At 68.1% G+C, this 55,259-nt stretch carries 52 protein-coding genes, 1 tRNA gene and 1 riboswitch (1 of these 54 only partly in view); of the genes, 24 read left to right on the top strand and 29 right to left on the bottom strand.

Translation table 11 applies throughout. The features are described 5' to 3' along the window. Together minC and DK459_RS18145 are read right to left on the bottom strand one after the other, a co-directional pair. On the bottom strand, positions 1-801 hold the 5' portion of the coding sequence (minC, locus tag DK459_RS18150) for a septum site-determining protein MinC (RefSeq protein WP_024067857.1). The gene continues 117 nt to the left of window position 1, outside the view; 801 of the gene's 918 nt are visible here — the first part of the coding sequence; it begins with the start codon at positions 799-801; the stop codon falls past the left edge of the window. 217 nt (positions 802-1,018) lie between these two features. Further along, positions 1,019-2,785: a glutamine--tRNA ligase/YqeY domain fusion protein gene (locus tag DK459_RS18145; RefSeq protein ID WP_006388981.1), complete on the bottom strand. Its 1,767-nt coding sequence runs from the start codon at positions 2,783-2,785 to the stop codon at positions 1,019-1,021. Between the two features lie 136 nt (positions 2,786-2,921). On the opposite strand from DK459_RS18145, the gene DK459_RS18140 reads away from it, so the two are divergent. After that, a complete protein-coding gene (locus tag DK459_RS18140; protein WP_006388982.1) occupies positions 2,922-4,265 on the top strand; it encodes a cytochrome ubiquinol oxidase subunit I in 1,344 nt (447 codons plus the stop codon). Continuing rightward, on the top strand, positions 4,262-5,317 hold the full coding sequence (locus DK459_RS18135) for a cytochrome d ubiquinol oxidase subunit II (RefSeq protein WP_006388983.1): 1,056 nt from the start codon (positions 4,262-4,264) through the stop codon (positions 5,315-5,317). Before DK459_RS18140 ends, DK459_RS18135 begins: the two co-directional genes overlap by 4 nt. 111 nt (positions 5,318-5,428) lie before the next feature. Here DK459_RS18135 and recQ read toward each other — a convergent pair whose 3' ends face one another. Then, positions 5,429-7,258, bottom strand: a complete 1,830-nt coding sequence (gene recQ / locus DK459_RS18130) for a DNA helicase RecQ (protein WP_006388984.1) — start codon at positions 7,256-7,258, stop codon at positions 5,429-5,431. A gap of 93 nt (positions 7,259-7,351) precedes the next feature. Next, complete coding sequence (locus DK459_RS18125; protein WP_082406105.1) at positions 7,352-8,656, bottom strand: fimbrial protein; 1,305 nt, start codon at positions 8,654-8,656, stop codon at positions 7,352-7,354. A gap of 222 nt (positions 8,657-8,878) precedes the next feature. Between DK459_RS18125 and DK459_RS18120 the strand changes: the two genes are divergently transcribed. The 5 genes from DK459_RS18120 to DK459_RS18100 all read left to right on the top strand — a co-directional run bounded on the left by DK459_RS18120 (position 8,879) and on the right by DK459_RS18100 (position 14,395). Further along, entirely contained in the window at positions 8,879-9,580 is a 702-nt protein-coding gene (locus DK459_RS18120) for a response regulator (RefSeq protein WP_006388986.1), read from the top strand. Beyond that, positions 9,580-11,127, top strand: coding sequence for a sensor histidine kinase KdpD (locus DK459_RS18115; protein ID WP_024067860.1), 1,548 nt, complete (start codon positions 9,580-9,582; stop codon positions 11,125-11,127). The genes DK459_RS18120 and DK459_RS18115 overlap by 1 nt, the downstream gene beginning before the upstream one ends. 100 nt (positions 11,128-11,227) lie before the next feature. After that, positions 11,228-12,301 (top strand): Holliday junction branch migration DNA helicase RuvB, encoded by a 1,074-nt coding sequence (gene ruvB, locus DK459_RS18110; protein ID WP_006388989.1) that lies wholly within the window; start codon positions 11,228-11,230, stop codon positions 12,299-12,301. Between the two features lie 94 nt (positions 12,302-12,395). Next, positions 12,396-13,361 carry a threo-3-hydroxy-L-aspartate ammonia-lyase gene (locus DK459_RS18105; protein WP_024067862.1) on the top strand — a complete coding sequence of 322 codons (966 nt, stop codon included), beginning with the start codon at positions 12,396-12,398 and terminating at the stop codon, positions 13,359-13,361. Between the two features lie 113 nt (positions 13,362-13,474). Next, the gene (locus DK459_RS18100; protein ID WP_006388991.1) at positions 13,475-14,395 is read left to right on the top strand and encodes a complex I NDUFA9 subunit family protein; all 921 of its coding nucleotides are present in this window, start codon (positions 13,475-13,477) and stop codon (positions 14,393-14,395) included. A gap of 109 nt (positions 14,396-14,504) precedes the next feature. On the opposite strand, the gene ruvA is transcribed toward DK459_RS18100, so the two are convergent. From ruvA to DK459_RS18070, 6 genes are all read right to left on the bottom strand, one after another. Continuing rightward, positions 14,505-15,077 carry a Holliday junction branch migration protein RuvA gene (gene ruvA, locus DK459_RS18095; protein WP_006388992.1) on the bottom strand — a complete coding sequence of 191 codons (573 nt, stop codon included), beginning with the start codon at positions 15,075-15,077 and terminating at the stop codon, positions 14,505-14,507. 99 nt (positions 15,078-15,176) lie between these two features. After that, entirely contained in the window at positions 15,177-15,725 is a 549-nt protein-coding gene (gene ruvC, locus DK459_RS18090; RefSeq protein WP_006388993.1) for a crossover junction endodeoxyribonuclease RuvC, read from the bottom strand. Continuing rightward, positions 15,725-17,314 carry a bifunctional phosphoribosylaminoimidazolecarboxamide formyltransferase/IMP cyclohydrolase gene (purH, locus tag DK459_RS18085; protein WP_049057796.1) on the bottom strand — a complete coding sequence of 530 codons (1,590 nt, stop codon included), beginning with the start codon at positions 17,312-17,314 and terminating at the stop codon, positions 15,725-15,727. Before purH ends, ruvC begins: the two co-directional genes overlap by 1 nt. Before the next feature lie 103 nt (positions 17,315-17,417). Further along, on the bottom strand, positions 17,418-17,657 hold the full coding sequence (locus DK459_RS18080) for a helix-turn-helix domain-containing protein (RefSeq protein ID WP_006217670.1): 240 nt from the start codon (positions 17,655-17,657) through the stop codon (positions 17,418-17,420). 36 nt (positions 17,658-17,693) lie between these two features. After that, positions 17,694-18,719, bottom strand: a complete 1,026-nt coding sequence (dusB, locus tag DK459_RS18075; RefSeq protein ID WP_035199573.1) for a tRNA dihydrouridine synthase DusB — start codon at positions 18,717-18,719, stop codon at positions 17,694-17,696. 83 nt (positions 18,720-18,802) lie between these two features. Further along, positions 18,803-19,972 (bottom strand): UbiH/UbiF/VisC/COQ6 family ubiquinone biosynthesis hydroxylase, encoded by a 1,170-nt coding sequence (locus DK459_RS18070; RefSeq protein ID WP_110134962.1) that lies wholly within the window; start codon positions 19,970-19,972, stop codon positions 18,803-18,805. Between the two features lie 80 nt (positions 19,973-20,052). On the opposite strand from DK459_RS18070, the gene DK459_RS18065 reads away from it, so the two are divergent. Then, a complete protein-coding gene (locus DK459_RS18065) occupies positions 20,053-20,517 on the top strand; it encodes a TM2 domain-containing protein (RefSeq protein ID WP_024067865.1) in 465 nt (154 codons plus the stop codon). An 82-nt stretch (positions 20,518-20,599) separates the two neighbouring features. Here DK459_RS18065 and DK459_RS18060 read toward each other — a convergent pair whose 3' ends face one another. Beyond that, positions 20,600-21,943, bottom strand: coding sequence for an aminopeptidase P N-terminal domain-containing protein (locus DK459_RS18060; protein WP_020924982.1), 1,344 nt, complete (start codon positions 21,941-21,943; stop codon positions 20,600-20,602). A gap of 134 nt (positions 21,944-22,077) precedes the next feature. Then, positions 22,078-22,239, top strand: a riboswitch (yybP-ykoY riboswitch). Positions 22,240-22,318: 79 nt separating this feature from the next. Between DK459_RS18060 and DK459_RS18055 the strand changes: the two genes are divergently transcribed. The 5 genes from DK459_RS18055 (at position 22,319) to DK459_RS18035 (ending at position 29,458) form a co-directional block, all read left to right on the top strand. Continuing rightward, positions 22,319-23,323 carry a sodium:calcium antiporter gene (locus DK459_RS18055; RefSeq protein WP_006388998.1) on the top strand — a complete coding sequence of 335 codons (1,005 nt, stop codon included), beginning with the start codon at positions 22,319-22,321 and terminating at the stop codon, positions 23,321-23,323. A gap of 445 nt (positions 23,324-23,768) precedes the next feature. Beyond that, entirely contained in the window at positions 23,769-24,101 is a 333-nt protein-coding gene (locus tag DK459_RS18050; RefSeq protein ID WP_006388999.1) for a hypothetical protein, read from the top strand. A gap of 419 nt (positions 24,102-24,520) precedes the next feature. After that, on the top strand, positions 24,521-27,322 hold the full coding sequence (gene mgtA, locus DK459_RS18045) for a magnesium-translocating P-type ATPase (RefSeq protein ID WP_110134961.1): 2,802 nt from the start codon (positions 24,521-24,523) through the stop codon (positions 27,320-27,322). A gap of 54 nt (positions 27,323-27,376) precedes the next feature. Continuing rightward, the gene (locus tag DK459_RS18040) at positions 27,377-28,483 is read left to right on the top strand and encodes a porin (protein ID WP_054443169.1); all 1,107 of its coding nucleotides are present in this window, start codon (positions 27,377-27,379) and stop codon (positions 28,481-28,483) included. Positions 28,484-28,570: 87 nt separating this feature from the next. After that, a complete protein-coding gene (locus DK459_RS18035) occupies positions 28,571-29,458 on the top strand; it encodes a cytochrome c oxidase assembly protein (protein ID WP_102949892.1) in 888 nt (295 codons plus the stop codon). A gap of 28 nt (positions 29,459-29,486) precedes the next feature. Here the strand turns inward: DK459_RS18035 and galU are convergent, their stop codons facing one another. Beyond that, on the bottom strand, positions 29,487-30,332 hold the full coding sequence (galU, locus tag DK459_RS18030; protein WP_024067870.1) for a UTP--glucose-1-phosphate uridylyltransferase GalU: 846 nt from the start codon (positions 30,330-30,332) through the stop codon (positions 29,487-29,489). Between the two features lie 72 nt (positions 30,333-30,404). Between galU and DK459_RS18025 the strand changes: the two genes are divergently transcribed. Continuing rightward, a complete protein-coding gene (locus tag DK459_RS18025) occupies positions 30,405-31,913 on the top strand; it encodes a M48 family metalloprotease (RefSeq protein ID WP_162838330.1) in 1,509 nt (502 codons plus the stop codon). A 43-nt stretch (positions 31,914-31,956) separates the two neighbouring features. Here DK459_RS18025 and DK459_RS18020 read toward each other — a convergent pair whose 3' ends face one another. The 4 genes from DK459_RS18020 to DK459_RS18005 form a co-directional block, all read right to left on the bottom strand. After that, positions 31,957-33,057: a YheT family hydrolase gene (locus DK459_RS18020; RefSeq protein WP_110134960.1), complete on the bottom strand. Its 1,101-nt coding sequence runs from the start codon at positions 33,055-33,057 to the stop codon at positions 31,957-31,959. 11 nt (positions 33,058-33,068) lie between these two features. Then, positions 33,069-33,491, bottom strand: a complete 423-nt coding sequence (locus tag DK459_RS18015; protein ID WP_006389006.1) for a nuclear transport factor 2 family protein — start codon at positions 33,489-33,491, stop codon at positions 33,069-33,071. Positions 33,492-33,525: 34 nt separating this feature from the next. Beyond that, on the bottom strand, positions 33,526-33,738 hold the full coding sequence (locus DK459_RS18010) for a zinc-finger domain-containing protein (RefSeq protein WP_110134959.1): 213 nt from the start codon (positions 33,736-33,738) through the stop codon (positions 33,526-33,528). A gap of 79 nt (positions 33,739-33,817) precedes the next feature. Then, positions 33,818-34,738: a branched-chain amino acid transaminase gene (locus tag DK459_RS18005; protein WP_006389008.1), complete on the bottom strand. Its 921-nt coding sequence runs from the start codon at positions 34,736-34,738 to the stop codon at positions 33,818-33,820. Between the two features lie 186 nt (positions 34,739-34,924). Here DK459_RS18005 and DK459_RS18000 point away from each other — a divergent pair, with 186 nt between their 5' ends. Then, positions 34,925-35,674 (top strand): AzlC family ABC transporter permease, encoded by a 750-nt coding sequence (locus DK459_RS18000; RefSeq protein WP_006389009.1) that lies wholly within the window; start codon positions 34,925-34,927, stop codon positions 35,672-35,674. After that, positions 35,671-36,006, top strand: coding sequence for an AzlD domain-containing protein (locus DK459_RS17995; protein ID WP_006389010.1), 336 nt, complete (start codon positions 35,671-35,673; stop codon positions 36,004-36,006). Before DK459_RS18000 ends, DK459_RS17995 begins: the two co-directional genes overlap by 4 nt. Before the next feature lie 6 nt (positions 36,007-36,012). On the opposite strand, the gene DK459_RS17990 is transcribed toward DK459_RS17995, so the two are convergent. Genes DK459_RS17990 through DK459_RS17980 form a run of 3 tightly spaced genes read right to left on the bottom strand, consistent with a single transcriptional unit; the run spans position 36,013 to position 40,566 of the window. Beyond that, a complete protein-coding gene (locus tag DK459_RS17990) occupies positions 36,013-37,179 on the bottom strand; it encodes an FAD-dependent oxidoreductase (protein WP_053497658.1) in 1,167 nt (388 codons plus the stop codon). A 2-nt stretch (positions 37,180-37,181) separates the two neighbouring features. Then, the gene (locus tag DK459_RS17985; RefSeq protein WP_024067873.1) at positions 37,182-38,432 is read right to left on the bottom strand and encodes an MFS transporter; all 1,251 of its coding nucleotides are present in this window, start codon (positions 38,430-38,432) and stop codon (positions 37,182-37,184) included. 16 nt (positions 38,433-38,448) lie between these two features. Next, positions 38,449-40,566, bottom strand: a complete 2,118-nt coding sequence (locus DK459_RS17980) for a TonB-dependent receptor (RefSeq protein WP_233256823.1) — start codon at positions 40,564-40,566, stop codon at positions 38,449-38,451. A gap of 101 nt (positions 40,567-40,667) precedes the next feature. Between DK459_RS17980 and DK459_RS17975 the strand changes: the two genes are divergently transcribed. Both DK459_RS17975 and DK459_RS17970 read left to right on the top strand, forming a co-directional pair. Then, positions 40,668-41,618 carry an AraC family transcriptional regulator gene (locus tag DK459_RS17975; RefSeq protein WP_006389015.1) on the top strand — a complete coding sequence of 317 codons (951 nt, stop codon included), beginning with the start codon at positions 40,668-40,670 and terminating at the stop codon, positions 41,616-41,618. Between the two features lie 244 nt (positions 41,619-41,862). Continuing rightward, entirely contained in the window at positions 41,863-43,308 is a 1,446-nt protein-coding gene (locus DK459_RS17970; protein ID WP_109442167.1) for a DEAD/DEAH box helicase, read from the top strand. Between the two features lie 88 nt (positions 43,309-43,396). On the opposite strand, the gene DK459_RS17965 is transcribed toward DK459_RS17970, so the two are convergent. Beyond that, positions 43,397-43,780 (bottom strand): thioredoxin family protein, encoded by a 384-nt coding sequence (locus tag DK459_RS17965; protein WP_006389017.1) that lies wholly within the window; start codon positions 43,778-43,780, stop codon positions 43,397-43,399. A 63-nt stretch (positions 43,781-43,843) separates the two neighbouring features. Here DK459_RS17965 and DK459_RS17960 point away from each other — a divergent pair, with 63 nt between their 5' ends. From DK459_RS17960 to DK459_RS17950, 3 genes are all read left to right on the top strand, one after another. Continuing rightward, positions 43,844-44,647 carry an EI24 domain-containing protein gene (locus tag DK459_RS17960; protein ID WP_026382629.1) on the top strand — a complete coding sequence of 268 codons (804 nt, stop codon included), beginning with the start codon at positions 43,844-43,846 and terminating at the stop codon, positions 44,645-44,647. Between the two features lie 46 nt (positions 44,648-44,693). Continuing rightward, the gene (locus tag DK459_RS17955) at positions 44,694-45,506 is read left to right on the top strand and encodes a molybdopterin-binding protein (RefSeq protein ID WP_020924969.1); all 813 of its coding nucleotides are present in this window, start codon (positions 44,694-44,696) and stop codon (positions 45,504-45,506) included. A gap of 157 nt (positions 45,507-45,663) precedes the next feature. After that, a complete protein-coding gene (locus DK459_RS17950) occupies positions 45,664-46,527 on the top strand; it encodes an IclR family transcriptional regulator (RefSeq protein WP_006389020.1) in 864 nt (287 codons plus the stop codon). 128 nt (positions 46,528-46,655) lie between these two features. Here the strand turns inward: DK459_RS17950 and DK459_RS17945 are convergent, their stop codons facing one another. Then, positions 46,656-47,633 carry a tripartite tricarboxylate transporter substrate binding protein BugD gene (locus tag DK459_RS17945; RefSeq protein ID WP_006389021.1) on the bottom strand — a complete coding sequence of 326 codons (978 nt, stop codon included), beginning with the start codon at positions 47,631-47,633 and terminating at the stop codon, positions 46,656-46,658. Positions 47,634-48,016: 383 nt separating this feature from the next. Here DK459_RS17945 and phaP point away from each other — a divergent pair, with 383 nt between their 5' ends. Beyond that, positions 48,017-48,595 carry a TIGR01841 family phasin gene (gene phaP, locus DK459_RS17940; protein WP_006389022.1) on the top strand — a complete coding sequence of 193 codons (579 nt, stop codon included), beginning with the start codon at positions 48,017-48,019 and terminating at the stop codon, positions 48,593-48,595. Positions 48,596-48,740: 145 nt separating this feature from the next. On the opposite strand, the gene DK459_RS17935 is transcribed toward phaP, so the two are convergent. From DK459_RS17935 to DK459_RS17915, 5 genes are all read right to left on the bottom strand, one after another. Continuing rightward, positions 48,741-49,781, bottom strand: coding sequence for a quinone-dependent dihydroorotate dehydrogenase (locus DK459_RS17935; RefSeq protein WP_054499639.1), 1,041 nt, complete (start codon positions 49,779-49,781; stop codon positions 48,741-48,743). A gap of 45 nt (positions 49,782-49,826) precedes the next feature. Then, the gene (locus DK459_RS17930) at positions 49,827-50,582 is read right to left on the bottom strand and encodes an arginyltransferase (protein ID WP_020924968.1); all 756 of its coding nucleotides are present in this window, start codon (positions 50,580-50,582) and stop codon (positions 49,827-49,829) included. A gap of 126 nt (positions 50,583-50,708) precedes the next feature. After that, complete coding sequence (gene aat / locus DK459_RS17925) at positions 50,709-51,464, bottom strand: leucyl/phenylalanyl-tRNA--protein transferase (RefSeq protein ID WP_006389025.1); 756 nt, start codon at positions 51,462-51,464, stop codon at positions 50,709-50,711. Further along, positions 51,461-52,042: an NUDIX hydrolase gene (locus DK459_RS17920; RefSeq protein WP_006389026.1), complete on the bottom strand. Its 582-nt coding sequence runs from the start codon at positions 52,040-52,042 to the stop codon at positions 51,461-51,463. The genes aat and DK459_RS17920 overlap by 4 nt, the downstream gene beginning before the upstream one ends. Positions 52,043-52,052: 10 nt before the next feature. Beyond that, positions 52,053-52,985, bottom strand: coding sequence for a LysR family transcriptional regulator (locus DK459_RS17915; protein WP_020924967.1), 933 nt, complete (start codon positions 52,983-52,985; stop codon positions 52,053-52,055). Positions 52,986-53,108: 123 nt separating this feature from the next. Here DK459_RS17915 and DK459_RS17910 point away from each other — a divergent pair, with 123 nt between their 5' ends. Beyond that, on the top strand, positions 53,109-53,510 hold the full coding sequence (locus tag DK459_RS17910) for a DoxX family protein (protein ID WP_006389028.1): 402 nt from the start codon (positions 53,109-53,111) through the stop codon (positions 53,508-53,510). A 96-nt stretch (positions 53,511-53,606) separates the two neighbouring features. Beyond that, positions 53,607-54,059, top strand: coding sequence for a nuclear transport factor 2 family protein (locus DK459_RS17905; protein WP_054448180.1), 453 nt, complete (start codon positions 53,607-53,609; stop codon positions 54,057-54,059). Between the two features lie 42 nt (positions 54,060-54,101). Here the strand turns inward: DK459_RS17905 and DK459_RS17900 are convergent, their stop codons facing one another. The 3 genes from DK459_RS17900 to DK459_RS17890 all read right to left on the bottom strand — a co-directional run bounded on the left by DK459_RS17900 (position 54,102) and on the right by DK459_RS17890 (position 55,205). Then, a complete protein-coding gene (locus DK459_RS17900; protein WP_110134957.1) occupies positions 54,102-54,692 on the bottom strand; it encodes a DUF2946 family protein in 591 nt (196 codons plus the stop codon). A gap of 2 nt (positions 54,693-54,694) precedes the next feature. Continuing rightward, complete coding sequence (locus DK459_RS17895; RefSeq protein WP_006389031.1) at positions 54,695-55,063, bottom strand: hypothetical protein; 369 nt, start codon at positions 55,061-55,063, stop codon at positions 54,695-54,697. A 68-nt stretch (positions 55,064-55,131) separates the two neighbouring features. Continuing rightward, positions 55,132-55,205: transfer RNA gene (locus tag DK459_RS17890), tRNA-Cys, on the bottom strand. Positions 55,206-55,259: the final 54 nt, after the last annotated feature.

Below are 55,259 nucleotides of genomic sequence, written 5' to 3'. Positions count from 1 at the left end.
CAGCAGCTCCGCGTCCAGGTGCGTGGTGAAGATGCGCGCCGACGTGTCGCCGCGCGCGCCGGCCATGGCCTTGCCGCGCAGCGGACCGTACACGTGCACGTTGCCGTCGGCGATGACCTCGGCGCCCTGGCTTACCATGCCGATCACGACCAGGTCGGTATGGCGCGCGTAGACGCGCTGGCCCGAACGCAGCGGCTTGGTGATGACCAGGGCCGATGACGATTGCGGCGCGGCCGGCGTGGGGCTGGGCGCCGATGTGGTGCTGGCGGCGGCGCGCTCGGGCAGCGGCTCGGCGGCCGCCTTGTCGGCGGGCTTGTCGGTGGCCTTGTCCGCGGATTTATCGGCGGTCTTGTCGGCAGCCTTGTCGACCTGCGCTTCAGCGGCGGGCGTGGGGGCGGGGGCGATCTCGACGGCGGCGGCCGGCACCGACGGCACCGGCGTGGCGACATCGTTGGGCGGCGCCGTATCGATGACCTGCGCCGGCCGGGCCGCGGGGGTGGACAGCTCCACCGGCGTCAGGCCGGCGGCGCGGGCCGCGGCCAGGTTGGCGCCCTCGGCCACGACGCCGATGGGGGGCAGGTTGTGCCCGCGCAAGGCCGCGACCAGGGCGGGCCAGTCGATGGTGTCCTCGACACGGCTGGCGTCGATCACCACGGGCTCGTTCTCGAAGAAGCTGCCCGCGTCCGCCATGCGCTTGGCCAGCGCGGCGTTCAGGCGTTCGGGATCGGCACTGTGCAGGACCACCCGGATGGCATACAGGGTGGCGCTCTTGAAGTCCAGGGCTAGGGATTCAGTGTTCATCTTGATCGGGGGCTGGCGGTTCCGGGCGCCTGGAAGGGGCGCGCGCAACCGGCTGCGGAATGTCGGGCATGATAACCCGCCCCGGGCCCGTTCAATCGATTCGGCAAGGGGGAAAAAAACCGGAATCGCGGCGGATGGCGCAGGCGCCGCCGGACGCGGCGCCATCCGGCGGGTCTTTCATGCGGGTCCCGGCCCTGGCAGCCGGTCCCGCCGACGATCAGCCCTGCACCCAGGAGTCGCGCAAGGTCACGATGCGGTTCAGCACCGGCTTTTCCGCCGTCGATTCCTTGATGTCGGCCGTGAAGTACCCCAGCCGCTCGAACTGCCAGGTCGCGCCCGGCGTCGCCACCGTGCCCGGTTCCAGCCAGGCCGTCACCGTTTCCTTCGAATTCGGATTCAGGCAGGCCAGGAAATCCTTGTCGCCGCCATCGGGCCGCGGATCCGCGAACAGGCGGTCGTACAGATGGATCTGCGCCGGCACCGCATGCGCCGCGCTGACCCAGGTGATATTGCCCTTGACCTTGACGCTGTCCGCGCCCGGCGTGCCACTGCGCGTTTCCGGCAGGTATTCGGCCTGCACCTCGACCACTTCGCCGGCCTCGTTCTTGGTGAAGCCGGTGCAACGCACCACGTAGCCGTATTTCAGGCGCACCAGGTTGCCCGGGAACAGGCGGAAGTATTTCTTCGGCGCTTCCTCGCGGAAATCGTCACGCTCGATCCACAGCTCGCGCGACAGCGGGAACTCGCGCAAGCCGGCCTCCGGATCGTGCGGATTGCGCGGCGCCGTGCAGATTTCGGTCTGGCCTTCCGGATAGTTGGTGATGACCAGCTTGAGCGGGTCCAGCACCGCCACCGAACGCGGCGCGATCGGGTCCAGGTCGTCGCGCACGGCCTGTTCCAGCAGGCTGTAGTCGATGCGCGAATCCGACTTCGACACCGCCGTGCGGTCGCAGAACAGGCGGATCGAGGCCGGCGTGTAGCCGCGGCGGCGCAGGCCGAAAATGGTCGGCATGCGCGGATCGTCCCAGCCATCCACGTGGCCTTCGCGCACCAGTTGCAGCAGCTTGCGCTTGCTGGTGACCACGTAGCTCACGTTCAGGCGCGAAAACTCGTACTGGTGCGGCAGCGGCTTGGCCAGCTTGCCCAGCTCCGCCAGGCGTTCCAGGATCCAGTCGTAGAACGGCCGCTGGTCTTCGAACTCCAGCGTGCAGACGCTGTGGGTGATGCCTTCCAGCGCATCCTCCACCGGGTGCGCCCAGCTGTACATCGGGTAGATGCACCACTGGTTGCCGGTGCGGTGGTGGGTGGCGTGGCGCACGCGGTACATGACCGGATCGCGCAGGTTGATGTTGGGCGACGCCATGTTGATCTTGGCGCGCAGCACCAGGCTGCCATCCGGATGCTTGCCGTCGCGCATCTCGCGCAGCAGCGCGATGGACTCCGCGGCCGGGCGGTTGCGCCAGGGCGAGTCGGTGCCGGGTTCGGTCAGGGTGCCGCGGTTGGCGCGGATCTCGTCGGGGCTCTGTTCGTCGACGTAGGCATGGCCGGCCTCGACCAGCGCCTCGGCGAACTCATACATATAGCCGAAGTAGTCGCTGGCGAAGTACAGGTTGTCGCGGCCGTCGGCCTTCCAGTCGAAGCCCAGCCAGTGCACGGCCTCGATGATGGCGTCGACGTATTCCTGGTCTTCCTTCTCGGGGTTGGTGTCGTCGAAGCGCAGGTGACAGACGCCGCCGAAGTCGCGCGCCAGGCCGAAGTTCACGCAGATGCTCTTGGCGTGGCCGATGTGCAGGTAGCCGTTGGGCTCCGGCGGAAAACGGGTGCGGATCTTCGCCGGGTCGGGCTCGCCCTGCTGCTGCACGGCGGCCGGGCCAGGCTTGCCGGCCCAACGCTTGCCCTGGAAGCGGTTGGCTTGCAGGTCGTCCTCGACGATGTTGAGCAGGAAATTGGATGCGGCGGGGGTCGGCGTCGTGGCGGAGGTCATTCTTGAAAGAATAGGAAAAAGCAGCGACAAAGCGTCAATTTTGCCACGTTCCCGGGACAAGCCATTTTTGGCTCGCTGCAAGCGGTTTCAAACTGGCCCCCATTGTCATGTAACTGGCTCTACACTACGGGCCATCATGGATATTTCCACTCTTTCATTGGCCCGCGCGCAATTCGTGGCCAGCCTGAGCTTCCTGGCGTTGTTTCTCGCCGTGGCCCTGGCGCTTGCGTGGGTCCTGCTGTTCTTCAAACTCCGGGCCCGGTTCTCGGGCCTGGGCGGCTGGACCGCCGCCTACCGCTTCTGGGTCCGCATCTTCGCCCTGTCGTTCGTGCTGACCCTGGCCGCCTGTGTACCGGTGCTGATCCAGCTTGGCAGCCTGTGGTCCGGCCTGATGGACAAGATCGGCAACGTTGCCGGTCCCCTGCTGGGCTACGGCATCCTGTCGGTCTTCATCCTCAAGTCGTGCTTCCTGGGCGTCATGCTGTTCGGCCAGCGCCGCGTGTCCGACGGCGCCCATACCCTGGCGGTGCTGATGGTGGCGGTGGGACAACTGGTGGCGCTGTTCTGGGTGCTGGCGCTGCAATCCTGGATGCAGACGCCCGACGGCGCGGTGCTGGTCGATGGCCGCTACCAGGTCTACGACTGGACCGCGGTGGTGTTGAACCCCTCCGTCGGCTGGCGCATGGCCGTGGTGGTGGTGGGATCGGCCCTGGCCGCCGCCTTCCTGATGATGGGCGTGACCGCGCTGCAGGCGTTGCGCCGCCCGCTGGGCGATGGCGAACGCGCCACCTTCAAGACCGGCCTGGTGATTGCCGCCCTGGCCGCGGTGCTGCAGGTGCCGGTGGCGACCGGCGCCGGCCAGATGGTGGCCAAGTACCAGCCCGCCAAGGCCGCCGCCGCCGCGGGCTATTGGGAAAGCGGCAGCGAACCGCGCCTGGTTCTGTTCGGCTGGCCGGACGCCCGCGCCCATGCCAACGTGGCCGACTGGACCTGGAACAACGCTGGCGGCATGTGGCTGCATCGCAATGACGACGGCACCTATCTCGGCCTGGACAAGTATTCGGGCATGCTGCCGCCGGTGGCGCTGACCTTCTGGTCGCTGCGGGTCGCGGCCGGGCTGGGCCTGTTGATGCTGGCCGTCTCCTGGATCACCTTCCTCTGGACCTGGCGCCGCGGCCTGGACGTCTCGGTGCTGCCGCAATGGTGGCAGCGCGTGCTCTGCGGCATGATGTTCTCGGGCGGTATCGCCGTGGTGGCCAGCTGGTGGGTCTCGGTGATCGGCCTGCAGCCCTTCGTCGTCAACGGCACCGTCACCCAGACCGAGGTGCTGGGCACCATGTCCTCCAGCACCGTGCTGTATGGGCTGGTCGGCTATGGCGTGTTGTACGCGCTGCTGCTGGCGGCGTTTGCCGGCATGCTGTTCCACGCGGCCCGCTACGGCGTGGTGCCGGTGCGCAAACTGGGCGGAGGCACGCCATGATCGCCATGCTGGCCGCTTCGCAGGGGTTGAGCCCCGATGATCCTTCCTTCTGGATGCCGCTGGCGTTCATGGGCCTGCTGTTCGTCGTCATCGCCGCCGGCGTGGTGCTGGACGGCTTCGACCTGGGCGTGGGCATCCTGCTGCAGCTGGCGCCCGAACAGGAGCGCGGCCGCATGATGAGCCTGCTGAGTCCCTGGCGCGACGCCAACGAGTTCTGGCTGCTGCTGGGCATGGGCCTGTTCGCTTCCGCGTTTCCGTTCGCCTGGGGCGCGGTGCTGGGCAAGCTGTACGGGCCGCTCACCTTCATGGTGCTGGGCGTGGTGTTGCGCAGCGTGGCCTTCGAGTTCCGCATCCGCGCCCGCAACGAGGCCAAGCCGCGCTGGATCTTCGCCTTCTGGGCCGGGTCGCTGATGACCGCTTTCGGCCAGGGCATGCTGCTCGGTCGCATCGCCACCGGCTACCAATCCGACGCCGGCTATGGCTGGTTCGCGCTGTTCGTCGGCCTGTGCGCCGTGGCCGCCTATGTGCTGCTGGGCGCGTCCTGGCTGGTGATGCGGGTCGACGGCGACCTGCAGCGCCGCGCCGCCAACTGGGCGCGCCATGCGATCCGCTGGACCGCGGTCGGCATGGTGGCCATTGCCGTCACGCTGGGCCTGGCCAACGCCGGCATCTTCTACAAGTGGAGCAACATCGCCCACCTGAGCCTGGCGGCCACGGTATGGGTGCTGATGCTGGCGGGCTTCGTGGCCGCCGAAATGCTGCTGGCGCGACTGCCGGGCCGCGCCGACCGCTTCAGCTGGCTGCCGTTCGTGCTGTGCGTGGCGCTGTTCCTGCTGATGCTGAGCGGGCTGGCCTACAGCCTGTTCCCCTTCCTGATCCTGGACGACATGACGCTCTGGGACGGCGCCGGCGCGCTGGGCTCGATGCGGCTGGTGATGGCCGGAGCGGTGGTGGGGATACCGGTGGTGCTGGTGTTCAACATCCTGGCCTACCGCTCGGTGTTCGGCAAGGAGCGCGCGCCCGTGCCGCTGTTGCCGCCGCCGTCGCCCTGAGGTCCGAGGCGGCAGGCGCCGGCGGATGGCCATGTCATCCGCCGTGCCGGGCCGCCCTGGTCGGCCACCCCGGCCGCTCCGGTCGCGGCTCCCGGGAGCGGGGGCCCGGCGCTACAGCACCGGCCGCGCCACCCGTTGCAGGATTTCCTCGCCGTAAGCTTCCAGCTTGCGCGCGCCGACCCCGCTGATGTGGCTGAGCGCGTCCATCGACTCGGGCTGGGCCAGCGCGATCTCGCGCAGCGTGGCGTCGTGGAAGATCACGTAGGCCGGCACGCCGTGGCTCTTGGCCACTTCGCCGCGCCAGGCGCGCAGCGCCTCGAATACCGGTTGCAGTTCGGCGGGCAGGTCGATCGCCGCGGCCTTGGCGCGGCTGCCGCCGCTCTTGCCGGAGCGGGCCTTCTTTTCGGATTCGCGCCGCAGCATCAGCTGGCGCTCGCCCTTGAGCACGGCGCGGCTGCCTTCGGTCAGGGCCAGCGTGCCGTAGCCTTCGTTGTCGACGGTGAGCAGGCCCTGCGCCAGCAACTGGCGCAGCACGCCGCGCCAGGCCGTGTCGCTCAGGTCTTCGCCCACGCCGAACACGCTCAGGGTTTCGTGGCCGTGCTGTTTGGTGCGGTCGGTGACCTTGCCGCGCAGGATGTCGATGATGTGACCGGCGCCATAGCGCTGGCCGCGTTCCTTCCACAGCCGGTACACGGCCGACAGCACCTTCTGCGCCGCCACGGTGCCGTCCCAGGCCTGGGGCGGATCGAGACAGACGTCGCAATTGCCGCAGGCGCTGATCTGCTGGCCGAAATACGCCAGCAGGCGCACGCGGCGGCATTCCACGGTTTCGCACAGGCCCAGCATCGCGTCCAGCTGCTGGCCGAGGCGGCGGCGGTAGGCGTCGTCGCCCGGGGATTCATCGATCATGCGGCGCTGCTGCACCACGTCCTGCAGGCCGTAGGCCAGCCAGGCGGTGGCGGGCAGGCCGTCGCGGCCGGCGCGGCCGGTTTCCTGGTAATAGCCCTCGACCGATTTGGGCAGGTCGATGTGGGCCACGAAGCGCACGTCGGGCTTGTCGATGCCCATGCCGAAGGCGATGGTGGCGACCATGACCACGCCGTCCTCGCGCAGGAAGCGCGCCTGGTTGGCGGCGCGCACCTGCGGGCTGAGCCCGGCGTGGTACGGCATGGCGTCGATGCCCTGGTTGCAGAGGAATTCGGCGGTTTCCTCGACGCGCGCCCGCGACAGCGCGTAGACCACGCCGGATTCGCCTTCGTGTTCGGTGCGGATCATGTCCAGCAACTGCTTGCGCACCTCGTTCTTTTCGACGATGCGGTAGCGGATGTTGGGGCGGTCGAAACTGGAGACGAAGTGGTGCGCGTCGGTCAGCGACAGGCGCTGGGCGATCTCGTTGCGGGTTTCGGCGGTGGCGGTGGCGGTCAGCGCGATGCGCGGCACGTCCGGCCAGCGCTCGTGCAGCATCGACAGGCCCAGGTATTCGGGGCGGAAGTCGTGGCCCCATTGCGAAACGCAGTGGGCTTCGTCGATGGCGAACAGGGCGATGTTGCCGCGCTCCAGCAGTTGCAGGCAGCGGTCGGTCAGCAGGCGCTCGGGCGCGACGTAGAGCAGGTCGAGCTCGCCGGCCAGGAAGGCCTGTTCGACGTCGCGCGCCACGCGCCAGTCCTGGGTCGAATTCAGGAAGGCGGCGCGCACGCCCAGTTCGGTCAGCGCGTCGACCTGGTCCTGCATCAGCGCGATCAGGGGCGAAACGACGATGCCGGTGCCTTCGCGCACCAGCGACGGGATCTGGTAGCAGAGCGACTTGCCGCCGCCGGTGGGCATCAGGACCAGCGCGTCGCCGCCGTCGATGACCTGCTGGACGATGGCTTGCTGGTCGCCGCGGAAGGATTCGTAACCGAAAACGCGCTGCAGGACTCCGAGGGCGCGCGCGTCAGACATGGGGGTAGGCGGTGAGCATCATGGCAGGGATTTTAAGCCGCAAATCGGACCGCCCGGGCGCGGGCGGACATTTCCGTCCGTGGGCGGGCCGGCTCACCAGCTCAGCCAGGTGCCGCGCATGAAGGTGTCGACCGGCATGCTGAGATTGGCGCGCCATTCATAATTGCCGGAGATGATGTCGCGGTCGGCCCCCACCGCCAGCTTGACCTTGGGCGCCACGAACATGCTGTGCGACAGGCCGAGCCGCTGCTCGGCCAGCGCCGACCCTTCATGCAGGCCGGAATAGGTGCCACTGAGCGTGCCCCAGCCGGTGATCGGCACGCCGGCGGTCAGGGTGTTGCGGGTCTGCGGCGCCGCGGCCACGCCACCGGAATAGGTGGACAGGTCGCCGAAGCCGGCGCCGATCTGTTCGTTGGTGTAGCCCAGGTTGACCGCGTCGGCCACGTCCACGCTGTAGCCGAAGCGGTAGCGCCAGGCGCTGGCCGCATCGAACGAGCTCTGGGTGGCTCCCGCCTGGAACGTGCCGTACTCGCCCGCGGTGTAGGTGGTGCCCATGCCCCGGGTGGTCAGGGATGGCGCGCTCTGCATCTGGCCCTCCAGCGTCAGCACCGGCGTCAGCCCGTAGCGCACGGTGCTGTTGCCGACCGAGGCGCCGTAGTCGACCGCGCCGGAAGTGGCGGATGGGTCCATGCGGTTGAGCCGCCCGAGCGACGACGAATAGCCAAAAGTGCCTTCCGCCAGCGGCGCCGTGGTGCTTTGCAGGTTGGATATCTGCAACCCGCCCACCGGCGCGCTGCTGCCCCAGGTGGGGGCATTGGCGCTGATGTTGCCCACCGCGAACGACGGACCGCCGGTATTGCGGTAGATCCAGTTGCGGTCGCCGCCATAGCGCAGGCCGTCCTGGCCGCTGACCGAGGCGAACCAGGGGCGGCTTGGCCGCGACACGCCGGAGATCACCACCACCGGCACTCTTGGTATGTCCCCGTTTTCCAGGTCAAACGAGTAGCTGGGGGCGTCGGTCGGCGCCGTGGCGGCCTGGGTGTCGTCGCAAGCCAGCGGGCCCGTGGCGGCGTCTCCGGACAGGGTCGAGCCCGTCCCCGGTATGGCATCGGCGCCGCCTCCGGCCACGCTGGTGTCCATGGCCGGTTCGCTGGTCTGCAGGTCGCAGGGCGTCGGATCCAGCGGCACCGCCCGTGACGCCATCGACGGCGCCGGCCGCACCGGTATCGGCTGCACCGGCGCCAGCACGCCGATACCGCGCGCGACGTAGGCCGGAGCCGACGGGGAGGAAGAGGGTGCAGCGGGCGTGCCGCCAAACGCCGGCATCAACGGGCAGGCCAGGCCAGCCGTCAACGCCGAGTGCAGCAGCCGCCTGCGCCAGGATGCAGGGGCGACCATAACCGACAGTGTAAAAAGGGGGCGTTGCCCCTGCTGTAAACGATCTTTAGCAAACCGCACCAGCGTATGCGAGGCAATGGCGATATTTTAGGGCCAGTCCTGTCCGGCGGGTGACGCTGGCGCCAACGGGCCGGCATCGCCGGCAAACATCGTGCAACAGGTATATTTCAGATGATTTCCCGGCTCTTGCCGCCGCGGGCGGACGGCTCCACTATGGCATCCATGGACAATCACCACACCAAGCTGCTGGTCGTCGACGACGATCCGGCCTTGCGCCAGTTGCTGGCCGACTACCTGAACCGTCACGGCTATGACACGCTGCTGGCGCCCGACGCCAGCGACCTGCCGTCGCGCATCACCCGCTACGCGCCCGACCTGCTGGTGCTGGACCGCATGCTGCCGGGCGGGGACGGCGCCGATGCCTGTCGCCGCCTGCGCGAGCAGGGCGAGGACATCCCCGTCATTTTGCTGACCGCCCGCGACGAGGCCGTCGACCGCATCATCGGCCTGGAGGCCGGCGCCGACGACTACGTCGGCAAGCCCTTCGATCCCCGCGAGCTGCTGGCCCGCATCGAAGCCGTGCTGCGCCGCAAGCGCGGCCCCTCGGCCCTCACCAAGGACGCGCCGGTCGCGTTCGGCCCGTTCCTGTTCGATCCGTCCACCCGCCAGCTGTCGCGCGACGGCACGGTGGTCAAGCTCACGGGCGGCGAAATCAACCTGCTCGAAGCGCTGGTGCGCAACGCCGGCAAGCCGCTGTCGCGTGAACGCCTGCTGGCGCTGGCGCGCGACGATGACGCCGGCGAACGCAACGACCGCGCCATCGACATCGCCATCCTGCGCCTGCGCCGCGTCATCGAGGACGATCCCAAGCAACCCCGCTGGATCCAGACCGTCTGGGGCATCGGCTACCGGTTCTCGCCCTGATGCGCTTCTCCGCCAGTTCCCTGGTGCCGCGCTCGCTGCGGGCGCGGCTGATCCTGCTGATCCTCGGGTCGGTGCTGCTGACGCAGGCGGCCACGCTGGTCACGGTTTCGTACTTCCGCCACAAGTTCATGGAAGACGTGGCCATCGGCTACATCACCACCACCATCCGCACCCTGCGCGCCGCCGTGTCGCAGGTCCCCGCCGAAGACCGCGCCGATTTCGTGCGCGCGGCCTCGCAGAACCAATGGCGCCTGTGGTCGCGGGTGCTGCCGGCCGAAGCCAAGCTGCAGCGTTTCAACGGCCGCCGCCCGCCGCCGCGCGGCACGCAACGGCCACCGCCGCCGCCGCCACCGCCGAGCGCGCAGATCCAGGGCCCGCCACTGCCGCCGGAGATGCGCGACGAACACGAAGTCGAACAGGAGCGGGCCGAGCGCGAACGCCAGCGCGAGCATGAAGAACACATGCGCCGCTACAAGCCCGAACCCGACGATATCCGGCGCGATCTGAAGGGGCTGGTGCAGCAGCTGAACGAACGCCTGAACGACGGCACCCGGGTGGCGCTGTCGCGCGGCCCCACGCCCGAGATCTTCATCTCGCTGGCGCCCAATCCGGCCAGCGAGGACGCGCCGCGCCTGCGCGAATGGCTGGTGATTCCGCTGGACCGCCTCGACCCGCCCGTGGCCACGCCGCTGATCGCCGCCTGGCTGGGCGGGCTGGGGCTGCTGCTGTTGCTGGCGGTGGGGTTCTCCTGGCACATCACGCGTCCCATCACCCGCCTGGCCGACGCTGCCGACCGCCTGGCCGCCGGCCAGCCGCAACGGGTCGAACCTTCAGGTCCGCACGAAACCCGCGTGCTGGGCGAGCGCTTCAACGCCATGCTGGATGCGCTGGCCGAATCCGACTCGGTGCGCCGCACGCTGCTGTCGGGCCTGCCGCACGACCTGAAGGGGCCGCTATCGCGCATGTGGCTGCGCATTGAGCTGGCCGACGATTCGGCCCTGAAGGAGGGCCTGCGCACCGACCTGCAGGACATGCAGCACATGGTCGACCAGTTCATCGGCTTCGTGCGCGGCACCGATCCCGCGGCCTACCGCTACGCGTCGATGGTGCTGCCCGATTGGCTCACCGAGCGCGTCAACGCCTGGCGCGGCGCGGGCACCGACATCCACCTCAAGACGGCCGACAGCGACGACGCCCTGGTGGTGCAGGGCGATGCCGTCGCGCTGGGCCGCCTGCTCGACAACCTGATCGGCAATGCCCTCAACCACGGCGCGCCGCCGGTTGACGTCAGCCTGCGGCGCGAAGGCCGCCAGGCGGTGCTGGACGTGGCGGACCACGGCCCCGGCATCGTGCCGGAACGCCGCCAGGAAGCGCTGCGTCCGTTCAGCCGCCTGGACGATGCCCGGACCCGTACCGGCAGCGTCGGCCTGGGGCTGGCGCTGGCCGAAGCCATCGCCCGCGCCCATGGCGGCTCGCTGGAATTGCTGCAGGCCGAGTCCGGAGGCCTGTGCGTGCGGGTCAAGCTGCCGGTGGCGGAAGGCGCCTGACCCCGCCCCGCCAGGGCGTGGCGGGGCGGAATCCGGTCCCGGGGGCGGTGGTTACGGTACGATGCAGCATCCCGCTCAGTATCCAGTCGTTTTCCGCACCATGGCCATCCAGTCCGATTCGCTTTCCTCCCGTCCCGACGCGCCTCGCATCGTGGCGCCCCAGCCGGCGTCGCCCAACGAGGAGTCGATCGAACGCGCCCTGCGCCCCAAGGCGCTGGAGGAATATGTCGGCCAGCAGCGCGCCCGTGAACAACTCGAGATCTTCATCGCCGCCGCCCGCAAGCGCGGCGAAGCGCTCGACCACGTGCTGCTGTTCGGTCCGCCCGGATTGGGCAAGACCACCCTGGCCCACATCATCGCCCACGAAATGGGCGTGCAATTGCGCCAGACTTCCGGCCCCGTCCTGGAACGCCCGGGCGACCTGGCGGCGCTGCTGACCAACCTGGAAAAGAACGATGTCCTGTTCATCGACGAAATCCACCGCCTGTCGCCCGTGGTCGAGGAAATCCTCTACCCGGCGCTGGAGGATTTCCAGATCGACATCCTGATCGGCGAAGGTCCGGCCGCGCGCAGCGTCAAGCTCGACCTGCAACCGTTCACGCTGGTCGGCGCCACCACCCGCGCCGGCATGCTGACCAACCCGCTGCGCGACCGCTTCGGCATCGTGTCGCGGCTGGAGTTCTACAACGCCGGCGACCTCGGCCGCATCGTCACCCGCAGCGCCGGCCTGCTCAATGCGGTCATCACGCCGGATGGCGCCGCCGAAGTGGCGCGCCGCGCCCGCGGCACGCCGCGTATCGCCAACCGCCTGCTGCGGCGCGTGCGCGATTACGCCGAGGTCAAGGCCGGCGGCACCATCGACGCCGATGTCGCCGGCCGCGCGCTGGCCATGCTGGAAGTCGATCCGCAAGGCCTGGACCTGATGGACCGCAAGCTGCTCGAGGCCATCATCCACAAGTTCGACGGCGGCCCGGTCGGCGTCGACAGCCTGGCCGCGGCCATTGGCGAAGAGCGCGACACCATCGAGGACGTGATCGAGCCCTACCTGATCCAGCACGGCTACCTGCAGCGCACGCCGCGTGGCCGCACGGCCACCCTGACCACCTGGCGCCACCTGGGCCTGACGCCGCCCGCCGGCGCCGCCAGCACCAGCGGCGAGCTGTTCGGCAAGTAAACCGTCCGGGCGTGGCGGCGGCGGGAACGCCGCCACGGGTTTATGATCCGGAGGTTTCGCTTCCGACTCTTTCCGCGTTCAAAGGACTGTTTCCATGTTGCCCGAACTGCCCACTTTCGACGATGTCGCGCGCGCCAGCGAGCGCCTGGCCGGCCACGCGCACCGCACGCCGGTGCTGACCTCGACCACGGCCGATGCCATCGCCGGCGCCTCGCTGTTCTTCAAGTGCGAGAACTTCCAGCGCATGGGGGCGTTCAAGTTCCGCGGCGGCTTCAACGCCATCGCGCGCCTGACGCCCGAGCAGCGCGCCGCCGGCGTGGTCACGTTCTCGTCGGGCAACCATGCGCAGGCGATCGCGCTGGCCTCCAAGCTGCAGGGCGTCAAGGCCACCATCATCATGCCGCTGGACGCGCCGGCGGCCAAGCGCGCCGCCACCGAAGGCTATGGCGGCCAGATCGTCACCTACGACCGCTACACCGAAGATCGCGAAGAGATCGCGCGCCGCATTCAGGCCGAGACCGGCGCCACGCTGATCCCGCCCTACGACCACGAGGACGTGATCGCGGGGCAGGGCACCGCGGCCAAGGAACTGTTCGAGGACGTCGGCGAATTGGATTACCTGTTCGTGTGCCTGGGCGGCGGCGGCCTGCTGTCGGGGTCGGCGCTGTCGGCGTACGCGCTCAGCCCGCGCTGCCTGGTCTACGGCGTCGAGCCCGAGGCCGGCAACGACGGCCAGCAATCGCTGCGCAAGGGCGAAGTCGTTCGCATCCCCGCGCCCAAGACCCTGGCCGACGGCGCCGCCACCACCCACCTGGGCCACCTGACCTTCCCGCTCATCCAGAAGCACGTGCGCGACATCGTCACCGTGACGGATGACCAGCTGGTCTCGACCATGAAGTTCTTCGCCGAGCGCATGAAGATGGTGGTGGAACCGACCGGCTGCCTGTCGTCCGCGGCCGTGCTGCAGGGCGTGGTGCCGGTGCGCGGCGCGCGCGTGGGCGTGATCATCAGCGGCGGCAACGTCGACCTTCCGGCCTACGGCAAGTTGCTGGCAAGCTGAGGGTCGGCGCCGGGCGTCGGCGGGATATCGTCCGGCGCTTTGGCCGCGCGCTTGCGGATGCGGCCCGTGCAGGGCAGAATCGGGCCTGAATCCTGAAGAACAGGGGCTGCTCCATGCGTATCCTTGTCATCGGCGGCACTGGCTTCATCGGCCGTCATCTCATCGCCCGGCTTTCGGGTGGACAGCACCAGATCCTGGTGCCCACCCGCCGCTACGGCCAGGGACGAGAACTCCAGATCCTGCCCACCGTCACCCTGCTCGCCAGCGACGTGCACGACGACGACGCACTCGACCGCCTGGCGCGCGACTGCGACGTGGTCGTCAATCTCGTCGGCATCCTGCACGGCAATGCGGGCCGCCCCTATGGCTCCGATTTCGCGCAGGCGCACGTGCACCTGCCGCAACGCATCGCCCGGGCCTGCCGCCGCCAGGGCGTGCGCCGGTTGCTGCATGTCAGCGCGCTGGGGGCGGATTCCAATGGCGGCAGCATGTACCAGCGTTCCAAGGGCGATGGCGAGGCCGCCATCCGGCAGGAGCTGGCCGATTGGCGCGAAGGGGGGTGGACGATGTTCCGCCCCTCGGTGGTGTTCGGGCCGGACGACAATTTCACCAACATGTTCGCGCGCCTGGCGCGCTGGCTGCCGGTGCTGCCGCTGGCCGGCGCGCACGCGCGCATGCAGCCGGTGTACGTGGGCGACGTGGTGTCGGCGATGCTGTCGGCGTTGGCCAACACGCATGCCTGCGGCAAGACCTACGAGCTGGGCGGACCGCAGGTCTACACCCTGGGCGAGATCGCGCGCCTGTGCGCGGGCTGGAGCGGCCATCCGCGTCCGGTGATGAGCGTGCCGATGGGCGTGGGCCGGATGCAGGCGTTGCTGTTCGAATGCTTGCCGGGGCGGCCGCTGATGTCGCGCGACAACCTCGATTCCCTGCGCAGCGACAACATCTGCGGGGCGCCGATGGCCCCCGAACTGAATGTGGTGCCGACCGGCCTGGAGGCGGTGGCGCCCGGCTACCTGGCGCCGGCGCGCTAGTGCGCGAAGCCTGCGTAGACGGGGGCAGCCCTGGGGCGTATCGCGCCTGTCGCCGCGACCAGCCCTGGTCGCAATGATCTGCGGGCGGCGCGGCCCAGGTGGCGCCCCTTCAGCGCACCAGGGCTTTCAATGCCTGCTTGATGCCGTCGGAGACGCCCACTCCCTCGGGCAACGTCTTCAGGGCCGACAGCGATTCCTTCTCGGAGTATCCCAGCGCCAGCAACGCGTTCAGGATGTCGGACTGGTTGTCGTGCACCGCGTGCGCGGTGGCGCCGATGTCCGCGCCCAGCTTGCCGCGCATTTCCAGCAGCAGGCGTTCGGCGGTTTTCTTGCCGATGCCGGGCACCCGCGTCAGGCGGCCTGATTCCTGCAGCGTGATGGCCTGCGCCAGGTCGGCCACCGACAGGCCCGACAGCACCGACAGGGCGGTGCGCGCGCCGATGCCACTGACCTTGATCAGTTCGCGGAAGGCGCTGCGTTCGCCGGCGGTGGCGAAACCGTAGAGGATGTGGGCGTCTTCGCGCACGGTCAGGTGCGTGTACAGCGTGACGCGGGCGCCGGTTTCCGGCAGCGAGTACAGCGTGCTCATGGGCACGTCGATGTCATAGCCCAGACCGTTGACGTCCACGCAGACGGTGGGCGGCAGTTTCTCGATCAGGGTTCCGGTGATGCGTCCGATCATGGTGGCAGTGGCCTGGCAGAAGAAGAGGCCGCGTCAGTCGCGGCGAATGCGGGGATTCTATACGGGTCCGCGCGCCGCGTGGCGCGGGCCGCGGCGTTTTCAGCCCAGCAGGCGGCCGTTGCGGATGCGGGTCTTGCCGCTCAGGCTCAGGCGCGTGCCCAATTCCGTCAGCCGGTCCTGCAAGGGCCCGACGTGGGCGTGGCAGATGGCGCAGGCCAGCGCGTCGGCCGAGTCGGGGGCGGGGGTGCCGTCCAGCGCCAGGAGGTGCTGCACCATCATCTGCACCTGTTCCTTGGCCGCGCGGCCGGTGCCCACCACCGCTTTCTTGATCTGCAGCGCGGTGTACTCGTGCACCGCCAGCGAACTGTCGGCCAGCGCGCACAGCGCCGCGCCGCGGGCCTGGCCCAGCAGCAGGGTCGAGGCCGGATTGGTGTTCAGGAAGACGATTTCCAGCGCGGCCACGTCGGGTTGCGTGTCGCGCGCCACCTGGCGCAGGTTGTCCAGGATGACCTTGAGGCGTTCGGATAGCGTCAGAGCCGGCGGCACCACGATGGTGCCGCTGGCGACATAACGCAGGCGCGGGCCGTCGGCATCGATCACACCGAAGCCGGTGCGGCGCAGGCCGGGATCGATGCCGAGGACGCGCATCAGTGGCGGAAGTGGCGGGTGCCGGTCAGCACCATGGCGATGCCATGCTCGTCGGCAGCGGCGATGACTTCGTCATCGCGCACGCTGCCGCCGGGCTGGATCACGCAGGTCGCGCCCGCGGCCACCACCACGTCCAGGCCGTCGCGGAACGGGAAGAAGGCATCCGACGCCACCGCCGAGCCCTTCAGCGTCAGGCCGGCGTTTTCGGCCTTGATCGAGGCGATGCGGGCCGAGTCGATGCGGCTCATCTGGCCGGCGCCGACGCCCAGCGTCATGCCGCCGCCGACGAACACGATGGCGTTGGACTTGACGTACTTGGCGACCTTCCAGGCGAACGCCAGGTCGTTCATTTCCTGCTCGGTGGGCTGGCGCTTGGTGACGACCTTCAGGGCGTCGCGCGGCACGTTGTAGGCATCCGGGCTCTGCACCAGCCAGCCGCCGCCGACGCGCTTGACGTCGAAGGCGTTCTGGCCCGTTCCCATCGGCACTTCCAGCACGCGCACGTTCTTCTTGGCGGCCAGGATGGCCAGCGCGGCGCCGTCATAGGCCGGCGCCAGCAGCACTTCCAGGAACTGGGCGCTGACGGCTTCGGCGGTGGCGGCGTCGACCGGGCGGTTGAAGGCGATGATGCCGCCAAAGGCCGAGGTCGGGTCGGTCTTGAAGGCCTGCTGGTAGGCGCCCAGCGTGTCGGCCGCCACGGCCACGCCGCAGGGGTTGGCGTGCTTCACGATGACGCAGGCGGGCGCCTCGAAGCTGCGCGCGCATTCCCAGGCGGCATCGGCGTCGGCGATGTTGTTGTACGACAGTTCCTTGCCCTGCAGCTGGCGGTAGTTGCCCAGCAGGCCGGCCGGACGCTGCGCGTCGACGTAGAACGCGGCGGTCTGGTGCGGGTTCTCGCCGTAGCGCAGGGCCTGTTCCTGTCTGACCTGCAGGGTCAGGGTGCCGGGCCATTCCTGGCGGGCCGGCACGGCGTCCTGCGCCGGTTCGGCTTCGGTCAGGCTGGTCAGGTAGGCGGCGATGGCGCCGTCGTAGGCCGCGGTGTGGGCGTAGACCTTGGCGGCCAGCGCCAGGCGCAGGCCGTAGGAAGTGGCGCCGCCCTGGTCCATTTCGGACAGCACGCGCGAGTAGTCGACCGGGTCGATCACCACGGTCACGCCACCGGCTTCGGTGCCGTGGTTCTTGGCGGCGGCGCGCAGCATGGCCGGGCCGCCGATGTCGATGTTCTCGACCGCGTCGGCGAAGGTGCAATCCGGCTTGGCCACGGTTTCGCGGAACGGATACAGGTTGACCACCAGCATGTCGATGCGATCGATGCCGGCCGCCTTGATGGTGTCCATGTGCTCGGCGCTGTCGCGGCGGGCCAGCAGGCCGCCGTGGATCTTGGGGTGCAGCGTCTTGACGCGGCCGTCCAGGATCTCGGGCGAGCCGGTGTGGGCGGCCACTTCGGTGACGGTCAGGCCGGATTCGGCCAGCAGCTTGGCGGTGCCGCCGGTCGACAGCAGGCGCACGCCGCGCGCGGCCAGGGCGCGGGCAAATTCAACGATGCCGGTCTTGTCGGACACCGAAAGCAGGGCGGTTTCGATTTTCATGGTGAGGGACGGGAGTGGGGCGCGTGCGCCTGTCTCGCTTCAGGTCGGGATGGGAAATCTGTCATGCGGGGCGCGCCAGCCGGCCCGCCCGCGCGGCAATGCGCTATACCTGGATGTTGTGGGCCAGCAGCTTCTTGCGCAGGGTGTTGCGCGTGATGCCCAGCATTTCGGACGCCCGCGACTGGTTGCCGCCGGACCGTTCCAACGCCACTTCGAGGACCGGGCGCTCCACGCAGCGCATCACCATGTCCCACATGTCGTGGGGCTCGGATTCGCCCAAGTCTTCGAAATAGCGCTCCAGGCTGGCGCGCACGCATTCTTCCAGGACATCTTTCTTGCTCATCGGAGTACAGATATTTTTATGTTGGTGTTGAGGCGGTCATGCCGCCAGCAGGGCTTTCGCGACAGGCGCCGGGTTGGGGTTGCCGTCGCGGGAAAGATTGAGGAACCAATCCGACACCGCCCGCCACTGGTCGCGGGTGTTGTCGATCAGGTTCATGCGGTCGCGGAACGAGTCCGCGTCCGGCAGGCCGTCCAGATACCACCCTATGTGCTTGCGCGCCGTGCGTACGCCGGTGTGTTCGCCATAGAAGCGGTAGTGGTCGTCGAGATGTTCGAGCAGCAGTTCGCGCATTTCCCCATAGCCGGGAGGGGCCAGTGTTTCGCCCGTGCGCAGGTAGTGGTCGACTTCGCGGAAAATCCAGGGACGGCCCTGGGCCGCCCGGCCGATCATGACCGCATCGGCGCCAGTGTAATCCAGGACGCGTTTGGCTTTTTCGGGCGAGTCGATATCGCCATTGGCGATCAGCGGGATTTTCAGCTCGGCGCGGACGGCGCGGATAGTGTCATATTCCGCCTCGCCCGTATAGAGGTCGGCGCGGGTGCGCCCGTGCAGCGTCAGGGCGGCGATGCCGGCATTTTCGGCCAGCCTGGCCACCCGCAGCGCGTTGCGGCTGTCGCGGTCCCAGCCGGTGCGGGTCTTGAGGGTCACGGGGACCCCCAGCGGCGCGCAGGCCTCGACCACGGCGTCCAGGATGCGGGCGATCAGGTCTTCGTGGCGCAGCAGGGCCGAACCCGAGGCCACATTGCAGACCTTCTTCACGGGGCAGCCCATGTTGATGTCGATGATGCGCGCGCCCTTGTTGGCATTGAACACGGCCGCTTCGGCCATCATGGCCGGGTCGGCGCCGGCGATCTGCACTGAAATGGGCGCGATCTCGCCGTCGTGGTTCAGGCGGCGCGAGGTCTTGACGCTGTCCCACAGCTTGGGGTTGCTGGCGGCCATTTCCGACACGGCGTAACCGGCCCCCAATTTCTTGCAGAGCTGTCGGAAAGGACGATCCGTCACGCCCGCCATGGGCGCGACCAGAACGTTGTTGGGAAGAGTCCACGGGCCTATGCGCATGGTCACATTTTAACCGGCTCGATCGAACCCCCATTTTTTGCTCCGCAACCGCTTGGTAACAGGCGGGCAAAAAAAGGGCGAGATCAGGCCCGGAAACCCTGCAGCAGATGGCGCGCCAGCGGCGCGCGCAGGGGCGCGGCCAGGTCCAGGCCCAGCAATGCCAGGCCACAGGCGTGTTCGACCGGCGCCAGGCCGGTGGCGAAGATGCGTGGCATCAGGTCGGTGACTCCGGCGGTGATGACCCGGTCGACCTGGCGCGCGCGGGCGAAGTCGTGCAGCGCGGGGTGGGGGGTGGCGTTTGGCTGGGCCAGCCAGCCGCCCAGGGACTGGGCCAGCCTGGCGGCGTCCCGCAGCCCCAGGTTGAGCCCCTGTCCCGCCACGGGGTGCAGGGTCTGCGCCGCATTGCCGATCACGGCCACGCGGCCCTGCACCAGGGCGCGGCGCGCGCTGAGCGCCAGCGGGAAGACATGGCGCGGCGCCTGGCACGTCAGGCGGCCCAGGCGGTCGCCAAAGGCCGCGCTCAGCGCCTGCGAGAAGGCGGTGTTGTCCAGCGCCGCCAGCTCGGCCGCGCGCTCGGGCGCGCTGCACCAGACCACCGAATAGGCGTCCGGCGTCTGCGGGTGCGGCAGCAACGCCAGCGGTCCTTCGGTGGTGAAGCGCTCCCAGGCCCAGCCGCGGCGCGGCAGGCTGGCTTGGGCGGTGGTCAGCAGGGCGTGCTGGCCGTACTCGCGGCGCACGTCGCTGCCCCCGGCGCCGTCGGACTGCACGGCGATGCGGCAGCTCAGCGCGGCATCGCCCTGGCTGATGCGCACGCCGTCGGCATCCTGGCCGTCCACCACGGCCGGCGGCCCGGACAGCAGCGTGACGCCGCTGGCGGCCACGCATTCTTCGAGGCGGGCGTGCAGCGCCGAGTAGGCGACCACGCAGCCCAGCTGCGGCACGTCGAAATCGGTATTGCGGATCACGCTGCGGCCGAGCCGGCCGCGCTGCGAGACGTGGATGTTGAGGATGTCCGCCGCCTTGGCGGGCCAGGCGTGCAGCGATTCCAGCAGCACGCGGCTGCCGTGGTTCATGGCCAGCACGCGCGGATCGGCCGCGGGCACGGCGGCGGCCGGCGTGACGGGCGCCGGCGACGCGCCCTGCAGCAGGGCGATGCGGGACGGGTCCGGCGCCACGCGCGCCAGCATCAACGCCAGGACACGCCCCACGGGGCCGGCGCCGAGAATCGCAATGTCGAAGGCGGAGATAGTCATGCCGGGATTTTACCCGTCCACTACAATCCGGGTCTGCCGGCGCGGCTTGGCGTGCGCGCCCCCTGCACAGGTTGATTGACATGACGCAGCTCCAGGCTTCATCTTCGCTGTCCGCCGCAATCCCGCGCCGTCCGCGCGGCAAGGTCGCCGTCGGCCTGCTGGCCTGCCTGTTCGGCTGGCTCGGGGCGCACTGGTGGTACCTGGGCCGGCGCCATGCCTGGCTGGTGACCGTGCTGGCGCTGCTCAGCCTGTTCTGTGCGTTCCGCTATTTCCCGGTCTGGTACGACAACCCGGCCTTCTTCCTGCTGTTCATTCCCATGATCGACGGTTTCATCGAGAGCGCGGTGTTCTCGCTGATGTCCGACGAGAAGTTCGACCGCCTCTACAACCCCGGGCTGCCGCCATCCCGCAAGACCGGCTGGGGGCCGGTGCTGGTCGCCATCCTGGCCTGCCTGGTCGGCGCCACCGTGTCCATGTTCGCCATCGCGATGGTGGTGGTCTACGTCTGGGTGGCGATGGGCTGGCTGGACGGCCTGACCCTGTAGACACCTGTAGGCAGGTCCCCCGTAGTGGGCAGATCCCCCCGGCCCCCCGCGGGCGGGCCTGGCGCGGCGCCCGCCCGCGCCATCATTCGCGCATCAGCGCCTCGATCTCGCCAGCCTGCACCGGCACGCCGCGCGTGATCAGCTCGCAGCCTTCGTCCGTCACCAGCGCGTCGTCCTCGGTGCGGATGCCGATATTCCAGTAGGCCTCGGGCACGTCGTCGGCCGGGCGCACATAGATGCCGGGCTCGATCGTCAGCATCATGCCGGTCTCCAGCGTGCGCCACGGGCGTTCGGCGCCGGGCGCCGCGCCCGGTTGGCGGTAGTCGCCCACGTCGTGCACGTCCAGCCCCAGCCAATGGCCGGTGCGGTGCATGTAGAAGCGGCTGTAGTCGCCCGACTCGATCACCCCGTCCAGCGAACCCTTGAGCAGTTTCAGGTCCAGCATGCCCTGCGCCAGCACGCGGACGGCGGCTTCGTGGCCGTCGTTCCAGCCGCGGCCGGGCGCGGTGGCCTGCGCCGCCGCTTCCTGGGCCGCCACCGTCAGATCGTACAGGGCGCGCTGCGGGCCGCTGTAGCGGCCGTTGACCGGAAAGGTGCGGGTGATGTCGCTGGCATAGCTGTCGACCTCGCAGCCGGCGTCGATCAGCACCAGGTCGCCGTCGCGCAGCACCGCTTCGCCGGCGGGGTAGTGCAGCACGCAGGCATTGGCGCCGGCCGCCACGATGCTGTTGTAGGCCACCGCCTGAGCGCCATGCCGGCGGAACTCGTACAGCAGTTCCGCTTCCAGTTCGTATTCGCGCATGCCGGCGCGCGTGGCCCGCATGGCGCGCGCATGGGCGCCGGCGGAGATCTTGGCGGCCCGCCGCATCGCGGCGATTTCGCTGGCGTCCTTGACCAGCCGCATCTCGGCCAGGATTGGCCGGATGTCCTGCTGGCGCGCGGGCGGCTGGTGGCCGCCGCGGCTGGCTTCGCGCGCGGCCGCCAGCCAGCGGTGCAGGCGGCCGTCGCCGCGCTTGTCGCCCGCCAGCGGCGCATACAGGGTCGGCTGGTCCTGCAGCAACTGCGGCACCAGTTCGTCCAGGGCGTCCAGCGCGTGCGCGTCGTCGAAGCCGAAATGCTCGGCCGCGGCTTCCGGGCCGAAACGCCGGCCTTCCCAGATCTCGTGTTCGATGTGGCGCGGGCGGCAGAACAGCAGGGCGCGGTCGGTGGCGCCGGCGATCAGCACCAGCCAGGCGCCGGGCTCGGTGAAGCCGGTCAGGTAGAAAAAGTCGCTGTCGTGCCGGTACGGGTATTCGGCGTCGCGGTTGCGGATCGCTTCGGGCGCGGTGGCCAGGATCGCGATGCCGCCGCCATCGGCGCGCATCCGGTCCATCAAGCGCTGGCGGCGGGCGGCGAAGGGGGCGATATCGGTGGGAGGCAGGCTCATGGGCAAAGGGGCGCAAGGCCCGGCGGGAAGCTGTGGTGCCACTTACTTTACCCGTCGTGCCGCCGATGCGACAGTCCGGCGCCATTCCCGCGCGCGGCGTGCGGATTCACTGGACTGTCACCGGCGGACTGCTACAATCGCGGCTCTGTCATTGGGGAGTAGCCATCCTTTGTCCCCAAAGGAGTTAGCGTCAACAGACTTGGTGGTTCGGTGCCGCACCGCGGTTTCCAGGACTCCATGGCGCTAACGGTCTCCATGCCGCGGTCCGCCCGCGCATGGATCAGCCAGGCGAGACCTTTGGCCGCGTAGCGTTCACCCTGGCCGGGCGAGCCGCTGCGTCGCGCCAATTGGTTTCTGCTCGTCCGGCTCGCCTATATGTTGCTCACCCTGTTCCTGTTTTTCCTGTCCGCGGCAGTGATCTATCTCGCCTGCGAATTCTTCGTCAATGGCGTTGAATGGGTCGGACATCGCTTCCAGCTCGGCGCCACCGCGACCGGCACGGTGCTGGCCGCCTTCGGCACCGCCTTGCCGGAAAGCGCCGTGACCTTCATGGCCGTGGTGTTCGGCGACACGCCCGAACAGAAGGACATCGGCGTCGGCGCGGCCATGGGCGGCCCGCTGGTGCTGGCGACGCTGGCCTATGCCGTGGTCGGCCTGGCCTTGTGGCGCGCGCGCCGCGGCCAGCCCGCGCAAGCCAACTGTATCAACGCGGACCAGCGCCGGCTGGCCCGCGACCAGGCGTGGTTCATGGGCATCTTCGTCTTCAAGGTCGGCCTGGGCCTGCTGGCCTTCGCCTGGAAACCCTGGCTCGGCATCCTGTTCCTGGCCACCTACGGCCTGTACATCAAGCGCGAACTGAGCAACGACGAGGACTGCATCGATTGCGAGGACCTGGAACCGCTCAAGCTGCGCCCGCGCGACGACAATCCGTCGATGTTCTGGGCCGCGACCCAGACGCTGCTGGCCCTGGTCGTGATTGCCGGCGCCTCGCACGTGTTCGTCAACCAGATCGAACTGCTGGGCATCGCCATGGGCGCCTCGCCGCACGTGGCCGCGCTGCTGCTGGCGCCGGTGGCCACCGAACTGCCGGAAATCATGAACGCGCTGATCTGGGTGCGCCAGGGCAAGGAACGCCTGGCGCTGGCCAACATCTCGGGCGCCATGATGATCCAGGCCACCATTCCCAGCGCGCTCGGCATCTTCCTGACGCCCTGGCTGCTCGATGGCCCGCTGCTGGCCGCCGGCCTGTTCACCATGCTGTCCATCAGCCTGCTGTGGCTGCGTTTCCGTCGCGCCGGCATGAGCGTGCCGGCCTTGTCGGCGGTGGGCGGCTTCTATGCCCTGTTCGCGGCCTATCTGGGCTGGCATTTCTACGCGTGACCGGGCAAGGGCGCGAGGCACCGCGGCCTCGCGCCTTTTTTTGCGCGCAAAAGCAATTTTTATGCCGGCAAACCTTGTCCATCAGTGGAAACCCGCGTAAAATTCTGCCCGTTATCCATCCCAGGAGCAGTCTTCGTGAATACCGATTCCGGCGAAAGTAGTCGATCTTGCATCGACGCCGCTGTTTGACAGGTCCACGCAGAACTCCGTCTGCCGCAACCTGTTGAACAGGTTGCGGTTGTATCCCCCCGCCCCGGGTCTCGTGCCGGGCAGCAGCGCAAGCCCACGGCTTGCGGGGATTCTTCCCAACATAAACCGCCAGAACCGCCGCTAGTCGCAGCGTCAACGCGCGCGCACGTCTTTCCGTGCCCGTTCGCCTGGCGCCGTGTGCCTCGCGTGCGCGCGTATGCGCGAAAGCCGCTCCCATTACGCAATGGAGGTCGCTATGCGTTTCTTCGACTTGTTCCTGCGCCGCGCCGGCGTCGATCGTGCCACCGCCATGGGCCGCCGCCGCGGCACGTCGCGCCTGACGGTCATCTGCCCGCGCGATGAACTGGGCGCCCTGCGCAAGCAGATCTGCCTGGACTTCAGCGCCGCCGGGCTCGATGTGTCGCAAGTGCAGATCGACCAGGGGCGCGACCCCGGCCTGGCTTCGGCCTGCATCACCGTCAATTGCCCGCCCGAACTGCGTGGCGAACTGATGTCGCAAGCCCGTCGGCTCAGCGCCAATCCCGCCGTGCGCCACGTGCATTTCGGCGCGCAACCGCTGGCGGCCTGAAGCCGCCCGTCACCCCCAGGAGAGACCATGCCCAGTGCCTTAGACCCCGAGCCTCGATTGCGCCACGTGCGCGGCGCCGGCATGCCTGTCTGACCCGTCTTCTCCCTTGCGAGCCGACTGGCCGGATAGTCACCCGGTCTAGTACGGAATCCGCAGCCCCGAACCTCCGGCCAGGCCCGCTCCTCGCGCGCCACTGCCGCCGGCCCCGGTTCTCCCGCTAGTTTCCCGTTCCGCTTTCACGCACCCGGCGCGCCTCGACGCGATCCGGACACCGGCAACATCGCCCCGGTGCCTGCGCACGCCCGTACGGGGCGACCACGACCCGCCCGGGCGGGTCGCGGCCCCGTGCTGCCCGCGCGCGGCGCCTGGCGCCTGTCGTCCGTGTCTTCCATAACAACACCAATAACGGGAACACTACGATGTTCAAATTCCTCAAGACTTTTTTCTCGTCCGCGGCCGGGCTGCGGCGCTCTGGCCGGCACTTTCGGCGTTCGCCCATGCTGGAGCAGGGCGGCGGGCAGGCCGCGGCCGACACTTCCGATGCAGCGCGCCGCGCCAATCGCCGCATGCTGGATGTGGCGCAACAGGATTTCGACGCGCTGTTCGCCCTGTTCCGCAGCGGCCGCGGCGGCCTTTCCCAGGTCCAGGCCGAAGAGGCCCGCGCGCGCTACGGCGCCAATGAGGTCGACCACGAAAAGCCGCTGACCTGGTATGCCCATCTCTGGCAATCGTTCCGCAATCCCTTCAACCTGCTGCTGACCGGCCTGGCTTCGCTGTCCTGGGTCACGGACGTGTACATGGCCGAGCCCGACGACCAGTCGTGGAAGGGCGTCATCATCATCGGCTCGATGGTGGCGATTTCGACGCTGCTGCGTTTCGTGCAGGAACGCCGTTCCAACCGCGCCGCGGAAGCGCTCAAGGCGATGGTGCAGAACACCGCCACCGTGCTGCGCAGCGACCCCGCGGGCATGGCCGAGGGCGATGCCCGCCGCTTCTTCGGCGCCACGCTGCACGCCTGCGGTTCGCGCCAGATCGAGGTGCCGCTGGCGGAACTGGTGCCCGGCGATGTGGTGCTGCTTTCCGCCGGCGACATGATCCCGGCCGATTGCCGCATCCTGGGCGCCAAGGACCTGTTCGTGGCCCAGGCAGCCCTGACCGGCGAGTCGCTGCCGGTGGAAAAGTACGCAGTGCAACGCACCGCGACGGGCAACGCCCTGGAGTTGGAGAACATAGCCTTCATGGGAACCAACGTGGTCAGCGGCTCCGGCAGCGCGCTGGTGGTGGCGACCGGCTCCGGCACCTACTTCGGCCAACTGGCCGGGCGCGTGACCCAGGCTTCGCGCGTGCCGACGCAGTTCCAGCAGGGCATCAACCGGGTGAGCTGGGTGCTGATCCGCTTCATGCTGGTGATGGCGCCGATCGTGCTGCTGATCAATGGCTTCACCAAGGGCGACTGGCTCGAGGCGCTGCTGTTCGCGCTGGCCATCGCCGTCGGCCTGACGCCGGAGATGCTGCCGATGATCGTCACCGCCACGCTGGCCAAGGGCGCGGTCAGGATGTCCCGGCGCAAGGTCGTGGTCAAGCGGCTCGACGCGATCCAGAACCTGGGCGCGATGAACGTGCTGTGCACCGACAAGACCGGCACGCTGACGCAGGACCGCATCGCGCTCGAGCGCCACACCGATGTGTACGGCGCCACCAGCGACGACGTGCTGGCCTACGCCTATCTCAACAGTTACTACCAGACCGGCCTGAAGAACCTGCTCGACGTGGCCGTGCTGCGCCACGCCGAGGTCGAACGCAAGCTGGACCTGGCCGCCCGCTACCGCAAGATCGACGAGATTCCGTTCGATTTTTCGCGCCGCCGCATGTCGGTGGTGGTCAGCGAAACCGAAAACGGGCGTGAGCACCATGAACTGATCTGCAAGGGCGCGCTGGAGGAAATGCTGTCCGTCTGCACCCGCCTGCGGGTCGGCAGCGAGGTGCATCTGCTGACCGATGCGCGGCGCGCCGATATCCGTCGCGTGACGGCCGAACTGAACCGCGACGGCTTGCGCGTGATCGCGGTGGGCGTGCGCGAGCTGCCGCCCACCCAGCAGGCCTACGGCGTGGCGGACGAGGCCGATCTGGTGCTGGTCGGATACATCGCCTTCCTCGACCCTCCCAAGGAATCCACCGGCCCGGCCCTGGCCGCGCTGCGCGATTCCGGCATCGAGGTCAAGGTCCTGACCGGGGACGTTGAACTGGTGACCCAGAAGGTATGCCGCGAAGTCGGGTTCGAAGTCCGCAAGGTGTACCTGGGCGCCGAGATCGAGGCCATGGACGACGCCAGGCTGGCCGCGGCGGTGCGCGAGGCCAATGTGTTCGCCCGCCTGACCCCGGCGCACAAGGAGCGCATCGTGCGCATGCTGCGCGCCCAGGGCAACACCGTCGGCTTCATGGGCGACGGCATCAACGACGCGCCGGCCCTGCGCGCCGCGGATGTGGGCATCTCGGTGGACTCGGCGGTCGATATCTCCAAGGAGGCCGCCGACATCATCCTGCTGGAAAAGAGCCTGATGGTGCTGGAGGATGGCGTGATCGAAGGCCGCAAGACCTTCTGCAACATGCTCAAGTACCTGAAGATGACCGCCAGCTCCAATTTCGGCAACGTCTTCTCGGTGCTGGTGGCCAGCGCCTTCCTGCCGTTCCTGCCGATGTTGCCGATCCACCTGCTGCTGCAGAACCTGATGTACGACATCTCGCAGACCGCGATTCCCTTCGACAATGTCGACGAGGAATTGCTCAAGAAGCCGCAGCAGTGGGATCCGGCCGGACTCGGGCGCTTCATGGTGTTCTTCGGCCCGATCAGCTCCATCTTCGACATCGCCACCTACGCGCTCATGTGGTACGTGTTCCAGGCCAACGCCCCCGAGCACCAGACCCTGTTCCAGTCCGGCTGGTTCGTCGAAGGCCTGTTGTCGCAGACGCTCATCGTGCATATGATCCGCACACGCAAGATTCCGTTCCTGCAGAGCCGCGCCGCCTGGCCGCTGATGGCGATGACGGTGATGGTGGTCGGGCTGGGGCTGTTCCTGCCGTTCTCGCCCCTGGCCGGCTACTTCCAGCTGCAGGCGCTGCCGTGGAGCTATTTCCCCTGGCTGGCCGGGATCCTGCTGAGCTACTGCGTATTGACCCAAATGCTCAAGGGTATCTGGGTGCGTCGCTACGGCTGGCAATAGTCAATTCGATATGTCCGGCGGCGGAGGGCCCGCCGCCGGGTTCAGGAGATGTGCATGAAAATCTCGACTGTTGCCACCACCCTGGTGGCGGGCGCGGCCAGCTGGCCGTTGGCCACCTGTGCGGCCGGCGGGGCGTCGGGCGTAGCGCTTTACGGCGTGGTCGACGCGGGCGTGGCCACCACCCATACCTCCGGCCAGGGCACGCACAACGGCCTGCTCAACGGCGGCCTGACCGACTCCCTGTGGGGGCTGCGCGGTTCCGAGGACCTGGGCGACGGCTGGAGCAGCCGTTTCCAGCTCGAAAGCGGTTTCGATCCGTCCACCGGCAAGCGCGCCGACGACGACCGCCTGTTCAACTACGGCGCCTGGGTGGGGCTGGCCCATGATAACTATGGCGACCTGCGCCTGGGGCGCCAGTACACGGTCGGCAAGACCTACGGCAACGCGCTGGAGCTGGCGTCATGGAAGGAAATGGGCATGGGCGCCACCTTCAAGGCCTCCGACAACTACCAGTTCAGCAACCTGGTCAACTATTACACGCCCACCTGGCAGGGCTTGCAGGCGGGCATCGGCTATTCCTTCGACGCCGACGGCCGCGACCGCTTCAAGACCGCGGCCAACAACCGCGCGCTGAGCCTGGGCCTGAAGTACGAGGACGGTCCCTTGCTGGCGGTCGCCACCTGGGACCAGTTGCGCCTGGCCGAGCCGCCGGCGGGCCAGGCGGGGCGGCCGCGGGCGGTGCAGCTCGGGGCGTCCTACGATTTCGAAGTCGTCAAGGTGTCGGTCGCCTGGTCGCGCCAGCGCAATGGCTATGTCGGGCTGGATGGTGGCGATCCGGACGGCCTGGGGCAGAACCTGGGGCCGGCGGCCTTTGCGCGCGGCGGCAGCGTCAACGCCTGGCTGCTGGGCGCCAGCGTGCCCGTGGGCCACGGCGCCGTGGTGGCGCAGTGGTCGCTGGCGCGGCCCGACTGGAAATGGGAGGACGGTTCGACAGCGCGCAATGCGCAATTGGTGACATTGGGGTATACGTATGACCTGTCGCCGCGCACCACGCTCTACGCGTTCGCCGGCTACGCGTCCAATTACACCCTGGACAACCAGTTCGACCCTGGCCATTCCCACACCTCGCGCTTCGGTACGGGCATTTCGCACCGGTTCTGAGCCGTACGGGGGCGGCCGGGTCTACTACAATCGACCCGGCTGCGTGTTCCGGCCCGAACCCGCCACGCCCCCGTCGGCATTTTCCGGATGACCCGCATGGACAGTCTCGAATGGCTCATACCCTGGGAGTTCTCTCCCACGCTGGTGGCCTCCTTCCTGGTGGCCATCGTGCTGTTCGTGCGCGGCCAGCGCGCGCATCACGTCACGGGCGCGCGCCGCGTGCTGTTCTGGACGGGCATGGTGCTGCTGTACCTGTCCATGCACACCCGCCTGGACTACTACGCCGAACGCATGTTCTTCATCCACCGCATCCAGCATCTGGTGCTGCACCACCTGGGGCCGTTGCTGGTGATGGCGGCATTTCCCGGGCAGGTCATGCGCGCCGGCCTGCCGATGGCCTGGCGCATCCGGCTGCGTGACTTCCTGCGCACCGGCGCCGGCCGCCTGACCGTGGCGGTGCTGACCAACAAGATCTTCGTGCCGACGCTGTTCGTGTTCCTGGTGCTGGTCTGGCTGATCCCGTCGGTGCAGTTCTATTCGATGCTCGACTGGCGGCTCTACCGCCTGATGAACTGGTCGGTGGTGATCAGTGGCTTCATGTACTGGAACCTGATCCTCGACCGCCGGCCCGCCCCGCCGGCCGCGATGACCCCGGGCGGCCGGGTGATTTCGCCGATCCTGACCATGTTGCCGCAGATGGTGGCGGGCGCCGTCATCGCCTTCACCGAAAGCGATATCTATCCCTTGTTCGAGCTGTGCGGCCGGGCCATCGCCATGTCGGCGCAGACCGACCAGACCATCGGCGGCCTGACCATGTGGATTCCCGCGGCGCTGGTCGAGGTGATCGGGTTGATGGTGGCCCTGGGGACGCTGATGCGTTTGTCGGCCAAGGGCCGCCTGCGCAAGGCCGATCGCGACGCCCTGGCGCGGGCGCGTCATGCGCGGCCGATTGGCCGCGCCCACGCAAGCGAGTGATCAGGCGGCCCGTGCGGCCGCCTCGTCGTCATTCCGGCAGCAGGCCGTGGTACTTCCTGCCCAGCGCCACGGTGGCCTGGAACATCCCGGCCTTGTTGCCGCAGTCGTAGCGCGTGCCGTCGTAGCGGTGCGCATAGACAGCGCGTTCGCGCATCATCGAGGCGATGCCGTCGGTCAGCTGGATCTCATTGCCGGCGCCCATCTTGGTCGAACGCAGGTGATCGAAGATGGCGGCTTCCAGCACGTAGCGTCCCACCACCGCAAGGGTCGAGGGGGCGGCGTCGGGATCGGGCTTTTCAACGATGTGGGTGACGCGTTCGGTGCGGCCATCGCCTTCGCCATCACGGGTGGCGACGATGCCGTACTTGCGCGTGTCTTCGCGCGGCACGTCCTGCACCCCCAGCACGCTGGCGTTCTGGGCCATGGCGATATCGACCAGCTGCTTCATGGCTGGCGTGTCGGCGTCGATCAGGTCATCGGCCAGCAGCACGGCGAACGGCTCGTCGCCCACGGCCGGCGCGGCCGACAGCACGGCATGGCCCAGCCCCAGCGGCGCCGATTGACGGATATAGAGGCAATTGACGTGGGCGGGTAGAATGCCCCGCACCATGGCGAGAAGCTCGTGCTTGCCCTTGCTTTCGAGGTCGGATTCGAGTTCGGGAGCGGAGTCGAAATGGTCTTCGATGGCCCGCTTGTTGCGACCGGTAACGAAAATCAGGTCGGTGATGCCGGCGGCCACGGCTTCTTCGACGGCGTACTGGATCAACGGCTTGTCGACGACGGGCAGCATTTCCTTGGGCATCGCCTTGGTGGCGGGCAGGAAGCGCGTGCCCATGCCGGCGACGGGGAAAACGGCTTTACGGACGGGACGCATTGAAACCTCGTTGGGGGTATCGATGAAACATTTTAAGCGCATCGCTATCATAGGCTCATGAACCGCAGGAAAATGCCATCCATTTGCTCGATTGCGCAGCGGGGCGCGATCTTCGGAATCTGTGCCGCGCTGGCCGTGCCGGCCCTGCCGGCGACGGCCTGGGCCCAGCCGGTGGGGTTGCCCTCGATGGGCGCCGCATCTTCCGCGGATCTCTCGCCCGCGCTGGAGCGCAGCCTCGGCGAAGCCATCATGTCGCAGGGGCGCCGCGATCCGACCTATGTCGACGATCCCGAACTCAGCCAGTACCTGACCACCATGGGGCGCAAGCTGGCGGCGTTCTCGCCCGGGGCGGTGCCCGACGTCGAGATGTTCGGCGTGCGCGATCCCGAGATCAACGCCTTCGCCATGCCGGGCGGCTTCATCGGCGTGAACACCGGGCTGATCGTCTCCTCGGGCAGCGAATCGGAACTGGCGGCGGTGCTGGCGCACGAAATCGGCCACGTGGTGCAGCGCCATATCGCGCGCGGCATGACGCAGCAGAGCCAGAACAGCATGGTCATGCTGGCGAGCCTGGCGGGCGCGCTGCTGGCGGCCCTGGCCGGCGGCGGCGGCAACCTGGCGATGGGCGTGGCCGCGTTCGGCCAGGCCGCCGCCATCAACCGCCAGCTTGGCTTCTCGCGCGACGCCGAACGCGAGGCCGACCGGGCCGGTTTCACCATGCTGACCAAGGCCGGCTACGATGCCCAGGGCATGGCGCAGATGTTCTCGCGCCTGATGAACGCCTCGCGCCTGAACGAAGGGGCGGGCGGCGGTTCCTGGGCCAGCACCCACCCGCTGTCGATCGAGCGGATGTCCGACGTGCAGAACCGCGTGCGATCGCTGCCCGTGTCGCGCCATGTCGACAGCGACGACTTCTGGTACATCCGCGCCAAGATGCGCGTGGTGCAGGGCCGCGACGCGGTCAGCCTGCGCACGGCCGGCCAGCAGCTGCAGGACGAGGCCCAGGCCCTGTCCGGCGTGCGCCGCTCGGCGGCCTACTACGGACTGGCCTTGCAGGCCTTCCAGCGCAACAGCCTGGACGAGGCCGAGCGCCAGCTCGCGCAGGCCCAGGCCGATGGCCGCGATTCGCCGCAGATGGCCAGGCTTGCCGTCGACATCGCGCTGGCCCGCAAGGACAACCGGCGCGCGCAGGACCTGGCCCAGGCCGCCACCCGCCGCTGGCCCGAGCAGCGGGCCCTGGGCATCGCCTACGCCACGGCCCTGCAGGCCAACGGCCGCCACGCCGAAGCGCAGGACTACCTGCGCGCCAAGATCAAGCAATGGGGCTCGGATGAGCCCAGCCTCTACCAGATGCTGGCGCAGAGCGAGGAACGCACCGGCAAGCCGGTGCAGGCACGGCGCGACCTGGCGCGCTACTACGTGATGACAGGCGCCTTCGCCGCGGCGGAATCGCAACTGCAGCAGGCACGCGGCATGTCCAGCGACTTCTACGAGCAATCGCAGATCGACGTGCAGATCAAGGAAGTCAAGGACAAGCTGGCCGAAGAGCGCCAGCTGCTGGAGCGCTTCAAGTCAGGCTGACGCTCGCCGGATGCGCCGTGGGGAGCCGCCCGACGGCGGCCGTTTACAGCCCGGTTTCGAAAAAGCGGCCCAGGCGCTGCGGCAGCCAGCCCAGGTGGGCGGGAAAGGCGCCCGTCGGAAAGCCCGCGTGGCCGCCATCGGTGGGCTGGTGCAGCAGGATGCTGGACGAGCATTCGTCGGGCTTGGGCAGCGCGCTGGCGGGAATGAAGGGATCGTTCAGCGCGTTCAGCACCAGCGTCGGCACCGAGATGCGCGGCAACCAGGGCTTGCTGGAGGCGCGCGTCCAGTAATCGAGGGCATTGCGAAAGCCGTGCATGGGCGCGGTGTAGGCATCGTCGAAGTCGCGCAGGTCGCGCGCGTGGGCGATGCGCATCACGTCGATGGCCCCGGGGTAGCGATGGGCTTTCTCCAGCACCTTGTGCTTGAGGGTCTTGAGGAAGTGGTTGGTGTAGACCTTGCGGTTGAAGAATCCGGTCGACAGGGTCTTGCCGCAGGCCACCAGGTCCAGCGGCACCGAGACGCCCGCGCAGGCGGTCAGCCAGCCGGTGTCCTCCTGGTGTTCGCCCAGGTATTTCAGCAGCGCATTGCCGCCCAGCGACACGCCCACGGCGTGCCAGCGCGCGTGCGGGATGCGGTTGCGCACCGTGTTCAGCAGGAAGCCGACTTCGGCCGAATCGCCCGAATAATAGGCCCGCGCCAGGCGGTTTGGCACGCCCGAGCAGCCGCGGAAGTGCGCGATGACCACGATCCAGCCGCGCGCCCGGAAGTGGTGCGCGATGGATTGCGCATAGCGGCTGTTGCTGCCGCCCTCCAGGCCGTGGAACAGCAGCAGCGCCGGCGTGTCGGCCGTCTGCGGCAAGGATTTGCAGTCGGCCTCGGTCATCCAGCGCGCGGCCGCGGTCTTGCCGTTGGCCACGGGTTGCTGCCCGCTGACGGGCGCGCCGTCGGCGGCCTTGTGCGGAAACAGCCCCGGCCCGGTCCAGTCGAAGTCGACGAAGTCGGTGTCGGGCGTCTCGACCCGGTCGCGCACGAAAGCGATGCGGTGGTATTGCGCGAACAGCGCGGCGTAGACCGTCTGGGCATCGCCTCCGGGGAGCCAGGAGGGAACGGGGCAGGGCGTGGTATCGAAACGAGCAGCAGCCAAAGTCGACCCGATCAGTGCAGCATGTCGGGCACGTCGTGCAAGTCGAGCACCCCGGCTTCGGTGGGCGCCGAGGAGGCGTGGTGCATGACCATGCGCCAGCCCGTGGGGCCCTTGTGATAGATGTTGGTGGCGTAGCAGTTGGCGAACTGCGTGCCTTCCCGCGTGCGCACCGCCACCTGTTCGACCAGCACGTGCACCGCGCACATCATGCTCAGCATGACCAGCGGGCGCAGCGGCCGGATGTGCAGCGGGCCGTTCGCCAGCACGTGTTGCCAGGATTCGTGCACGGCCGAGTGGCCGACGATGCGCAGGCCTCCCGGATGGATGCAGACGACTTCCTCGTCGTCCGCCCACACTTGCATCAGGCGGACGGCGTCCCCCTGCTCAAGGGCTTCGTAGAACGCGTGCTCTGCTTCTTCGGGCGTGGCGAACATGATGGCGGGACGGATGGCTGTTGAGCGGCGATTCTCAGTGGTGGCTGTGCAGCACGGTGCCGGGCTTGAGCTTGTACTCGGCGCCGCAATAGGCGCAGCGCGCCGAGCCGGTGTGGGCGACGTCCAGGAAGACGCGCGGGTGCATGCTCCACAGCGGGGCCTTGGGACCCGGACAGAACACAGGCAGGTCTTCGGCGCCGACTTCGATGACTTCGTGGGGGGCGGCGGCCGGGGCAGCGGCGGTCATGGGATTTCCTGAATAAAAAATACCGGTAGGACGGTAGGTTGGGGCAGTAATGCCGTCCCGCCAGGCAGGACGGCGCGAATCAGACTTTGCTCAGCCAGTGATGGTACTTCGGGTTGCGGCCATTCACCATGTCAAAAAAGGCTTTCTGCAGCTTCTCGGTGATGGGGCCGCGCCGGCCCGAGCCGATCTGGCGGTTGTCGACCTCGCGGATCGGCGTCACTTCGGCGGCGGTGCCCGTGAAGAAGGCTTCATCGGCAATGTAGACGTCGTCGCGCGTCAGGCGCTTGGTCACCACGCGCAGGCCGAAATCGGCGGCCAGCGCATGGATGGTGGAACGGGTGATGCCGGTCAGGGCCGAGGCGATCTCGGGTTCGCACAGCACGCCGTCCTTGACCAGGAACAGGTTCTCGCCGGAGCCCTCGGCCACGAAGCCTTCGGTGTCCAGCAACAGGGCCTCGTCGTAGCCGTCCTGCAGCGCCTCGGTGTTGGCCAGGATCGAGTTGGCGTAGGTGGTGGCGACCTTGGCGCGCGGCATCGTCACGTTGACGTGCTGGCGCGCGAACGACGAGACCTTGACCCGGATGCCCTGCGACAGGGCTTCCTCGCCCAGATAGGCGCCCCAGGGCCAGGCGGCGATCGCCACGTGCACCTTGGCGCCCTTGGGCGACACGCCCATCTTTTCAGGACCGTAGAACACCAGCGGCCGCAGGTAGCAGGATTCGAGCTGGTTCTCGCGCACCACCGTCCGCTGCGCCTCGTTGATCGTGTCGCGATCGAACGGCATGGGGATCTGGTAGATGTGCGCCGAGTTGAACAGGCGGTTGGTGTGGTCTTCGAGACGGAAAATCGCCGTGCCGATCTCGGAACGGTAGGCGCGCACGCCCTCGAATACCGACAGGCCATAGTGCAGGGAGTGGGTCAGGACGTGCGTGGTCGCGTCGCGCCAGGGCACGAGCTTGCCGTCATACCAGATGAAGCCATCGCGGTCAGCCATCGACATGGCCTGTCTCCCTCTCTAAACCCGAGGGCCGTATTGTATCAAGCGGCGAGGTTACAATAGCGGCCTATTCGCGCACCGGCGCGGTGCCTTGCGGCGCCCGCGGCCCCGGCGGGCGAGCAGGTTGTCGTGAGTTTCCTTCCCACAGAGTTTCCATGTCGTCCTGTCCGATTCCCCAGGGGCTTGCCGTTGTCCTCTGAGTCCGCGTTTCCCGAAACCGAAGACCCACGGGCGGTCCGCCAGGAGCGTGTCGCCGCTTTCCGTGCCGGCGTGCATGCCATCGTGCCCGCGCTCATCGCCACCGCCACGTGGGGGCTGGTGACCGGCGTGGCCATGGTCAAGTCCGGCCTTACCGAATCCATGGCCCTGGCCATGACGCTGCTGCTGTACGCCGGTTCGGCCCAGCTCACTTCGCTGCCCCTGATCGCCACCGGCGCGCCCCTGTGGCTGATCTTCGCCGCCGGCTGCGTGGTCAACCTGCGCTTCCTGATCTTCGGCGCGGCATTGCAACCCTATTTCCGCCACCTGTCGTGGCCCAAGCGGCTGGGACTGGGCTATTTCACCACCGACATGGGCTTCGTGCTGTTCATGCCGCGTTTCGGCGATGCGGCCGAGCGCGGCACCCGTGAACAGCTCTGGTATTTCATCGGCACCATCGCCCCGGGCTGGTTCGTGTGGCAGACCTCGTCGATCGTCGGGATCTACCTGGGCACCATGGTGCCGGCCGCGTGGTCGCTGGATTTCGCGGCGGTGTTGGCGTTGCTGGCCATCACCGTGCCGCTGGCCAATTCCAAGCCCATGCTGGTGTCGATGCTGGCCGCGGGCGTGGTCGCCTGGACCGGCCAGGTGTTGCCGCTGCGCCTGGGCCTGGCGGCCGCGGTCATTGCCGGCGTGGTGGCGGGCATGTGGGCCGAACGCTTCTTCAAGGCGCGCGCATGACTCTCTGGCCTTCGGAAATCTACGTCTATTCTGCGATTTTGCTGCTGGCGCTGTGCAGCGTGCTGACGCGCGCCGGCTTCATGCTGTTCGGCGACTACATCCCGCTGCCCGATGGCGTGCGCCGGGCCCTGCGCTACGCGCCGGCCGCCGCGCTCACCGCCATCGTGGTGCCCGACCTGCTGCCCTGGAAGGCCGGGCTGGGCCCCATCTTCGACTACAAGCTGGTGGCAGGCATCATCGCCATCCTGGTGTTCCTGCGCACCCGCAGCGCCGTGCTGGTCATCGTGGTCGGCATGCTGGTGCTGTGGGGGCTGCGCTGGCTGGCCGGCTGAGGCCGCTCAGCCAAGCGCGGCGGCAGCCTCCATTTCGGATTTCAGCCCGCTGAGGAAGTATCGCTTCAGGATCAACCTGGGCAGTAACCGCAGGGCCGTGTTGCGCAGGCCGAAGGCGAATGCCGAGGCGGGCACGTAGACGGGCGCAAGCCTGCGGCTGCGCTGCTGCAGGCTGTCGATTACCGGCCGTAGCCGCCGCTCATGAGCGGCCAGGGCCTCCGGCAGGGGCGCGCACGCCAGTTCCTGGGCCAGCACGTAGGCGCTGGCCAGCGCCATCCCCGCTCCCTGGCCAGAAATCAGGGACAGGCTATGTGCGGCGTCGCCGGCCAGCAGGATGCGGCCCTGGTGCCAGCGCGGCATCTCGATCAGCGCCAGGTCATCCATGACGATCGGCGCGTCGGCGGGCAGTGTGTCCAGCTGCCGTCCCACTTCCGCGTGAGTCGTGCGCGCCAGTTCCCGCAGCAGGCCCAGCCGCCGCGGCGCCTCGACCCATCCGGCCTCATGGCTGCGCCAGACGTGCAGGGCCGCTTTGCGGCCGCCGCCCAGCCCATGGTATTCGACCTGATGGCCCGGCGTGGCATAGGACACGAAGTCGCTCGCCATGCCGGTGTCGTCGTCGACGTCATAGGCGGCATATCGGTAGCCCAGCGGCGATGGCACCGCCGTGCTGGCGCCGAAGACCCGGGCGCGCAACGCCGAGCGCACGCCATCGGCGCCGATCAGCAGATCCGCGCGCAATTGGGACCCATCCGACAGCGTCACGTCCACGCCGTGGGCATCCTGGCTACAGTCCGCCACGGTGGTGGCCAGCCGGATTTCGGCGCGGTCTCGCACCGCGGCGTGCAGTACCTGGACGAGATCGGTGCGCCGCAGGGTGATCCAGTCCAGTTCCCGCAGCAGCTCGCGATAGCGGATCCGCATGACTTCGCGGCCCCGGCGGTCGCGGTAGACGTTCTCGCCGATTTCGCGCTCCACGGCGCGCAGGGCGGGCACCAGCTCCATGCGGCGGGCGGTCAGCAGGCCGGGGCCGGACAGGCCCATCATGTAGCCGCCGTCACGCAGGTGCGGCGCGCGTTCGGCGATCACGGCGCGCCAGCCCTGCCGGGCCAGCCACCAGGCGCAGGCCAGTCCGGCGACGCCGGCGCCCGCGATGACCACGGTGCGTTCAGACATGTTCATTCTCCAGAAGACGAAAGCGGCGCGGCGCGCCGCATCAGGACGGAAAGGACAGGCAGGCCGGCCGCGCCCAGTGCGGCGGCGATGCCGAAGCAGGCGCCGTAGCCCAGGTGCTGCGCCAGCCAACCGGCGGCCACGCCGCCAACCATGGCGACCAGCGCATCGGCGCACTGGAACAGCGTGAAATCGACGCCGGCTTGGGCCGGCGACGCCAGGCCCATGAGAAAGGCGTACAGCGTGACGAAACCCGTGGCGGCGGTGGCTGCCTTGAACAACGTCAGCGCCACCAGCCAGCCGGGGCTGGCGGCCGGCAGTCCCAGGCCGGGCGCGGCGACGCCGGCCACGAACAGGATCAGCGCGGCCGCCTGCAGGGCCATGGCCGCGACCACCGCGCGCGGCGCGCGCCAGCGTTGCAGCGCCAGCGCCCCCAGCAATGTGCCCGCCAGGCCCGCGACGACCGCGCCAGCGCCGTTGATCCAGCCCACCGAGGCCAGCGGCACGCCGCGGTCCAGCAACAGCGGCGAGGTCATGCCGGCGCCGAGCCGCGAACCGATCTGGAACACCACGGTGATGAGCAGGCCCAGCCGCACGCCGGACCGACCCAGCGCGTGCGGCAGGCTGGGCCGATGCGGTGGCGTGTCGGTCGCGCGGGCCGGTTCGCGCAAGCCGGCGAACGGCAGGGTCAACAACAGGACCAGCAGGCCCATGGCGGCGGCCGCCACGCGCCAGCCATGGCTGCCCGCCAGCACCACGAACAGGCCGGCCCCGAGGAACATGCCCACGTAGCTGGAGCCGACCTGGGTGGCATTGCCCCAGCCGCGCCGGCGCGCCGCCAATTGCTCGACCGCGAAGGCGTCGCCGGCAATATCGACGGTGGCCGCGGTAAGCGAGATCAGGCCGAGCACGGCCAGCAGCGCGGGCAGCGTCGGTTGCCCCAGGACCGCCAGCAGGAACAGCAGGGCGGCCAGCAGCCACTGGCCAGGCAGCACGATGCGGCGGGTGCGGCGCCCCGCCTGCCCGTGGGGCAGCCGATAGCGCTCGATCCAGGGCGCCCACAGGAATTTCAGGGACCAGGGCAGGAAGGCCAGGTAGGCCAGGCCAACCTGGTCCAGCGGCGTGCCGCTGTCGCGCAGCAGCGTCGGCACGCCCTGGAAGGCAATGCCGCTGACCAGGCTCTGGACCATGCAGATGCCGCCAATGGCGGCGATGACCCGCGCGGTGGGCAGGCGCGCCAGGGAGGCGTTCGGCATCGCGTTGGGTCCCGGGTCAGTATTCGAAGGCGACGTTCAGGCCCACCGTGCGGCCGGGATCGACCTGCGCGTAGCTGCCGCGCGCGCCACCGCCGAAGGCGTAGGTGCGGTAGCGCCGGTCGGTCAGGTTGTTGACGTACAGCGTGGCCTCGACCTGTGGCCGAATGCGCCACGCCAGGCTGAGATCGACCAGTGTGTAGGCGTCCTGGCGCAGGCTGTTGCCGATGTCGAAGAACTGCGCGCCGACCCGGCGCACGATCAGGGCCGGCGAGAGCCGCCCGACCCCCGGGTCGAAATGGCCGCGGGCGCTGGCGTTCAGGCCATAGCCCGGCGAAAACGGCACGCGGTTGCCATCGCAGCCGGGGCAGACGGCGCTGCTGTTGAAGCTGCGGAACGTGGTGTGGTTGAGAAAGCCATCCAGCCCCAGCGTCCATTGCGAGGTCACGTCCCAGCTCAGGTCGAATTCGACCCCGGTGGAGCGCGTGTTGCCGACGTTCTCGATGTGCTGATAGCCGATCTGGTCGCTGACATAGAGCTGCGCGTCGCGGATGTCGGTGCGGTAAAGGGCGGCGCCTGCGCGCAACGCATCGCCGTCAAAGCGCGCGCCGGCTTCGTAGCTCACGCCACGTTCCTTGCCGAAGGGGCGCGCATCGGCGGGGTTGGACGGGGCCAGGTTGTAGCCGCCGGGCTTGTAAGCTTGCGCCGCGTTGACGTATGCGTGCCATTCGGGCGACAGGCGGTAGCCGGCGGACAGCTTGCCGAGCACCGTGTTGCCGGAGGCCGTGCCCGCGCCGCCGAAGGGGTCCTGACCGTAGGTCATGCCGTTGAGCGTCGAGCCGTCGTAGCGGGTGGACGCCTTGTCGCGGGAATAGCGCAGGCCGGCCGACAGGTCGAGCGCGCGGGTGGCATGCCAGGTGGCGTCGCCGTAGAAGGCGGTTGACTCGCTGGTGTTGCGGGAACCGGCCGAGAACGCGTCGAGCTGCATCCCGGGCATCTGCATCTGGCTGAGCGCGGAACGCGACTGCGTGACCCGCTGGCGGTACAGGCCCAGGACGCCGTCGACCGCACGCGTGCCGGTGGTGGACAGGCGCAGCTCCTGCACCTGCTGGCGCCAGCGCTCGGGTTGGCTGGTATAGGTCGGACCGAGCGAGAAGTGGCGGTCGTAGTGCAGGCGTTGCCAGGCGGCGACCGCATCGAGCCGCCAGCCATCGAAATCGTAGCGGCCCGTCAGTGCCTGGCTTGCGCTGCAGCGCTTCTGGTAGGGATCGGCCAGCGTTGCGGGCATGTCCGGGGAAATCGCCGCTTGTCCGCTGCCAGGGGCATCGAAGGGCACGTAGACATCCTGGCTGCCGCGGGTGCATTCGCCGCTGACGGCCAACCCCATTTCCCAGGGGCTGCCGGCTGGCGCCAGCCGCAGGCGCGCCGTTCCCGCGTTGGCCGAGGTGCCGCCGATATGGCTGGCGCCGGTGACCGGGCTGTCGAGCCGGCCGGGGGCGTCGTTGACCGCGGCGGCCACCGAGCCATACAGCAGGTTGTCGACCAGCGGCCCGCCGCCGCTGGCCTTGAACAGGTAGCCATCGCGGCTGGCGACACCCGCGGTCGCGCGGAAATACGGCGTGTCGTCCGGCTGTCGCGACACGATATTGAGCACGCCGCCCATGGCGCTTTTGCCGTACAGCGTGCCCTGCGGGCCTTTGAGCAGTTCCACGCGATCGACATCGGTCAGCAATTGGGAGGCGAACGTGGGCAATTGCGGCACGCCGTCCACATAAACCGTAAGCGCGGGGTTGTAGAAATCCTGCGCCGAGGTGATGCCGCGCACGGAAATGACGGGGAACAGGAACGATCCGCTGCCCGACATCTGCACGCCCGGCAGCACGCGCGACAACTGCAGGGTGTTGTCCACCTGCGCGGCGTGCAGGGTTTCGGCCGGCACCACGATGGCGGCGCCGTTGATATCCCGCAGCGCTTGTTCCTGTTTGCTGGCGGTGACGGTGATGGGAGCGAGCTCGCTGACGGATTGGGACTGCGCGACGGCGGGAAGTGTCAGTGCGCAGAGCGCGGCCGTCAGCGCGGTGTGGCGGAAAGGGAGCGAAAGTGTCATGTCGTCGAAGCGGGTTTTCAGTAGAATCATTAATGAGAATTATTGTTATTTGTTCGGGCGCGGACTAACGCTTTCGGTGCCGCCACTATTCAATTCGGGGTCTAAATTTGGATTTCGCCACTGGCACGCGCGTGCAAACCGCCCACGGACCCGGGCACCATTGCGGCCATCCGCTCCTGCCGGCCGCGGTCATCCCGGCCGCCTGGGAGGCGCTGTCCCGCCTGGAAGCGTTCGACGAAGACCTGACCATGTCGGTCTGGAGCGGGGCGCCGGGCGTTGACCTGGATGTCGCCGCCGAAGGGCCGCCCATGTTCTGCATCGCGGTCTTCCTTGAGGGCCAGGCCTGCATGTCGATCGACGGCGGGGTGCCGCTGCGCGCCGGTCCCGGCATGGCGGTGGTGCAGACGGGCGAACGCGGGGCGCGCGGCCGTTTCCAGATGTCGGGCGGGCAGCTCGTCCGTCTGGTGGACATTCGTTATTCGCCCGCCGGGCTGCTGCGTGCCGGGGGCAGGCCGCTCGCGGCCTTGCGTGGCGCGTTCGTGCTGGATCACAGCGTGCCGACGGCCGGCTCGCTGATGGCGGGATTCCCGGCCCCGCCGGGCCTGTTACGGCTGGCCGCCGACGTGCTGGACTGCCGCCACGAAGACGCCACCGCGCGTCGCCTCTACATGCGCGCCAAGGCGCTCGAAGCCCTGGCCATCGTGCTGGAAACCATGAGCGGCGCGGCCGGCGAACCGCCGGTGGCGGCCCGCGAACGGCGCCAGTTGGCCCAGGCCCGGCGTCTGATCGAAGTCCGCTATGGCGAGGAATGGACGGTGCCGCGGCTGGCGCGCGAGGTCGGCCTGAGCGAGAAAAAGCTCAAAGCGGGCTTTCGCCAGGTGGCCGGCCGCTCGGTCCACGCCTACCTGAAGTCGGTCCGGCTGGAGGCCGCGGCGTCCATGCTGGAGGCCGGATACCGGGTCACCGACGCCGCGTTGGCCACCGGATTCGCCAACCTCAGCCATTTCAGCAAGAGCTTTCGCCAGGCCAAAGGAGTCGCCCCCCGGCACTGGCTTGACCGCCCCGGCGCCCGGCTGCGCTAAAATCAAGTTATCCACAGCAATCCGGGCCTGGTACTGCCCTCATAAGTATCGAAACCAGAATGCGCCACCTGGCCTGCAAGGCAGGGTGCTGATTGCCTGCGATGCGCTTGCGCCTCGCGGTGGTTCGCACGTGGCCGCGCGAGCGTGGCGCGCGTTCTGGTTGTCCTGATGCATATGCAGTGCAGTGCTCGCAGCACTCTCGTTTTGTTCTTTTTTTACTGGTCCCGGTATCTGCCAAACCCTGATGACTGAATCCACTCAATCCGCAGCACCCGCCGCCGCGCCCGCGCCGACGCCCACGTTTTCCGATTTCGGGCTGCATCCCCTGCTGTTGCAATCGATCGCCGAAACCGGCTACACCACGCCCACCCCGATCCAGGCGCAAGCCATTCCCGTCGTGGTCGAAGGGCGTGATGTCATGGGCGCGGCCCAGACCGGCACCGGCAAGACCGCGGCGTTCACGCTGCCGATCCTGCACCGCCTGATGCCGCTGGCCAATACCAGCGCCTCGCCCGCGCGCCATCCGGTGCGCGCGCTGATCCTGACGCCGACGCGCGAGCTGGCCGACCAGGTCTACGAAAGCGTCAAGCGCTACAGCAAGCAGACGCCGCTGCGTTCCGCCGTGGTGTTCGGCGGCGTCGACATCGGGCCGCAGAAGGAAGCGCTGCGCCGTGGTTGCGAAGTGCTGGTGGCCACGCCCGGCCGCCTGCTCGACCACGTCGAGCAGAAGAACGTCAACCTGAGTCAGGTCGGCATCCTGGTGCTGGACGAAGCCGACCGCATGCTGGACATGGGCTTCCTGCCCGATCTCGAACGCATCATCCGGCTGCTGCCCGCGCAGCGCCAGGGCCTGCTGTTCTCGGCCACCTTCAGCAACGAGATCCGCAAGCTGGGCCGTTCCTACCTGAATCACCCGGTGGAAATCGAAGTCGCGGCGCGCAATGCCACGGCCAATACCATCACGCAGATCGCCTACAAGATGAGCGGCGACCAGAAACGCGCCGCGGTGGTGCACCTGGTGAAGTCGCGGGGCCTCAAGCAGGTCATCGTGTTCTCGAACACCAAGATCGGCACGGCGCGCCTGGCGCGCGAACTCGAGCGCGACGGCGTCAAGGCCGAATCGATCCACGGCGACAAGACCCAGGCCGACCGCATGAAGGCGCTCGAGGCCTTCAAGGCCGGCGAACTCGAAGTGCTGGTGGCCACCGACGTGGCCGCGCGCGGCCTCGACGTCGCCGGCGTGCCTTGCGTCATCAACTACGACCTGCCTTACAACGCCGAAGACTACGTGCACCGCATCGGCCGTACCGGCCGCGCCGGCGCCACGGGCGAAGCCATCGCCCTGTTCACCGCCGACGAAGAACGCTTCCTGCTCGACATCGAGAAGCTGATCAAGCGCGAAGTGCCGCGCGGCACGCTCGACGTGCCGGCCGAACTGGTCGCGCGCAGCCATGGCCGCCGCGAGGAACGCGGTTCATCGTCGCGCGAAGGCGGCCGTGAACGTAGCCGCTCTTCCGAGCGCCGCTCGGGCGGCGGCGCTTCGCGCCAGCCGGTGGACGACTTCTTCCTCAAGCCCTACGAACCGTCGGCTCCGTCGGCGCCGGCCGAGGAACAGGCGCCGCGCCAGAATGGCAATTCGTCCGCGCCCAAGCGCCAGCTTGCCGTGTTGCTGGGTGGCAGCCGCAAGTAGGGCGACGATCGCCGCCCCGGCGTCGCGGCCGCGCTGCGCGCCCAACGGAAAAGCGCCCTGGCAGGGCGCTTTTTTCATATGTGCGGATTCAGGCGGCGAGCAGCCGTGGCAGGTCGGGCAACGGTGCGGTGACCGGCGCGCTGTGTTCGTCCAGGCTTTCCAGCAGCCGCTCGAGATGGCCGATATGGGGCAGCATGGGGCCGTAGAAGACCACGCGCCCGCCGACCTGGACCAGCAGGGTGGGGAAGTTCTCGACGTCGACCTCGCCCAGCAGTTCGGCGTGGTCTTCGATGTCGATCCAGGCGAAGACGTGGTGCGGCAGGGTACTGGACAGGGCCCGCAGCTTGGGTTTGTATTCTTCGCAGGTGTCGCACCAGGCGGCGCAGAAGCACGCCACCAGCCAGGCCTTGGGCGAGGCCGCCAGTTGGGCGCGCAGGGCAGTGAGATCGGAGCCGGGAACCAGTAATGTCATACGAGCGCGGGAAAGCGTGTTTGACTATCATACCCGGGATGATCACCTTCCATTGTTCCCGCCATGCCTGTCCTGCGCCCTGATACCGAGATGCCCGGCGCCAGCCGCTACACCCGCAGCATGGCGGGTGTGGCACAGGCCTTCAAGCGCGCGCTGGTGTCGCAGTGCCACCCGACCATGCTGTTCGCGCTGCTGCTGCCCTTCCTGATCGCGCTGGTCGGCGCGCTGCTGCTGTTCTGGCTGTTCTGGACGCCCCTGACCGACTGGCTCGCCGCCCAGGCCTCGCACTGGGACTTCATCAACCGCACCGACGAATGGCTGCTGGCGATGGGGCTGTTCTCGCTCAAGCTCTATCTGGTGCCGCTGGTCGCCGTGTCGATCCTGCTGCCGCTGTCGGGCGTGCTGGGCCTGGCGATCGCCGCGGTGTTCGTCATGCCGCTGGTGCTGCGCCACGTCAGCCAGCGCGAATACGCCGGCCTCAGCCGGCAGGGCAAGCTGGCCACCACCGTCAGCGTCTGGAACGCGGTATGGGTGTCGGGCGCGTTCGTGCTCGGCTGGCTGTTCACCATGCCGTTGTGGCTGGTGCCGCCGATGGCCCTGGTGCTGCCGGTCTTCTGGTGGACCTTCGCCTTCTCGCGCATGATGCGGGTCGACGCCATCGTCGAGCATGCCAGCCCGGCCGAGCGCAAACTCATCCTCGAACGCAACAATGGCGGCTTCTGGATCATCGGGTTGATCTGCGCGCTGCTCAACCTGCTGCCGCCGGCCTGGATCATCCTGCCGGTGTTTTCGGCGCTGGTCTATGCCCACTACGGACTGGACGCGGTGCAACGGCTGCGTCAGGATCGCACCATCGACGTCGCCTGACGCGGCGTCGTCCGCCTCCCTCAACCGCCACTCTCTGGAACCGGACATGGCAGCAGAACCCGCCTCCCGCCGCATCGGCCTCATCATCGTCGGTGACGAAATCCTTTCGGGCCGCCGGCAGGACAAACACTTTTCCAAGGTCGTGGAACTGCTCGGCGCGCGCGGCATGCAGTTGGGCTGGGCGGAATTCCTGCCGGACGACCGCGATACCCTGGTGGCGGCCTATCGGCGCAGCTTCGCCACCGGGGATGTGGTGTTCTCGTGCGGCGGCATCGGCGGGACGCCCGACGACCATACCCGCCAGGCCGCCGCCGCCGCGCTCGATCTGCCACTGGCCCTGCATCCCGAGGCCGAACAGGCCATCGCGCTGCGCACCGCCGAAATGGCGGCCAAGGGGCAGGGCACGGCCGACATGAGCGCGCCCGAGAACCAGCAGCGGCTGCAGATGGGCGTGTTCCCGGAGGGCTGCGAGATCGTGCCCAACCCCTACAACCGCATTCCGGGTTTTTTCATCCGTGATCACACCTTCGTGCCGGGCTTCCCGGTGATGGCGTGGCCGATGCTGGAATGGACGCTCGACACGCGCTATCGTGCGTTGCAACATACGCGCCGCCACGCCGAGCATTCCTTCCTGGTGTTCAGCATGCCGGAATCCCGCATCACGCCGGCCATGCAGATGGTGGAAACACGCTGGCCCGGCGTGCGCGCCTTCAGTCTGCCCAGCGTCGGCGAAGCCGGCGGCACGCCGCACATCGACCTGGGCGTGAAGGGCGAGCCCGAGGCGGCCGCCGAGGCATTGGCGTTTCTGCGAGCCGAAGTGTTACGCCTGGGGGGCAAGCTGGCGCCGCCCGCGGCCTGAGGACAGATGCCGGCCGAATCGGGGAGTGTCCCCGATAGGCCGGCCAAAAAACGGTTGCCAAATGGCTCCGTAAATTTCACAATACGGGAAAGAACTGTTTGCTGCGTTGCCGCAAGTTTGGTCTTCCGGTGGCGCGGCGCGAGCCCTTTCCCCGCCTATGTCCCGCCCTTCCTCCACTCGCAACGCCCTGGATGCCGAAACCGACGGCGCCTCGGGCAGTCCCATCGCCATCCAGGTCATCGAGCGCGCCATGCGCCTGCTCGACGCGCTGGCCGCGCAGCCTGATCCCGTCACGCTCAAGGAACTGTCCGCGACCACCGGCCTGCACGCCTCCACCGCGCACCGCATCTTGAACGACCTGGTGGTGGGGCGCTACGTCGAGCGGGTGGACAACGGCCTGTATCAGCTGGGCATGCGTTTGCTTGAACTGGGCTCGCTGGTCAAGGGACGGCTCAACGTGCGCGAGGCGGCCATCGCCGCCATGCGATCGCTGCACAAGCTGACGGGGCAGACCGTCAACCTGTCGGTGCAGCAGGGCGACGAGATCGTCTATATCGACCGCGCCTGGAGCGAGCGTTCCGGCATGCAGGTGGTGCGCGCCATTGGCGGCCGGGCGCCGCTGCACCTGACCTCCACCGGCAAGCTGTTCCTGTCCACCGCCGACACCCGCCAGGTGCGCGCCTATGCGCTCCGTACCGGCCTGGCCGGCCACACCCGCAATAGCCTGACCGACCTGGAGCGCCTCGAACGCGAGCTGGCGCTGGTGCGCCGCCATGGCTATGCGCGCGACAACGAGGAACTGGAACTGGGCGTGCGTTGCATCGCCGCGGGCATTTTCGATGACACCGGCAAGCTGGTGGCCGGGCTGTCGATCTCGGCGCCGGCCGAACGCCTGCAGGACGACTGGATCAAGGCGCTGGTCGATACCGCCGCCAGCATTTCCGAGGCGCTGGGCTACGAGCCCTCGGTGTCCAGCGGCTTCAATGGCCTGGGCATGGCGGCCGAGGCGATGCGCACCTGATACGCCTGCCGCATCCCCAACGAAAAAGCCCCGCGGTTTCAGCAACCGAGGGGCTTTTTCACTGCCGGGGACAGGATGTCCACCAGGCGCGATAGGCAGCGCAGGCCCCGCCTGGCGGGGCTCCTGGCTTACTGCTGTTCGACGCCGGCCTTCTTGAACAGCTCGGCCCATTGCGGGACCTGCTGCTTGACCTTGGCCTCCAGCGCCTGCGGGTTGGCTTCCTTGGTCAGCACCGTCGCGCCCAGTTGCTTCATGCGCTCCTGGAACTTGGGGTCGGCCAGGCCGGCCTGCAGGCTCTTGACCAGCTTGTCGACCACCGGCTTGGGCGTGCCCTTCGGCACCCACATGCCATGCCAGATACCCACTTCGAAACCCTTGAAACCGGACTCGTCCATGGTGGGCAGCTTGGGCAGGGTCGGCACGCGCTGCAGGCTGGTGACGGCGTAGGCCTTGACCTTGCCGCCGTCGATCTGCTGCGTGGTGTTGGTGGTCTGGTCGCACAGCAGGTCCACCTGCTTGCCCAGCAGGTCGTTCATGGCCGGCGCCGTGCCCTTGTACGGGATGGTCAGCAGTTGCACGCCCAGGGCCTCGACCAGCATGGTGCCGCACAGGTGGCTGGCGGCGCCGATGCCTGCATTGGCCAGCGAGACCTTGTCCTTGTTCTTTTTGACGTAGTCGGCCAGTTCCTGGATGGTGTTGGGCGGGAAGTCCGAGCGCGCGATGATGGTCATCGGCACGTCGACCACCAGGCCGATGGGCTCGAAGCTCTTGTAGGGGTCGTACCCCGGATTCTTGTACAGCGAGGGCGCGGTCGAGAAGCCGGCGTGCATCAGCAGCACGGAATAGCCGTCCGGCTGCGAGCGGGCGACCTGCGTGGTGCCGATCGTGCCACCCGCGCCACCCTTGTTTTCGACCACGACAGTCTGGCCCAGGGATTGCCGCATGGCTTCAGCCAGCGAACGCGCGACGTTGTCCGTCGGGCCGCCAGCGGCGAAAGGCACCACCATGTTGATGGGGCGTTCCGGATATTCCGCGTGGGCGGCGCCGGCCGCGAGCATGGCGCTGGCCGCGAGCAGGGCCGAAAGCGTGCGGGGGATGAGGGTCATGAAGTCTCCAATTGCAGGGTTTTGCTTGCTGCGATGTGTTTTTGACCGCTGACTTATCGTTTGTGTTTGTCTGTCATCAGCGTGCAAGCAGTGTAGAAAAGAATTGATACGCCGTCATGTCCGGTATTTCCCGAATCATGGGAAATCCTTGTGCTGGATCAAATCGGCACCGGCGCCTGCACTGTTAATGTGCAAATAGTTGTTGCGTTGCACCAATATTGCTTGACAAGGTTTTTTTGGCCCGTAGAATGTCAATTGTGCAGTGCATCAAACGGGCCGGCGGTAGCTTGTAGTACCAGTTTCCGCGCACGTTCCTTATTTCGTCGCAGACACCATCCTTACCTGCCGGACAGCCTCCGGCTACCCCTAAAAGGAGCAATTCTATGAGCGCTATCCCGCAACAAGTCCTGGACCGTCAAAAAGCCAGCATCAACACTTTCGTGGCCGCCCAGTCGGCTGTGTTCGCCGGCTTCGAAAAGCTGGTCGAACTGAACCTGAAGGTCGTGCGCGCCACCCTGGACGAAGTCGCCCAGAAGTCGCAGCAAGCCGCCGACGTCAAGGATCCGCAGGAAGCCGCGGCGTTCGCCTCGGGCCTGCTGCAACCGGGCGCCGAAAAGGCCCTGGCCTACACCAAGCACGTGTATGACATCGTCGCCGGCGTGCAGGGCAACCTGGTCAAGCTGACCGAAGAACAGATCGCCGAAGGCCAGCAGCAGCTGACCGACGCCGTCGAGCAGTTCTCCAAGAACGCCCCCACGGGTTCGGAAAGCGCCGTCGCCCTGATCAAGTCCTCGCTGGCCACTGCCAACAGCGCCTACGATTCGCTGACCAAGGCCGCCAAGCAGGCCGCCGAAGTCGCCGAGTCGAACCTGAACGCCGCCGCCAACGCGACCTTCAAGGCGGCGACGGACGCCGCCGACGCCGCCACCAAGGTCGCCAGCCGCAGCCGCCGCAGCGCCTGAGTATTTGGCGCAGCGGTGCTGCGCAAATTGCAGTTATGTAGTACTGTTGAGTGACAGAGCAGAGCTGGAATTAGGGCCACCCCTCGGGGTGGCCTCTTTTTTTGCCTGTCGTCCGCTTGCCGTAGTTGGCGCGCAAGGCTGCCGTTCAGCGGCGGACGGCCCGCACGCACTCGCCCACCAGGGCGGGGCCGCGATAGATCAGTCCCGTATAGAGCTGCACGGCATCGGCGCCGGCCTGCATTTTCTCGCGTGCCTGCTGCCCCGACAGCACCCCGCCCACGCCGATGATCGCCAGGCTGTCGCCCAGGCGCTCCTTCAGGCGCCGGATCACCGCCAGCGACAGTTCATGCACCGGCGAGCCGGACAGCCCGCCCGCTTCTTCGGCGTGCGCCATGCCATTGACCGCGTCGCGCGACAGCGTGGTGTTGGTGGCGATGACGCCATCGATGCCGTGGCGGGGCAGGGTGTCGGCAATGGCGTCGATCTGCTCGACCGTCAGGTCGGGGGCGATTTTCACCGCCATCGGCACGCGCCGCTGGTGCTGGTCTTCAAGCGCGCGGCGCTTGTCCGCCAATTGCCCCAGCAACGCCGAGAGTTCGTCCCCGCCTTGCAGTGCCCGCAGGTTCTTGGTGTTGGGCGACGAAATGTTCACCGTCACGTAATCGGCATGCGGGTAGACGCCCGCCAGCCCGATCAGGTAGTCGTCTGCCGCGCGCTCGATCGGCGTGTCGGCGTTCTTGCCGATGTTCAGGCCGAGGATACCGCCCTGCTTGCGCCATTGGCTGCGCTGCACGTTGGCCAGGAATGCGTCCAGGCCCTGGTTGTTGAACCCCAGGCGATTGATCAGCGCATTGGCGCGTGGCAGCCGGAACATGCGCGGCTTGGGATTGCCGGGTTGCGCGCGCGGGGTCACGGTGCCCACTTCGATGAAACCGAACCCCAGGTTGCCCAGGGCGTCGATATACGCGCCATTCTTGTCCAGGCCGGCCGCCAGTCCGATGGGGTTGGCCAGATGCATGCCCATCAGCGTGCATGGCGCCTTGGGCTGCGCATGCAGGAGCTTGCGCGTGGCGCCGCATTCATAGGCCCGTTGCAGCCCCGACAGGGTGACTTCGTGGGCGGTTTCCGCGTCCATGGCGAACAGCGCCGGGCGGGCCAGGGGATAGGCGTGGAAGAGGATCGACATGGAGCGGGATTGTAGAACGTCTTTGGGCGCGCCCGCCGCCGCGGATCAGGCGGCGCGATCGTCGGCGCCGCCGGCCGGCGCCGGAGGCTCGCCCCAGGCGCCGTCGATCAGGTACTGGGCGGGATGGAAGCTTGCCTTGTAGGACATCTTGCGGCTGTCCTCGATCCAGTAGCCCAGGTAGAGCCAGGGCAGGTTGAGGGTGCGGCACTGCTCGATCTGCCACAGGATGCTGTAGGTGCCCAGGCTGCCAGGCACGTCGGGGTCGTAGAAGGTGTAGACGGACGACAGGCCGTCGTCCAGCACGTCGATGATCGACACCATCATCAGCACGCCGCCCGGGTCACGGAATTCGACCAGGCGGGTATTGACGCGGCTGGTCAGCAGGAACTGCGCGTACTGGGTGCGACTGTCCTCGTCCATGCCGCCGCCTGGGTGGCGGCCTTGCTGGTAGCGGGTATAGAGACGGTAGTGTTCGGGCGACCAGGCCAGCTCCGCCACGAACGACTGCAGGTCGCGGTGGTCGCGCCAGGCCCGGCGCTGGCTCCGGTTTGGCGCGAAGCCGGCGGTATCGACCCGCACCGGCACACAGGCGTGACAGTTGTCGCAATGCGGGCGATAGGTGAACAGGCCGCTGCGGCGAAAGCCCTGCTCGACCAGTTGCGAATAAGTGCCGGCATTGATCAGGTGGCCGGGCGCGGCGACCTGCGACCGGGCCTGGCGTCCCGGCAGGTAGCTGCAAGGGTAGGGCGCGGTCGCGTAGAACTGCAGCGTGGAGAAAGGTAATTCTTTTAGCTGGCTCATTTGGAATCCCGGTGTCCGGCGCCAAGTCCGTGACGGGGACGACTACATAGTAACGCTTAACCCGCGATCCGATGTGGCCAGGGACGCATGAACGCCGCGGCCATGGCGGCGCCCGTCGTGCCGCGGCTAGCCTGCCGAGGCCGCGAACGGAATCAGCCGCCCGGTGCTGTCCAGCCTGCCGGGCGCCCAGGCGATGGCGGGCCGCGAGGTCGCCGCGCGGATGTGCGCCAGGAAGCGCGAGCGCGGGATCGGCCGGGCGCCCAGGCTGGCCAGGTGCCGTGTCTGCTGCTGGCAGTCGATCCACTGCACCCCCTGGGCGCTGACATAGCGCACCAGGTAGGCCAGCGCGATCTTGGAGGCGTTGGGCGCGCGCGTGAACATCGATTCGCCGAAGAACATGCGCCCCAGGCTGATGCCGTACAAGCCGCCCGCCAGTTCGCCGTCGATCCAGGTTTCGACGCTATGGACGTAGCCGGCTTCGTGCCAGGCGCGGTATGCCTGGCGCATGGCGGCGGTGATCCAGGTGCCCGGCTGGCCCTCGCGGGGCGCGGCGCATTCGGCCATGACGGTGGCGAAGGCGGTGTCCACCCGTACCTCGATGCGCGGCGCGGCCTCGTGTTCGTGGCTGGCGACCTGGCGCAGCAGCTTGCGCAGCGAGTGCGAGGGGGCGAAGTCCTGGCAGGCCAGCACCATGCGCGGGTCGGGGCTCCACCAGAGGATCGGCTCGCCCTCGGAATACCACGGGAAAATGCCGTTGGAATAGGCCTGGACGAGGCGATCGATGGACAGGTCCGCGCCAGCCGCCAGCAGCCCGTCCGGATCCGTCAGGGCGAATTCGGCTGGCGGGAACGGCGTGTCTGCGGCGAGCCAGGGCAGCTTCAACGGTGCGATTCTAAGGTGTAGTGGTGAGGGCCGAACGTGCCGCGCTTGCGGTCCTCGAAGTAGCGTTGCAGCGTGGTCGCCACGGTGCGGAACGCCAGGTCGTCCCAGGGAATGTCGGCCTCGTCGTAGAAGCGGGCTTCCAGGCTCTCGGGGCCGGGATCCAGCTCGGGGCCGAGGACTTCGGCCAGGTAGAAGACGTGCACCTGTTCGATCTGCGGCACGTCGATGATGGTGTAGATGTCGCCCAGGCGGATACGGGCGCCGGATTCCTCCAGCGTTTCGCGGCCGGCACCCTGCGCGGTGCTTTCGCCCAGTTCCATGAAGCCGGCCGGCAGCGTCCAGGTGTTGTAGCGCGGCTCGATCGCGCGGCGGCACAGCAGCACGCGGTTGTCCAGCACAGGCACCGTGCCGACCACCAGGCGCGGATTCTGGTAATGGATGGCGCCACAGTGGTCGCAGATGTCACGTTCGCGGTTGTCGCCCTCGGGCACCCGGCGGTTCACGGGCGAGCCGCATTGGCTGCAGAAATTCGCACGGCGCGGCGCGGGGAAATATTCGAGGGGCGATTTGGCGGTCATGGATACGATTCTAACGGCTGCGGCGCCGGCTGGCGCGCCGCGCGGGCGGAGTCGGCGCGTTGCCACCGAAGCGCGTTTCCAGGTGTTCGACGAAGGAACGCACCTTGGGCGACAGGAAGCGGCGATGGGGATAGGCCGCGTACATGGAAATCGGGGTGTGGACATAGTCCTGCAGCAGGGCGACGAGGCGGCCGGCGCGCACGTCATCGCCCACCAGGAATTCCGGTTGCAGGATCACGCCGTGCCCGGCCAGCGCCGCGGTGCGCAGCACGTCGCCGTTGTTGGCGCGCAAGGCCGCGTTGACCCGCACCAGGTGGCTGACGCCGTCCTTCTCGAAATGCCATTCGTTGCCGGTGCTGGCGTAGGCATAGTGCAGGCAGCGGTGCTGTTTCAGGTCTTCGGGGACGAGGGGCACGCCATGGCTTTCCAGGTAGGCCGGCGCGGCGCACACCAACAGTTGCTGCGGGGCCAGCGGCCGCGCCACCAGGGATGAATCCTGCAGCGGGCCGATGCGCACCGCGACGTCATAGCCGTCCTCGACCAGATCGACCACGCGGTCGTTCAGGTCCAGGTCGATCACCACGTCCGGATAGCGCAGCAGATATTCCGCGATGGCGGGGCCCAGGTGCAGGATGCCGAACGATACCGGGGCGCTGATGCGCAGGCGGCCGCTCGGAGCCTGGCCTTCGGCCTGCAGCGACAACTCCAGGTCGGTCACTTCGGCCAATATCGGCCGTACGCGCTCGTAGAAGGCGCGGCCGGCGTCGGTCATGCTGAGCTTGCGGGTGGTGCGATTGAGCAGGCGCACGCCGTACTTCTCTTCCAGGAAGGCGATCTGCCGGGTCACCACCGAGCGCGCCTGGCCCATCTTGTCGGCGGCCGCCGCGAAGGAGCCCAGTTCGACGACCCGGACATAGGTCTGCATGGCGGTATGGGTGTCCATGATTGTTTCCTAATGGGGAACAATAAGTTGCGATTTTGCATGTTTATCTTTGTTTTTGGAATCGCAAGAATAGCGGCCATCAAGAATCTTCCCGTCCTGGGCGATTCGCTCCCGGAGAATGCAATGATCGATACCCGTACCGCGCCGTATGCCGCGCTTTTGCTCCGCATCGCGCTGGGCGTGATGTTCCTGGCCCACGGCTTGACCAAGCTGCTGGTGTTCACGCTGCCGGGCACCGCGCAGTTCTTCGCCAAGATCGGGTTCGCCGGTTGGCTGGCCTATCCCGTGACTTTCTTTGAAATCGGCGCTGGCGCGCTGTTGATCCTCGGCGTGTGGCCGCGCTGGATCGCCGTGATCGCGGCGGTGCAGTTGTTTGTCGCGTCCAGCGTCCACTTCGGCAACGGCTGGGGTTTCGGCAACCCGGGCGGCGGCTGGGAATATCCGGTGTTCCTGGCCGTGGCTGCCGCGGTGCTGGCGCTGCTGGGCGACGGCAAGTTCGCGTTGCTCAAGAGCGGCCGCGGCTGATCGCCCCGCGCATCAAACTGTCTACTGGATTGGGCATCGTCCCCGGCGCGGCCGGCCCTAGAATGGGCCGGCCGCCTTGGCTTACCTGGAGATCCCATGTCACCCGTTATACGAGTCCTTGCTGCCGTCCTGTTCGCGGCCGCCCTGTCGTCCACCGCCCAGGCCTCGCCCGAGCAGGAAGCCGCCAACAAGGCGGCCGTGCTGGCCTTCTACGAGAAGGGCCTGAACCAGAAGGACGCGGATGCCGCCTTGCGCTATCTGGGCGACCGCTACGTGCAGCACAACCCCAACGCCGCCGACGGGCCCGAGGGATTCCGCAAGTTCGTCGCCTTCTTGCGCGACAAGTACCCGCAGTCCAGAAGCGAGATCAAGCGTGTCTTCACCGATGGCGACTACGTGATCCTGCACGTGCACGCGGTGCGCGAGCCGGGCACGCGCGGCAACGCCATCATCGACATCTTCCGTCTCGAAAAGGGCAGGATCGTCGAGCACTGGGACGCGGTCCAGCCGATCCCCGAGCAGTCCGCCAATGGCAATGGCATGTTCTGAACGGCATGCGGCGCGGCGCGCGGCCGCAGTGGGGGGTGAGATTCAGGCGGTGGGATTTGCCTGGAAGCCGAGCACCAGCGGCACGTCGGCGCGCTCGACCTGCCGCAATGGCGCGGCGGGATAGACGCCGGGCAGCGTGACGGGCAAGGGATGCGAGCCTGCCAGCGATTCCACGGCGTCCAGCAATGGCACGCCGTCGGACGTGGTCAAACGGTCCATCAGCGCGGGCAGATCGCGGTCCAGCACGATGCCGGGCCCTTGCGGCGCCATGGCATACAACTGTCCGGCGTCATCGAGCCACCAGGCGGTGATGGTATCGACCGGTGCGTCGGTATGCGTGACCAGGCTGCCGCCATCATCGCCCAGGCGCAGCACGTATGGCGCCGCGTCCAGCCGCACGAACACGCGTTGCGGCCCGTTCTGGAAATACCAGCGGCCATCGTTGTCGCGTTCGTAATTGCGGTTGATGAATCCCAGGATCTGCGGGTTGGAGATCGATTCGCCCCCGCCGCCTTGCGCGGCCTGTCCCTGGGGATGCAGACGCCAGCGGCCGCGCGCGTCCAGCGACAGCCAGCCGAATACCGCCGGCACGTCGGGCCAGCGGGCAATGGCGTCTTTCACCAAGGGGTCCATGGTCAGGGGCGAATGATGATGGGGGGCGGGTTGATGACGATGGCGGGCGCCGGCATCGCCGGCACCAGAACCGGCTGGGGCGCGTAGCCATAGCGGTAGTCGTCGCGGCATTTACGCTTTTCGCGATAGTCGCCGTTGCGTTTCCATTTGCGCTCGACTTCGCAGGCGCCATCCCAATACTTCTCTTTATACTCGCCGCGGCCATGCCCATGTCCATGGCGATGGTGATGGCGATCGGAATCCGCTTCGGCGGCCAGCGGCGCCAGCGTCATCAAGGCGGCGGTGGACAATGCCAACAACGTAGGGGAGGGGCGGCGGGATTTTTGATTGTTGAGCATGGGAGCGTCGTCAAATGAAAACGGCGTCACCATAGCAATCAATCGATTGACCGGGCGTAGGGATGGGTAACGAGATGCAGGGGGGATTGCAGGGAAGGTACTGGAGGCGCAAGCCGGAATCGAACCGACGTACACGGATTTGCAATCCGCTGCATAACCACTCTGCCATTGCGCCAGTACTGCAAGAAAAAAGGAAGCTCGGTATAGGCCGGTGCTTCCTTTTTGTATT

The organism is Achromobacter sp. RW408 (genome assembly GCF_003184165.1).
Classification (GTDB): domain Bacteria; phylum Pseudomonadota; class Gammaproteobacteria; order Burkholderiales; family Burkholderiaceae_B; genus Achromobacter; species Achromobacter xylosoxidans.
This window is presented reverse-complemented; position numbering and strand designations above follow the sequence as displayed.

Bases quoted from the DNA above. Each gene is read 5' to 3' on its own strand.
- DK459_RS18145 (WP_006388981.1), bottom strand. From the start codon at position 2,785: ATGACCTCCGCCACGACGCCGACCCCCGCCGCATCCAATTTCCTGCTC.
- DK459_RS18140 (WP_006388982.1), top strand. From the start codon at position 2,922: ATGGATATTTCCACTCTTTCATTGGCCCGCGCGCAATTCGTGGCCAGC.
- DK459_RS18135 (WP_006388983.1), top strand. From the start codon at position 4,262: ATGATCGCCATGCTGGCCGCTTCGCAGGGGTTGAGCCCCGATGATCCT.
- recQ (WP_006388984.1), bottom strand. From the start codon at position 7,258: ATGTCTGACGCGCGCGCCCTCGGAGTCCTGCAGCGCGTTTTCGGTTAC.
- DK459_RS18125 (WP_082406105.1), bottom strand. From the start codon at position 8,656: ATGGTCGCCCCTGCATCCTGGCGCAGGCGGCTGCTGCACTCGGCGTTG.
- DK459_RS18120 (WP_006388986.1), top strand. From the start codon at position 8,879: ATGGACAATCACCACACCAAGCTGCTGGTCGTCGACGACGATCCGGCC.
- DK459_RS18115 (WP_024067860.1), top strand. From the start codon at position 9,580: ATGCGCTTCTCCGCCAGTTCCCTGGTGCCGCGCTCGCTGCGGGCGCGG.
- ruvB (WP_006388989.1), top strand. From the start codon at position 11,228: ATGGCCATCCAGTCCGATTCGCTTTCCTCCCGTCCCGACGCGCCTCGC.
- DK459_RS18105 (WP_024067862.1), top strand. From the start codon at position 12,396: ATGTTGCCCGAACTGCCCACTTTCGACGATGTCGCGCGCGCCAGCGAG.
- DK459_RS18100 (WP_006388991.1), top strand. From the start codon at position 13,475: ATGCGTATCCTTGTCATCGGCGGCACTGGCTTCATCGGCCGTCATCTC.
- ruvA (WP_006388992.1), bottom strand. From the start codon at position 15,077: ATGATCGGACGCATCACCGGAACCCTGATCGAGAAACTGCCGCCCACC.
- ruvC (WP_006388993.1), bottom strand. From the start codon at position 15,725: ATGCGCGTCCTCGGCATCGATCCCGGCCTGCGCCGCACCGGCTTCGGT.
- purH (WP_049057796.1), bottom strand. From the start codon at position 17,314: ATGAAAATCGAAACCGCCCTGCTTTCGGTGTCCGACAAGACCGGCATC.
- DK459_RS18080 (WP_006217670.1), bottom strand. From the start codon at position 17,657: ATGAGCAAGAAAGATGTCCTGGAAGAATGCGTGCGCGCCAGCCTGGAG.
- dusB (WP_035199573.1), bottom strand. From the start codon at position 18,719: ATGCGCATAGGCCCGTGGACTCTTCCCAACAACGTTCTGGTCGCGCCC.
- DK459_RS18070 (WP_110134962.1), bottom strand. From the start codon at position 19,972: ATGACTATCTCCGCCTTCGACATTGCGATTCTCGGCGCCGGCCCCGTG.
- DK459_RS18065 (WP_024067865.1), top strand. From the start codon at position 20,053: ATGACGCAGCTCCAGGCTTCATCTTCGCTGTCCGCCGCAATCCCGCGC.
- DK459_RS18060 (WP_020924982.1), bottom strand. From the start codon at position 21,943: ATGAGCCTGCCTCCCACCGATATCGCCCCCTTCGCCGCCCGCCGCCAG.
- DK459_RS18055 (WP_006388998.1), top strand. From the start codon at position 22,319: ATGTTGCTCACCCTGTTCCTGTTTTTCCTGTCCGCGGCAGTGATCTAT.
- DK459_RS18050 (WP_006388999.1), top strand. From the start codon at position 23,769: ATGCGTTTCTTCGACTTGTTCCTGCGCCGCGCCGGCGTCGATCGTGCC.
- mgtA (WP_110134961.1), top strand. From the start codon at position 24,521: ATGTTCAAATTCCTCAAGACTTTTTTCTCGTCCGCGGCCGGGCTGCGG.
- DK459_RS18040 (WP_054443169.1), top strand. From the start codon at position 27,377: ATGAAAATCTCGACTGTTGCCACCACCCTGGTGGCGGGCGCGGCCAGC.
- DK459_RS18035 (WP_102949892.1), top strand. From the start codon at position 28,571: ATGACCCGCATGGACAGTCTCGAATGGCTCATACCCTGGGAGTTCTCT.
- galU (WP_024067870.1), bottom strand. From the start codon at position 30,332: ATGCGTCCCGTCCGTAAAGCCGTTTTCCCCGTCGCCGGCATGGGCACG.
- DK459_RS18025 (WP_162838330.1), top strand. From the start codon at position 30,405: ATGCCATCCATTTGCTCGATTGCGCAGCGGGGCGCGATCTTCGGAATC.
- DK459_RS18015 (WP_006389006.1), bottom strand. From the start codon at position 33,491: ATGTTCGCCACGCCCGAAGAAGCAGAGCACGCGTTCTACGAAGCCCTT.
- DK459_RS18010 (WP_110134959.1), bottom strand. From the start codon at position 33,738: ATGACCGCCGCTGCCCCGGCCGCCGCCCCCCACGAAGTCATCGAAGTC.
- DK459_RS18005 (WP_006389008.1), bottom strand. From the start codon at position 34,738: ATGTCGATGGCTGACCGCGATGGCTTCATCTGGTATGACGGCAAGCTC.
- DK459_RS17995 (WP_006389010.1), top strand. From the start codon at position 35,671: ATGACTCTCTGGCCTTCGGAAATCTACGTCTATTCTGCGATTTTGCTG.
- DK459_RS17990 (WP_053497658.1), bottom strand. From the start codon at position 37,179: ATGTCTGAACGCACCGTGGTCATCGCGGGCGCCGGCGTCGCCGGACTG.
- DK459_RS17985 (WP_024067873.1), bottom strand. From the start codon at position 38,432: ATGCCGAACGCCTCCCTGGCGCGCCTGCCCACCGCGCGGGTCATCGCC.
- DK459_RS17980 (WP_233256823.1), bottom strand. From the start codon at position 40,566: ATGATTCTACTGAAAACCCGCTTCGACGACATGACACTTTCGCTCCCT.
- DK459_RS17970 (WP_109442167.1), top strand. From the start codon at position 41,863: ATGACTGAATCCACTCAATCCGCAGCACCCGCCGCCGCGCCCGCGCCG.
- DK459_RS17965 (WP_006389017.1), bottom strand. From the start codon at position 43,780: ATGACATTACTGGTTCCCGGCTCCGATCTCACTGCCCTGCGCGCCCAA.
- DK459_RS17960 (WP_026382629.1), top strand. From the start codon at position 43,844: ATGCCTGTCCTGCGCCCTGATACCGAGATGCCCGGCGCCAGCCGCTAC.
- DK459_RS17955 (WP_020924969.1), top strand. From the start codon at position 44,694: ATGGCAGCAGAACCCGCCTCCCGCCGCATCGGCCTCATCATCGTCGGT.
- DK459_RS17950 (WP_006389020.1), top strand. From the start codon at position 45,664: ATGTCCCGCCCTTCCTCCACTCGCAACGCCCTGGATGCCGAAACCGAC.
- DK459_RS17945 (WP_006389021.1), bottom strand. From the start codon at position 47,633: ATGACCCTCATCCCCCGCACGCTTTCGGCCCTGCTCGCGGCCAGCGCC.
- phaP (WP_006389022.1), top strand. From the start codon at position 48,017: ATGAGCGCTATCCCGCAACAAGTCCTGGACCGTCAAAAAGCCAGCATC.
- DK459_RS17935 (WP_054499639.1), bottom strand. From the start codon at position 49,781: ATGTCGATCCTCTTCCACGCCTATCCCCTGGCCCGCCCGGCGCTGTTC.
- DK459_RS17930 (WP_020924968.1), bottom strand. From the start codon at position 50,582: ATGAGCCAGCTAAAAGAATTACCTTTCTCCACGCTGCAGTTCTACGCG.
- DK459_RS17920 (WP_006389026.1), bottom strand. From the start codon at position 52,042: ATGACCGCCAAATCGCCCCTCGAATATTTCCCCGCGCCGCGCCGTGCG.
- DK459_RS17915 (WP_020924967.1), bottom strand. From the start codon at position 52,985: ATGGACACCCATACCGCCATGCAGACCTATGTCCGGGTCGTCGAACTG.
- DK459_RS17910 (WP_006389028.1), top strand. From the start codon at position 53,109: ATGATCGATACCCGTACCGCGCCGTATGCCGCGCTTTTGCTCCGCATC.
- DK459_RS17905 (WP_054448180.1), top strand. From the start codon at position 53,607: ATGTCACCCGTTATACGAGTCCTTGCTGCCGTCCTGTTCGCGGCCGCC.
- DK459_RS17900 (WP_110134957.1), bottom strand. From the start codon at position 54,692: ATGGACCCCTTGGTGAAAGACGCCATTGCCCGCTGGCCCGACGTGCCG.
- DK459_RS17895 (WP_006389031.1), bottom strand. From the start codon at position 55,063: ATGGTGACGCCGTTTTCATTTGACGACGCTCCCATGCTCAACAATCAA.